This is a genomic window from Bacillus massilinigeriensis (assembly GCF_900111815.1).
GTDB lineage: Bacteria > Bacillota > Bacilli > Bacillales > Cytobacillaceae > Mesobacillus_C > Mesobacillus_C mediterraneensis.
The window spans coordinates 2349865-2407381 of record NZ_LT630004.1; the positions used below are offsets into that span (position 1 = coordinate 2349865).

Annotated in this window: 58 protein-coding genes, 3 tRNA genes and 2 riboswitches (2 of these 63 running past the window's edge); of the genes, 29 read left to right on the forward strand and 32 right to left on the reverse strand. The window is 42.2% G+C overall.

The annotated features are described in order from the left end of the window. Nucleotides 1-35: the 3' end of an arginine-ornithine antiporter gene (arcD, locus tag BQ5796_RS12300; protein WP_071460493.1), read on the forward strand. The gene continues 1381 nt to the left of window position 1, outside the view; 35 of the gene's 1416 nt are visible here — the last part of the coding sequence; the start codon falls outside the window, past its left edge; it ends in the stop codon at nt 33-35. A 32-nt stretch (nt 36-67) separates the two neighbouring features. Continuing rightward, on the forward strand, nt 68-1030 hold the full coding sequence (gene arcC, locus BQ5796_RS12305; RefSeq protein ID WP_071461288.1) for a carbamate kinase: 963 nt from the start codon (nt 68-70) through the stop codon (nt 1028-1030). Nucleotides 1031-1157: 127 nt separating this feature from the next. On the opposite strand, the gene BQ5796_RS12310 is transcribed toward arcC, so the two are convergent. Then, a complete protein-coding gene (locus BQ5796_RS12310; RefSeq protein ID WP_071460494.1) occupies nt 1158-1931 on the reverse strand; it encodes an IclR family transcriptional regulator in 774 nt (257 codons plus the stop codon). Nucleotides 1932-1958: 27 nt separating this feature from the next. Continuing rightward, complete coding sequence (locus tag BQ5796_RS12315; protein ID WP_071460495.1) at nt 1959-4133, reverse strand: malate synthase G; 2175 nt, start codon at nt 4131-4133, stop codon at nt 1959-1961. A 240-nt stretch (nt 4134-4373) separates the two neighbouring features. Here BQ5796_RS12315 and BQ5796_RS12320 point away from each other — a divergent pair. The 3 genes from BQ5796_RS12320 (at nt 4374) to BQ5796_RS12330 (ending at nt 4697) form a co-directional block, all read left to right on the forward strand. Continuing rightward, a tRNA-Leu gene (locus tag BQ5796_RS12320) sits at nt 4374-4457 on the forward strand. Nucleotides 4458-4526: 69 nt separating this feature from the next. Next, nucleotides 4527-4597 (forward strand) — tRNA-Gly (locus tag BQ5796_RS12325). 12 nt (nt 4598-4609) lie between these two features. After that, nucleotides 4610-4697: transfer RNA gene (locus BQ5796_RS12330), tRNA-Ser, on the forward strand. Between the two features lie 47 nt (nt 4698-4744). Here BQ5796_RS12330 and BQ5796_RS12335 read toward each other — a convergent pair. The 4 genes from BQ5796_RS12335 to BQ5796_RS12350 all read right to left on the reverse strand — a co-directional run bounded on the left by BQ5796_RS12335 (nt 4745) and on the right by BQ5796_RS12350 (nt 9785). Continuing rightward, a complete protein-coding gene (locus BQ5796_RS12335) occupies nt 4745-5185 on the reverse strand; it encodes a Dps family protein (protein ID WP_071460496.1) in 441 nt (146 codons plus the stop codon). A 198-nt stretch (nt 5186-5383) separates the two neighbouring features. Further along, on the reverse strand, nt 5384-7330 hold the full coding sequence (gene ltaS, locus BQ5796_RS12340) for a lipoteichoic acid synthase (protein ID WP_071461289.1): 1947 nt from the start codon (nt 7328-7330) through the stop codon (nt 5384-5386). A gap of 394 nt (nt 7331-7724) precedes the next feature. Then, on the reverse strand, nt 7725-8804 hold the full coding sequence (locus BQ5796_RS12345) for an undecaprenyldiphospho-muramoylpentapeptide beta-N-acetylglucosaminyltransferase (RefSeq protein ID WP_071460497.1): 1080 nt from the start codon (nt 8802-8804) through the stop codon (nt 7725-7727). Nucleotides 8805-8894: 90 nt separating this feature from the next. Next, entirely contained in the window at nt 8895-9785 is an 891-nt protein-coding gene (locus BQ5796_RS12350; RefSeq protein WP_071460498.1) for a cation diffusion facilitator family transporter, read from the reverse strand. 191 nt (nt 9786-9976) lie between these two features. Here BQ5796_RS12350 and BQ5796_RS12355 point away from each other — a divergent pair, with 191 nt between their 5' ends. Further along, nucleotides 9977-10855 carry a sulfite exporter TauE/SafE family protein gene (locus BQ5796_RS12355; protein ID WP_071460499.1) on the forward strand — a complete coding sequence of 293 codons (879 nt, stop codon included), beginning with the start codon at nt 9977-9979 and terminating at the stop codon, nt 10853-10855. Nucleotides 10856-10890: 35 nt separating this feature from the next. Here BQ5796_RS12355 and BQ5796_RS12360 read toward each other — a convergent pair whose 3' ends face one another. From BQ5796_RS12360 to BQ5796_RS12375, 4 genes are all read right to left on the reverse strand, one after another. Further along, nucleotides 10891-11217: a nucleoside triphosphate pyrophosphohydrolase gene (locus BQ5796_RS12360; RefSeq protein ID WP_071460500.1), complete on the reverse strand. Its 327-nt coding sequence runs from the start codon at nt 11215-11217 to the stop codon at nt 10891-10893. 127 nt (nt 11218-11344) lie between these two features. Continuing rightward, a complete protein-coding gene (locus BQ5796_RS12365) occupies nt 11345-11743 on the reverse strand; it encodes a VOC family protein (RefSeq protein ID WP_071460501.1) in 399 nt (132 codons plus the stop codon). After that, nucleotides 11727-12518 carry a phosphosulfolactate synthase gene (locus tag BQ5796_RS12370; RefSeq protein ID WP_071460502.1) on the reverse strand — a complete coding sequence of 264 codons (792 nt, stop codon included), beginning with the start codon at nt 12516-12518 and terminating at the stop codon, nt 11727-11729. Before BQ5796_RS12370 ends, BQ5796_RS12365 begins: the two co-directional genes overlap by 17 nt. Continuing rightward, on the reverse strand, nt 12515-13210 hold the full coding sequence (locus BQ5796_RS12375) for a 2-phosphosulfolactate phosphatase (RefSeq protein ID WP_071460503.1): 696 nt from the start codon (nt 13208-13210) through the stop codon (nt 12515-12517). Before BQ5796_RS12375 ends, BQ5796_RS12370 begins: the two co-directional genes overlap by 4 nt. Nucleotides 13211-13373: 163 nt before the next feature. Between BQ5796_RS12375 and BQ5796_RS12380 the strand changes: the two genes are divergently transcribed. Both BQ5796_RS12380 and sat read left to right on the forward strand, forming a co-directional pair. Continuing rightward, nucleotides 13374-14120 carry a phosphoadenylyl-sulfate reductase gene (locus BQ5796_RS12380; RefSeq protein ID WP_097677997.1) on the forward strand — a complete coding sequence of 249 codons (747 nt, stop codon included), beginning with the start codon at nt 13374-13376 and terminating at the stop codon, nt 14118-14120. Then, nucleotides 14089-15264 carry a sulfate adenylyltransferase gene (sat, locus tag BQ5796_RS12385; protein ID WP_071460504.1) on the forward strand — a complete coding sequence of 392 codons (1176 nt, stop codon included), beginning with the start codon at nt 14089-14091 and terminating at the stop codon, nt 15262-15264. Before BQ5796_RS12380 ends, sat begins: the two co-directional genes overlap by 32 nt. Here the strand turns inward: sat and BQ5796_RS12390 are convergent. After that, on the reverse strand, nt 15256-16512 hold the full coding sequence (locus BQ5796_RS12390) for a DUF445 domain-containing protein (RefSeq protein ID WP_071460505.1): 1257 nt from the start codon (nt 16510-16512) through the stop codon (nt 15256-15258). The two genes, sat and BQ5796_RS12390, sit on opposite strands and share 9 nt — an antisense overlap. Nucleotides 16513-17047: 535 nt before the next feature. Here BQ5796_RS12390 and BQ5796_RS12395 point away from each other — a divergent pair. The 3 genes from BQ5796_RS12395 to BQ5796_RS12410 all read left to right on the forward strand — a co-directional run bounded on the left by BQ5796_RS12395 (nt 17048) and on the right by BQ5796_RS12410 (nt 20433). Next, nucleotides 17048-18577, forward strand: a complete 1530-nt coding sequence (locus BQ5796_RS12395; RefSeq protein ID WP_071460506.1) for a glycine betaine uptake BCCT transporter — start codon at nt 17048-17050, stop codon at nt 18575-18577. A gap of 155 nt (nt 18578-18732) precedes the next feature. Further along, nucleotides 18733-18999, forward strand: coding sequence for a YrhK family protein (locus tag BQ5796_RS12400; protein ID WP_071460507.1), 267 nt, complete (start codon nt 18733-18735; stop codon nt 18997-18999). A gap of 303 nt (nt 19000-19302) precedes the next feature. Then, nucleotides 19303-20433: a SpoIIE family protein phosphatase gene (locus BQ5796_RS12410; protein WP_071460509.1), complete on the forward strand. Its 1131-nt coding sequence runs from the start codon at nt 19303-19305 to the stop codon at nt 20431-20433. A gap of 182 nt (nt 20434-20615) precedes the next feature. Here BQ5796_RS12410 and BQ5796_RS12415 read toward each other — a convergent pair whose 3' ends face one another. Both BQ5796_RS12415 and BQ5796_RS12420 read right to left on the reverse strand, forming a co-directional pair. Further along, the gene (locus tag BQ5796_RS12415) at nt 20616-21455 is read right to left on the reverse strand and encodes a CheR family methyltransferase (RefSeq protein WP_428839297.1); all 840 of its coding nucleotides are present in this window, start codon (nt 21453-21455) and stop codon (nt 20616-20618) included. 5 nt (nt 21456-21460) lie between these two features. Further along, the gene (locus BQ5796_RS12420; protein WP_071460511.1) at nt 21461-24250 is read right to left on the reverse strand and encodes a response regulator; all 2790 of its coding nucleotides are present in this window, start codon (nt 24248-24250) and stop codon (nt 21461-21463) included. Between the two features lie 229 nt (nt 24251-24479). On the opposite strand from BQ5796_RS12420, the gene BQ5796_RS12425 reads away from it, so the two are divergent. Next, nucleotides 24480-26297: a sensor domain-containing protein gene (locus BQ5796_RS12425; protein WP_071460512.1), complete on the forward strand. Its 1818-nt coding sequence runs from the start codon at nt 24480-24482 to the stop codon at nt 26295-26297. Between the two features lie 32 nt (nt 26298-26329). Here BQ5796_RS12425 and BQ5796_RS12430 read toward each other — a convergent pair whose 3' ends face one another. The 6 genes from BQ5796_RS12430 to BQ5796_RS12455 all read right to left on the reverse strand — a co-directional run bounded on the left by BQ5796_RS12430 (nt 26330) and on the right by BQ5796_RS12455 (nt 32342). Further along, a complete protein-coding gene (locus tag BQ5796_RS12430; RefSeq protein WP_071460513.1) occupies nt 26330-26986 on the reverse strand; it encodes a potassium channel family protein in 657 nt (218 codons plus the stop codon). Nucleotides 26987-26996: 10 nt separating this feature from the next. Further along, a complete protein-coding gene (locus tag BQ5796_RS12435; protein WP_071460514.1) occupies nt 26997-28337 on the reverse strand; it encodes a TrkH family potassium uptake protein in 1341 nt (446 codons plus the stop codon). Nucleotides 28338-28565: 228 nt separating this feature from the next. Further along, a riboswitch (cyclic di-AMP (ydaO/yuaA leader) is annotated at nt 28566-28708 on the reverse strand. Between the two features lie 179 nt (nt 28709-28887). Then, nucleotides 28888-29631, reverse strand: coding sequence for an amino acid ABC transporter ATP-binding protein (locus BQ5796_RS12440; protein ID WP_071460515.1), 744 nt, complete (start codon nt 29629-29631; stop codon nt 28888-28890). 11 nt (nt 29632-29642) lie between these two features. After that, entirely contained in the window at nt 29643-30308 is a 666-nt protein-coding gene (locus BQ5796_RS12445) for an amino acid ABC transporter permease (protein WP_071460516.1), read from the reverse strand. 52 nt (nt 30309-30360) lie between these two features. Beyond that, nucleotides 30361-31140, reverse strand: a complete 780-nt coding sequence (locus BQ5796_RS12450; protein WP_428839298.1) for a transporter substrate-binding domain-containing protein — start codon at nt 31138-31140, stop codon at nt 30361-30363. Nucleotides 31141-31283: 143 nt separating this feature from the next. Beyond that, the gene (locus tag BQ5796_RS12455; RefSeq protein WP_071460518.1) at nt 31284-32342 is read right to left on the reverse strand and encodes a hypothetical protein; all 1059 of its coding nucleotides are present in this window, start codon (nt 32340-32342) and stop codon (nt 31284-31286) included. A 161-nt stretch (nt 32343-32503) separates the two neighbouring features. On the opposite strand from BQ5796_RS12455, the gene BQ5796_RS12460 reads away from it, so the two are divergent. Further along, nucleotides 32504-33487, forward strand: a complete 984-nt coding sequence (locus BQ5796_RS12460; RefSeq protein WP_071460519.1) for a lysylphosphatidylglycerol synthase domain-containing protein — start codon at nt 32504-32506, stop codon at nt 33485-33487. Between the two features lie 148 nt (nt 33488-33635). On the opposite strand, the gene BQ5796_RS12465 is transcribed toward BQ5796_RS12460, so the two are convergent. Beyond that, nucleotides 33636-33902 (reverse strand): hypothetical protein, encoded by a 267-nt coding sequence (locus BQ5796_RS12465; RefSeq protein ID WP_071460520.1) that lies wholly within the window; start codon nt 33900-33902, stop codon nt 33636-33638. Between the two features lie 198 nt (nt 33903-34100). Then, nucleotides 34101-34277: riboswitch (Lysine riboswitch) on the forward strand. A 114-nt stretch (nt 34278-34391) separates the two neighbouring features. On the opposite strand from BQ5796_RS12465, the gene BQ5796_RS12470 reads away from it, so the two are divergent. Then, nucleotides 34392-35819, forward strand: a complete 1428-nt coding sequence (locus tag BQ5796_RS12470; RefSeq protein ID WP_071460521.1) for an amino acid permease — start codon at nt 34392-34394, stop codon at nt 35817-35819. Between the two features lie 43 nt (nt 35820-35862). On the opposite strand, the gene BQ5796_RS12475 is transcribed toward BQ5796_RS12470, so the two are convergent. After that, entirely contained in the window at nt 35863-36054 is a 192-nt protein-coding gene (locus BQ5796_RS12475; protein WP_071460522.1) for a hypothetical protein, read from the reverse strand. 175 nt (nt 36055-36229) lie between these two features. On the opposite strand from BQ5796_RS12475, the gene BQ5796_RS12480 reads away from it, so the two are divergent. Beyond that, nucleotides 36230-37216, forward strand: coding sequence for a potassium channel family protein (locus BQ5796_RS12480; protein ID WP_071460523.1), 987 nt, complete (start codon nt 36230-36232; stop codon nt 37214-37216). A 9-nt stretch (nt 37217-37225) separates the two neighbouring features. Here BQ5796_RS12480 and BQ5796_RS12485 read toward each other — a convergent pair whose 3' ends face one another. The 3 genes from BQ5796_RS12485 to BQ5796_RS12495 all read right to left on the reverse strand — a co-directional run bounded on the left by BQ5796_RS12485 (nt 37226) and on the right by BQ5796_RS12495 (nt 40441). Next, the gene (locus BQ5796_RS12485; RefSeq protein WP_071461291.1) at nt 37226-37636 is read right to left on the reverse strand and encodes a YugN-like family protein; all 411 of its coding nucleotides are present in this window, start codon (nt 37634-37636) and stop codon (nt 37226-37228) included. A 116-nt stretch (nt 37637-37752) separates the two neighbouring features. Next, nucleotides 37753-39102, reverse strand: a complete 1350-nt coding sequence (locus tag BQ5796_RS12490; protein ID WP_071460524.1) for a glucose-6-phosphate isomerase — start codon at nt 39100-39102, stop codon at nt 37753-37755. 175 nt (nt 39103-39277) lie between these two features. Beyond that, the gene (locus BQ5796_RS12495) at nt 39278-40441 is read right to left on the reverse strand and encodes an iron-containing alcohol dehydrogenase (protein ID WP_071460525.1); all 1164 of its coding nucleotides are present in this window, start codon (nt 40439-40441) and stop codon (nt 39278-39280) included. A 214-nt stretch (nt 40442-40655) separates the two neighbouring features. Between BQ5796_RS12495 and BQ5796_RS12500 the strand changes: the two genes are divergently transcribed. Then, entirely contained in the window at nt 40656-40889 is a 234-nt protein-coding gene (locus BQ5796_RS12500; RefSeq protein ID WP_071460526.1) for a DUF378 domain-containing protein, read from the forward strand. 167 nt (nt 40890-41056) lie between these two features. Continuing rightward, nucleotides 41057-42408 (forward strand): IS1182 family transposase gene (locus BQ5796_RS17415; protein ID WP_097677971.1). Its coding sequence is split into 2 segments (ribosomal slippage): nt 41057-41621 and nt 41621-42408, totalling 1353 coding nucleotides; the frame shifts between segments, so codons are not numbered across the junction. Nucleotides 42409-42548: 140 nt separating this feature from the next. On the opposite strand, the gene BQ5796_RS12515 is transcribed toward BQ5796_RS17415, so the two are convergent. Further along, nucleotides 42549-43742, reverse strand: coding sequence for an ornithine--oxo-acid transaminase (locus BQ5796_RS12515; RefSeq protein WP_428839299.1), 1194 nt, complete (start codon nt 43740-43742; stop codon nt 42549-42551). A 115-nt stretch (nt 43743-43857) separates the two neighbouring features. Further along, a complete protein-coding gene (gene yugI / locus BQ5796_RS12520; protein ID WP_071460528.1) occupies nt 43858-44250 on the reverse strand; it encodes a S1 domain-containing post-transcriptional regulator GSP13 in 393 nt (130 codons plus the stop codon). A gap of 223 nt (nt 44251-44473) precedes the next feature. Between yugI and BQ5796_RS12525 the strand changes: the two genes are divergently transcribed. Both BQ5796_RS12525 and BQ5796_RS12530 read left to right on the forward strand, forming a co-directional pair. After that, complete coding sequence (locus tag BQ5796_RS12525; protein WP_071460529.1) at nt 44474-44809, forward strand: helix-turn-helix domain-containing protein; 336 nt, start codon at nt 44474-44476, stop codon at nt 44807-44809. Nucleotides 44810-44991: 182 nt separating this feature from the next. Then, nucleotides 44992-45849, forward strand: coding sequence for an alpha/beta fold hydrolase (locus BQ5796_RS12530; RefSeq protein ID WP_071460530.1), 858 nt, complete (start codon nt 44992-44994; stop codon nt 45847-45849). A 10-nt stretch (nt 45850-45859) separates the two neighbouring features. Here the strand turns inward: BQ5796_RS12530 and BQ5796_RS12535 are convergent, their stop codons facing one another. Continuing rightward, nucleotides 45860-46126, reverse strand: a complete 267-nt coding sequence (locus BQ5796_RS12535; RefSeq protein ID WP_083413178.1) for a DUF1871 family protein — start codon at nt 46124-46126, stop codon at nt 45860-45862. An 83-nt stretch (nt 46127-46209) separates the two neighbouring features. Between BQ5796_RS12535 and BQ5796_RS12540 the strand changes: the two genes are divergently transcribed. After that, complete coding sequence (locus BQ5796_RS12540) at nt 46210-47379, forward strand: MalY/PatB family protein (protein ID WP_071460531.1); 1170 nt, start codon at nt 46210-46212, stop codon at nt 47377-47379. Between the two features lie 9 nt (nt 47380-47388). Here BQ5796_RS12540 and BQ5796_RS12545 read toward each other — a convergent pair whose 3' ends face one another. The 3 genes from BQ5796_RS12545 to BQ5796_RS12555 form a co-directional block, all read right to left on the reverse strand. After that, entirely contained in the window at nt 47389-47862 is a 474-nt protein-coding gene (locus tag BQ5796_RS12545; protein ID WP_071460532.1) for a hypothetical protein, read from the reverse strand. A 273-nt stretch (nt 47863-48135) separates the two neighbouring features. Next, nucleotides 48136-48348 (reverse strand): hypothetical protein, encoded by a 213-nt coding sequence (locus BQ5796_RS12550; RefSeq protein ID WP_071460533.1) that lies wholly within the window; start codon nt 48346-48348, stop codon nt 48136-48138. A gap of 86 nt (nt 48349-48434) precedes the next feature. Then, on the reverse strand, nt 48435-49157 hold the full coding sequence (locus tag BQ5796_RS12555; RefSeq protein WP_428839300.1) for a peptidylprolyl isomerase: 723 nt from the start codon (nt 49155-49157) through the stop codon (nt 48435-48437). 118 nt (nt 49158-49275) lie between these two features. On the opposite strand from BQ5796_RS12555, the gene kapB reads away from it, so the two are divergent. Next, nucleotides 49276-49653: a kinase-associated lipoprotein KapB gene (gene kapB / locus BQ5796_RS12560; RefSeq protein ID WP_071460534.1), complete on the forward strand. Its 378-nt coding sequence runs from the start codon at nt 49276-49278 to the stop codon at nt 49651-49653. Nucleotides 49654-49697: 44 nt separating this feature from the next. On the opposite strand, the gene kapD is transcribed toward kapB, so the two are convergent. Continuing rightward, nucleotides 49698-50318 carry a 3'-5' exonuclease KapD gene (kapD, locus tag BQ5796_RS12565; RefSeq protein WP_071460535.1) on the reverse strand — a complete coding sequence of 207 codons (621 nt, stop codon included), beginning with the start codon at nt 50316-50318 and terminating at the stop codon, nt 49698-49700. Between the two features lie 151 nt (nt 50319-50469). Next, nucleotides 50470-50664 carry a hypothetical protein gene (locus tag BQ5796_RS12570; RefSeq protein ID WP_071460536.1) on the reverse strand — a complete coding sequence of 65 codons (195 nt, stop codon included), beginning with the start codon at nt 50662-50664 and terminating at the stop codon, nt 50470-50472. A 228-nt stretch (nt 50665-50892) separates the two neighbouring features. Between BQ5796_RS12570 and BQ5796_RS12575 the strand changes: the two genes are divergently transcribed. The 8 genes from BQ5796_RS12575 to BQ5796_RS12610 all read left to right on the forward strand — a co-directional run. Next, nucleotides 50893-53298 (forward strand): Na+/H+ antiporter subunit A, encoded by a 2406-nt coding sequence (locus tag BQ5796_RS12575; protein ID WP_071460537.1) that lies wholly within the window; start codon nt 50893-50895, stop codon nt 53296-53298. Beyond that, a complete protein-coding gene (locus tag BQ5796_RS12580) occupies nt 53298-53720 on the forward strand; it encodes a Na(+)/H(+) antiporter subunit B (RefSeq protein ID WP_071460538.1) in 423 nt (140 codons plus the stop codon). The genes BQ5796_RS12575 and BQ5796_RS12580 overlap by 1 nt, the downstream gene beginning before the upstream one ends. After that, the gene (locus BQ5796_RS12585) at nt 53720-54061 is read left to right on the forward strand and encodes a Na(+)/H(+) antiporter subunit C (RefSeq protein ID WP_071460539.1); all 342 of its coding nucleotides are present in this window, start codon (nt 53720-53722) and stop codon (nt 54059-54061) included. Before BQ5796_RS12580 ends, BQ5796_RS12585 begins: the two co-directional genes overlap by 1 nt. After that, a complete protein-coding gene (locus BQ5796_RS12590) occupies nt 54054-55535 on the forward strand; it encodes a Na+/H+ antiporter subunit D (RefSeq protein ID WP_071460540.1) in 1482 nt (493 codons plus the stop codon). The genes BQ5796_RS12585 and BQ5796_RS12590 overlap by 8 nt, the downstream gene beginning before the upstream one ends. 6 nt (nt 55536-55541) lie before the next feature. Continuing rightward, the gene (locus tag BQ5796_RS12595; protein WP_071460541.1) at nt 55542-56018 is read left to right on the forward strand and encodes a Na+/H+ antiporter subunit E; all 477 of its coding nucleotides are present in this window, start codon (nt 55542-55544) and stop codon (nt 56016-56018) included. 17 nt (nt 56019-56035) lie between these two features. Beyond that, nucleotides 56036-56302 carry a Na(+)/H(+) antiporter subunit F1 gene (locus BQ5796_RS12600; RefSeq protein WP_428839319.1) on the forward strand — a complete coding sequence of 89 codons (267 nt, stop codon included), beginning with the start codon at nt 56036-56038 and terminating at the stop codon, nt 56300-56302. Next, nucleotides 56286-56630, forward strand: coding sequence for a monovalent cation/H(+) antiporter subunit G (gene mnhG / locus BQ5796_RS12605; protein WP_071460543.1), 345 nt, complete (start codon nt 56286-56288; stop codon nt 56628-56630). Before BQ5796_RS12600 ends, mnhG begins: the two co-directional genes overlap by 17 nt. Nucleotides 56631-56778: 148 nt before the next feature. Beyond that, nucleotides 56779-57517 carry the 5' portion of an FAD-dependent oxidoreductase gene (locus tag BQ5796_RS12610; RefSeq protein WP_071460544.1) on the forward strand. It continues 422 nt past the right edge of the window, so only the first 739 of its 1161 coding nucleotides appear in the window; the start codon lies at nt 56779-56781; the stop codon falls past the right edge of the window.

Genomic DNA, 57517 nt, shown 5'->3' on the forward strand with positions numbered 1-57517 from the left:
TCGTTCAGCTAGCAATGGGAGAGATTAATATTTGATTTTGAAAAACAACTATTTGGAGGTCATCATCATGTCAAGGAGAAAAGTTGTAATTGCACTAGGCGGCAACGCAATCCAATCTGGAGATGCATCTGCACAGGCACAGCAAAAAGCCTTGGAAGATACAGCTCGCCAGCTGGCATCATTCATTGAAAATGGCATTGATATCATCATTTCACATGGAAACGGCCCTCAGGTTGGAAATATCCTCCTTCAGCAGAAAGCTGCTGATTCCGAAAAGAATCCAGCAATGCCGCTCGATACTTGCGGAGCAATGAGCCAAGGAATGATCGGTTACTGGATGCAAAACGCAATGGAAAAAGCCTTGAGAGAAAAAGGCATCAAAAAAGACGTTGTAACTGTCGTAACTCGTGTTCTCGTTGACAAGCAAGATAATGCATTTGCTAATCCAACAAAACCAATTGGTCCTTTCTACAGCGAAGAAGAAGCAAAACGAGTAATGAATGAAACCGGAGTATCTTTCAAAGAAGATGCAGGCCGCGGCTGGCGAAGAGTCGTTCCTTCTCCAAAACCTGTTGGCATCGTAGAACATTCCGTTATCAGCTCTCTTGTTGAAGCAGGAAACATCGTTATCTCCACAGGAGGCGGCGGTATCCCTGTAGTAGATGGTGCAGAAGGCTATACTGGTGTAGAAGCTGTAATTGACAAAGACTTCGCATCCGAAAAACTTGCTGAACTTGTAGATGCAGATGCACTTCTCATCCTAACTGCTGTTGACAACGTATATGTGAACTACAACAAGCCTAATCAGAAAAAACTCGAAGATGTTTCAATAGAAGAACTTAAAAAATACATCGAAGAAGGTCAATTCGCTCCTGGAAGCATGCTTCCTAAGATTGAAGCTGCAATGGCCTTCGCAGCAACAAGCGCAGAGCGAAAAACGATCATCACTTCCCTTGAACAAGCATACAGTGCATTAGAAGGAGAAGCAGGAACAGCCGTTTCAATCAAAGGCGCTCCTGTTTATGCATAATAATAACACGATGAACCCGGATAGTGCTAACTACCCGGGTTTTTTTATTATTTATTATTAAGGTCTTTCACAGTCGGACTTGTTTCAACGATGCAGCTTTTGTAGCAACGGCTGATTTGTATTGTTGTTATTCCTCTTCTCTATATCCCAATGCAAAAGATATCTTTGAACCAATTATCTTCATTTTCTCTTTAAGCAACTGGAGCTTTTCAGTCGTCATTCTCATTGCAGGACCGGAAACACTTACAGCACCGATTGCCTTTCCGAAGTAGTCAAAGACAGGAACGGCGATACATACGATTCCTGGCTCGTTTTCTTCCATATCCAGGGCACATCCGTCTTGACGAATCTTTTTCAATTCGTTCAATAGCTGTACCTCATCGATTATCGTACTCTCGGTATGCCTCTTCATGCCCTTCTCTTTCAGTATGCTCTGAGTTTCTTTCTCTGACAGGAAAGCCATGATAGCTTTCCCGACAGATGTGCAATGCATCGGGGCATGTCTACCTACCTTTGAATGCATTCTGAGCGTTTCATTTCCCTCCAGCTTTTCAATGTATACGACTTCTCCCTGTTCATGGACTACAAGATGAATGACTTCGTTTGTGCTCTTACCAAGTTCAAGCAGGTAGGGCTTCGCTTCAGTTCTTAAGTCTAAGGAATCTAGAAGCCTTGAACCTAAATCGAGAAATTTGTATCCCAACCTGTATTTTCCCGTTTCTGTATCCTGATGGACATAGCCAAACTGCAATAAAGTCGAGAGAGTCCGATGAACAGAGCTTTTGTTCATATCCATTTTGTTTGCAATTTCAGTAACGCCGAAACCGCTTTCCTTCCTGCTGACAATTTCAATGATGTCTAGTGCTCTGGCAACAGACTTGACGGAATTCTCTCTATCCACACCGCTACCCCCGGTTTTTCATTTCTATCACTGTAGTGCAAACTTTTTTTTCGCTTCTAACCTGCGGCGATGCAGGATCGGCTCTGTATAGCCGTTGGGCTGACGTGCACCTTCAAATACAAGCTCACAAGCCGCCTGGAAAGCAATAGAAGCATCAAAGTCTTTTGCCATCGGCCTATAAGCTGGATCACCTGCGTTCTGACGATCCACGACCGCTGCCATCCGTTTCATTGTTTCTTCTACCTGTTCCTTCGTCACAATGCCATGAAGCAGCCAATTTGCCATATGCTGGCTGGATATCCTTAATGTTGCCCTGTCTTCCATCAAGCCAACATCATGGATATCCGGGACTTTTGAACATCCGATCCCCTGCTCTACCCAGCGAACAACATAGCCAAGTATCCCTTGAGCATTGTTGTCCAGTTCCTCCTGAATCTCTTTCTGATTCCATTCTGCCTTTGTAGCCAGAGGAACAGACAATATTTCATCGCGACAATCTTCCTTGCTCCCAGAGAGCCTTTCCTGCACATCCTTAACAGAAACAGAATGATAGTGCAATGCATGGAGTGTAGCAGCAGTAGGGGATGGGACCCAAGCCGTATTAGCTCCGGTATATAAATGGTTGATTTTTTCCTCCATCATTGCCTTCATCCTATCCGGCATTGCCCACATTCCTTTTCCAATTTGGGCGCTTTTGCAAAATCCAGCAGCAAGCCCCGTCAGAACATTGGATTTTTCATATGCAGAAAGCCATTTGGATGATTTCATTTCATTTTTCCGAACCATCGGGCCTGCTTCCATCGAGGTATGAATTTCATCTCCGGTACGGTCAAGGAATCCTGTATTAATAAAGACAATTCTTGATTTTACTTCACGGATGCATGCCTTTAAGTTAAGGGAAGTTCTTCGCTCTTCATCCATTACACCTATTTTTATTGTATGGCGCTCCAAACCAAGCAAGTCTTCGATCCTATCAAACAACAAGTTTGCAAATCTTACTTCTTCCGACCCATGCATCTTTGGTTTTACGATGTAAATAGAGCCTTGAGAAGAGTTTTGAAAGCTTCCAGTACCAAGGATGGTATGTTTCCCAATGAGGCTTGTTACCACTCCGTCCAATATTCCTTCGAACACTTCTTCCTTATTTTCATCAAGGACAGCATTCGTTGTCATCAAATGCCCGACATTCCTACTGAACATCAATGCACGGCCCTTCAAGGTAAAAGGGGTTCCTTCAGGTGAAAGATAATCCCTGTCAGGGTTTAATACCCTTGTCATCTCCTTGCCGCCTTTCCTGAACTGAGCGGAGATATCGCCTTTCATTAATCCGAGCCAGTTGCGGTAAACGAGCACCTTATCTTCAGCATCAACAGCTGCAACAGAATCCTCGCAATCCATGATCGCTGTTAATGCAGATTCGACAAGTATATCCTTTACTCCTGCCAAATCCGTCCTCCCAATTGAATGGAGCCGGTCGATTAAGATTTCGAAATGCAGCCCATTATTTTGCAATAGAATAGCGGTTGGTGCTTCCGGCGTTCCTCTATAGCCTCTCAATTTTCGAGGGTTCTCCAGTCCTGTTTCGCTCCCATCTGCTAAAAGTACAAGCAACTGCCCGCCGGCAATCTTGTATGCTGCAACATCCTGATGGGAAGCTTCTTTTAACGGTACAGCCTTATCAAGGAAATTGCGACCATACCCAATGACTTTCTTTCCTCTTTTCTCGTTATATCCCAGGCCGCGCTCAGCGCCGTCCTCCTCACTGATAGCATCCGTTCCATACAAGGCATCGTAAAGGCTTCCCCATCGAGCATTAGCCGCATTGATTGCATAGCGCGCGTTATTGACTGGGACAACAAGCTGAGGTCCTGCCTGCAATGCGATTTCATCATCTACGTTCACTGTATCAATCTCAAAATCTGGAACTTGCGGTTCCAAATATCCGATATTTTCAAGGAAGTTTTTATAATCCTTGAAATTGTAAGAAGGGTTATCTCGGTGCCAATCATCGATTTCTCTTTGGATGCTTTCCCTTTTTCTAATCAATCCGCGATTCAGAGGAGTTAATTCGCTGACAATTCTGCTGAATCCATCCCAAAAATTTTGCTGTTCCACTCCACTCCCCGGAAGGACCTCACTGTTAATAAAGTCATAAAGCGTTTTGTCTACCTTCAGGCTTCCCGATGTAACATATTCGGACATTCTTTTTCCTCCTGTTTTTTAAAAATGAGGTCTGCGATTCTTCACCTGTTTCCTATTACGCAACAGCGTTTCTATTTTCTATATAAAAAGCATAACACTATTGATTGAAAATTCCAATAAAAACAAAAAATCGCAACACATTGAACCTAGTAAAAATTGTTGTTTCTCACCACTTTGCCACAAAAAAATATGACACTGCAATACTTTTATGGTATAATTTTTTTATCGTCATTTAAGCTTGCGGGTGTGGCGGAATCGGCAGACGCGCTAGATTCAGGTTCTAGTGGTGGCAACACCGTGGAGGTTCAAGTCCTCTCATCCGCATTTCCCAGACAGGATCGGTACCGTGCTTCGGAAACCGTTCCTGTCTTTCAAATTTTCTATATAATCCATGCGGGTGTAGTTTAATGGTAGAATTTCAGCTTCCCAAGCTGACGACGGGGGTTCGATTCCCCTCACCCGCTCGGAACTCATTTGGAGAAGTACCCAAGTGGTTCAAGGGGGCGCACTCGAAATGCGCTAGGGCGGGCAACCGTCGCGTGAGTTCGAATCTCATCTTCTCCTCTAATAAGCAGGCTGCCTGTATCATACGGGCAGCCTGCTTTTATTGCTTATTTTCCGAGGAAAGAATTCAACATCCAAACATGCTTTTCAAGGCTAGAGTGGATGGAAAGCAGCATATCCCCAGTTGTCTCGTCTTTTGCCGCTTCCGCTATATCCATTGCATTCTTTAATTCTCCAATCATGGTAGAAAAATCTTCTACAATCATTTTTACCATCTGGGAAGCATTCTCCTCACCTTTTGCTTCTTTTACTGATGAAATCTCCAGGCAACCTGCCATGGTTGCGACAGGCTTGTCCCCAAGTGAAAGCAGACGTTCAGCAAGCTCATCAATATGAAGCCCTGCTTCGTTATACAGTTCTTCGAATTTAGCATGTAGTGTAAAGAACTCAGAACCCGTTACATACCAATGATAGTTATGCAGTTTAATATACAGCACACTCCAATTGGCAATTTGCTTGTTGACAGCTTGTGTTAACTCATTTTTCATCTTTGTATCCTCCTCTAGAACATTTTTCCAACATCATTATAGTCTATTAATCCCCTCCAATGGCTCACTATCCGAATAGTTCACAGACTGTTCATGTTTACCCGATAATTTGCTTTGAATGTTTTGTTAAAAAACCCATATGTATTTAAAATAAGAAGCAGAAAAAGGGAGCTGGCATAGTGCAGCTCCCTTTTCTCGTTATTTCTCTTCCTTGTCTTCATCCGGATTTGTATAATCAAAGTCCGAACGATCGATTGGTTTGAAGTTATCTGGGGTATAGAACCGTAGAAGGTCACCGTTTACAACCTTGTCGGAAAGCTCTAGCTGCTGCTGAACGAACTCTTTCGTCTGCCTCATTTCTTCCGTTTTTTCTAGCGGTTCACCTGTTTTTGTATCATAATATTTTTCATTTACCGATGTTACTTCAGGGGTTACAAAGTTTCCGTTACGGAATGTTACAATTTCACGGTGCTTAGGAGAAAGCAGGTCTGTTCCGAATTGGACATAATCCTTTGTATCAATACCCAACAAATGCATAAGTGTTGGCAGCAAGTCGATTTGCCCGCCATACTGATGCATCGTACCGCCTTCAACGCCTGGAATATGGATGAATAGCGGGACCTCTTGCAATTCGGCGTTAACTGTTGGTGTAACTTCCTTGCCTAACACTGTTTCCATCGCCTTATTATGGTTTTCAGATATACCATAGTGGTCACCATACATAACAATAATCGAATTATCATAAAGACCAGATTCCTTTAAATAGTTGAAAAATTCCTTTACAGCTTCGTCGGAATAACGTGCTGTCTGGAAATAGGAATCAACTGATTTATCCCCAGTTGTATGCGGTCCAATGGTCGCTTCTTCTTCATCGATTGGATAAGGATAGTGATTGGATAACATAATAAATTTCGTATAGAACGGCTGAGGCAATTCTGAAAGCAACGGAATGGACTCTTTAAAGAAAGGTTTATCCTTCATTCCGTAGTTTTCCACATTCTCACTGCTCATGTCATAGTACGAGGAATCAAAAAACTTATTATAACCAAATGACTTGTAAATTTCATCACGGTTCCAGAATGATTTCGTATTTCCATGAAATACAGCGGATGTGTACCCCTTTTGACCAAGTATTGCAGGAGCAGCCTGATAGGTGTTCAAACCTTTTGTAGTAAAAGCCGACCCCTGTGGAAGACCAAACAACGAATTCTCCAGCATAAACTCAGCATCTGCTGTCTTACCTTGTGCAGTCTGATGGAAGAAATTATCAAAGTACAAGGTGTTTTGGTCTCTTGTTAAAGAATTCAGGAAAGGAGTGACTTCCTCTCCGTTAATTTTGTAATTTATCAAGAAGTTCTGCATGGATTCAAGATGCAAATAAATGACGTTCTTCCCTTTAGCTGCACCAAAATATTTCGGATTAGGCTCTGCATACTGTGACTGGGTGAAATTGATTACTTCTGTTATGTCACTGCTGTCCGCCATAACCCTTTGGGCAGAAGCCTTTGTGCTTTGCACTGCATCGTAAATTGTATAGTTGAACATACCGAGGTACTTGACAATATAATTACGATCGAAAGTCCTTTTCAGAAGCTGCGGGCGATCCTTCTCTGCAAGTCCAAGATTAACTGTTGAGATTGCAAACGCAACAAGAATAACTGCCATCGCCTTTTTTCGATGGAAAGACGATGAATCAATTGTAATCTTGCGACTCAGGAAAAGAGCCACCAACAATACAAAATCAACAAACAGCAGGATATCCATCGGCTTAACAAGCGAAATGACACTGCCGCTCACATCACCAAAATTCTCTGTTTGTGTAACTGTTGGCAAAGTAATAAAATCATTAAAAAATCTGTAATACAGAACATTTGCATATAGGATAAAGCTCAGGATAAAATCGATAATCAATATCCAGTAGTATTTTTTCTTTCCTTTCCTGAATAATGCTAACCCTAAGAACAAGACAGAAGAACCAAGAGGATTCAGGAAAAGGAGAAAGTGCTGCATCACACTTTCGACACCAAGATCAAATTGAGTTAACTGCACAAAGTACGTCTTAATCCACATAAGGACAACGGCTAAAAAGAAAAACCCAGTGTAGCTGTTAATATTGAATTGTTCTTTATTCAAAAAGCTTTTCATTTTTTCACCTGCTTTATTTTTAGAAGATATCATTTTATTCGTTCCATTTATCACCATAAAAAAGGCTCATTACAAAAGATTAATATACTCCTATTTTGATAAATTGTAAAGGATAAAAGGACTAGATGTAAAAATCTGATAAAACCCTAATTGTACTTTTTCCCTGATTCTCAACCTGTTAAACCTCATTTCAGCGACTTTATTAAATTATGGACAAAGCCAGCAATATATTCCGGGAAAAATAAAAACCAGACATCTAACGGTCTGGTCTTATCTTATAATTTGAATCTCCCGGTTATTTTATTCAATACAGCAGCCATATGTGAAAAACTGTGAATGGAGTCGTACATTTCTCCTGCAAGTTCCGCTCTACTCTATTGTGATATGAATAAGTCTACATTTTCCGTCTTTTTATCGAAGCGGAAGCGATTGCATGATAAAGCTTTTGCAGTCCGTCTCCTTGATTCTTCGACTCCATGTTTTTAATATACGCTTCTCTATTGCTGTCCATTTCCCGAAGTGTCTTTATTAGAGATTCTTCTGTCATCTCTTCCTCATTCAGCACTTCACCAAAACCCTGCTTCGCAAACGATTTAGCGTTCAAAATTTGGTCCCCGCGGCTTGCCGATAGTGGAAGCGGGATAAGAATCATCGGAATCCTGAGAGCAAGGAATTCAAAGATCGAGTTGGAACCTGCACGCGAAATGATCAAATCAGCTGCTGCATAGAGATCAGCTAATCCTTCGTCAACATACTCAAACTGCTTATATCCTTTTTCTGCAATTCCAGCATCGGCCTTCCCTTTCCCGCAAAGGTGAACGACGTGATAATTTTCCAAGAGTGCCGGCAAACATCTTCTGACTGTTCCATTGATTTTCTTAGCACCAAGGCTGCCGCCCATTACCAGTATGACTGACTTTGTCGAATCGAAGCCGCATAACCGCAGCCCCTTCTCTCTTTCACCATCATGAATATCTGGCCTAACTACAGGACCGAGAAACAATGCTTTCTCTTTCGGTATATGTTTTCGTGTCTCAGGAAACGTGAAGGCCATTCTTTTCGAAAAAGGGATGGCAAGCTTTGATGCCAACCCGAGATTATAGTCAGATTCATGCGAAATGACAGAAACTCTATTCATCCATGCTGCCATCACAACAGGAACGGATACAAACCCGCCCTTAGAGAACACGATGTCCGGTTTGATTTTCCGTATGAGCCTCTGCGCTTGCAGGACGCCCAAACCAACCTTCAATGGGTCAAGGAAGTTTTTCAAATCAAAGTATCTTCTCAGCTTGCCCGTCGAAATCGAATGATAGGTTACATCTGGAATTTTTTCAATAAGGCTTCTCTCAATGCCCTCTTTTGATCCTATGTAGTGAATCCGCCAGCCTTTCTCCCTCAACAGCGGTATTAAGGCAAGATTCAAGGAAACATGGCCGGTGGAACCTCCTCCAGTCAACACAATTTTTCTCATGCGCTTCCTCCATCAGACTAAAAAATTACTGCATTCAGCAGCACTCACTAAGTATATCTATATTCCCGGCAAAGGCGCTTTTTGCAAGCTTCACTCTTTGTAATAAGGATTAAGGTGGATCAATACTTCAGCAATATTATCATATTTAGCCATCAATGCCTTCTTCATTTCCCTCGAAAGATCATGCCCTTCCTTGATTGTCTTGAAATGATCAACAGACACCCTTATGTCGACAAGGATATAATGTCCATGTTCCCTGGCTCTGACTCTGTCGATCCTGCGTATTTCTTCAAATTCAGAAATGACTGTGATATATTCCTGCATCAGCTTAGGCTCGATATTTCTCTCGATTAGGATATGGAAGGCTTCTGTCAGCATTTCCTTAGCAATCCTGAAAATCAAGTACGCTACGAAAATGCTGGCAACTTTGTCACCATACAGAAGGAAAGGCAAAGAGAATTTCTCTCCAGCAACAGAAAGAAGTACACCAGCCGCCGCCGCAACTGATGATACAATATCTGCTTTATGGTCGTATGCAATCGCCTCAATTGCCTTACTATTATGCGATTTTGCCACTTTTAGGGAATATCTGTATAAAAGAACTTTCGATACATAGGATACGAGGGCAATGACCATTGCTAAAATGCTTGGCGCCTCGATCGGATGAAAGAATCCGGAAACACCTTCGTACACAACATAGAAGGAAACGAGGAGCAGGACCATCCCTACTACTCCGGATACAATAATTTCCGCTTTCCCATGGCCGTATGGATGATCCTCATCTGCTGGTTTGTTTGCCAGTTTGATGACCAGCAGTACAATGATGGATGCAAACACATCTGCAGCCGAATGGATACCATCTGCAAAAACCGCATCACTCTTTCCGTACCAGCCCACAACAATTTTTCCAACAGTCAATAAAACATTGCTCCAAACACTAATCCAGGCAACTTTTTTTGCAATAGATTCACGCGCTTCCATCTTTCCCTCCCGTAATAGGCTATTTAAACTGATTTTCTTCTATCTTCCCCTTGATTCATCCCTTCCATAAGCAGTTAAATTTCATGCGCTGGCAATAGAAGAACACTTCCGCCTATTTTTCATAATATAGCGTAGAAATGGGCTCCACATTTTTAATCGCAATGCCCAGTAAAAATAAAGGAGAGATCGTTTTGAGAAGGCTTGTATTACTGGCACTAATCGGCTTGGCTGCACAGCTTGTAGACGGGTCGCTTGGAATGGCTTATGGAGTGACTTCCTCTTCTCTGTTGCTGCTGTTCGGGATTGCCCCTGCCGTTGCCTCAGCTTCCGTCCATATGGCCGAAGTCGTAACAACGGCAGCTTCTGGTTTTTCCCATTTGCGTTTCGGGAATGTTGACAAACATGTCGTCAAAAAACTGATTATTCCCGGGTCGATTGGCGCATTCCTAGGAGCAGTTTTCCTTGGCAGCATCCCAGGCGACATTGTCAAACCATATGTCTCTTTTTTTCTCTTATGCCTCGGTTTTTATGTCATTTATCGTTTCCTGTTTAGCGATTTTGCGGGAAGCAATAATGGGAAGCCTGTCAAGATGACATCAAAGTTTTTCATTCCTCTCGGGTTCATCGCAGGCTTTTTTGATTCGACTGGCGGGGGCGGATGGGGCCCGATAGCAACACCTGTCCTAATGTCAAAAAAGATGGAAGCCCGAAAAGTAATCGGTACTGTTGATACAAGTGAATTCGCCATCGCACTATCTGCGACTGCCGGATTTCTCCTGACTCTCGGGTGGAGCCAATTAAATTGGCAGTGGGTAATCGCGCTTATGATCGGCGGGCTTATCGCAGCCCCTATTGCTGCCTGGCTTGTTAAAATCATCCCTTCCCATTTCCTTGGCATCCTAGTTGGCGGCATGATTATTATGACCAACACAAAGACGCTAATGGCAGCTATTCACGTTCCTTCTGCCGGAAGCTCAGCAATCTATACGATTCTTGGAAGCTTATGGCTTGCTGGAATCATTTATGTATGGAAGAAATCAAGACCTAATCATACAGGATCTGCAGGCTGAATAGGAAAAGCTGTTGACACCAACAGCTTTTCTTTCTATCCTCCAGCTGGCTCAATGATAAGTTTCTTGCCGTAACCACCAAGCTGCTTTTTCTTCATTTGTCTTGTGAACTCTATTTCCGGTTCCGTAATTCCTCTCTGTTCTGCGATTGCATAGATAATTTCCAAGAGGTCCGCGATGTCACCGGCTAACTTGTCATGCCTGCTTTCAACAAAGCATTCCATTTCCTCCACGAGGGCTTCCTGCAGCTTAATAGAATATTCTTTGTCATTCAATACTCCTGTACTAAAGGATTTCCCCTGTTCCTTCAACAGGTCGGGTATGCCATCCCGGACAAGCTTGTTGTACTTTATTTTCTCCATCGAATCCCCCCTATTATTCCATAGCATGTTTTTTCCTCACCCTATCATTTTCAAACCAATCATCTGAATTTAAAGAGGGTCTGCCAATATTAGGCAAACCCCTTTTTCTCCCTATTGTGCAAATCAGCTAATAAAGCATTTCGAGATCATGGTAGTACTTGAATTCAAGCAAATTATTAGCAGGGTCAATTAAGAAGAAAGTAAGATGTTCCTCTCTTTTTCCCGGAAAACGAACCATTGGCTCCTGGAAAAAGGGAAAGCTTTGATTCACTGCTTTTTCGAGCAGTCTATCAAACTCTTCTCTATCAAGGAAGGTTATACCAAAGTGACGAGGATACATTTTTGGAGTTTTGTCTATTCCTTCCGGGTTTAAATGACATACAAGCTGATCTCCAAAAAAGTCGAACGTTACTCTGTCTTCATATCTCCTGGCAAGCCTGCAACCTAGTTTTTGATAATAATCTGCCGTCTCATCAAGATCTTTACATGGAACAGCAAGATGAAAGACTTTATTGCTTTCTCTCATATTCCTTCACTCCTTTAAACAGGTGGAAAGTATCCGAGCGGAGGCCCAGCCTCAAAGTTTCTAATGGAATTACATCATGAAAGGAGATATTGGCAAGGTTTACATTGCTTCCTACTTCGCGAATCAGTTCTGTCTGAATCCTTTTTTCAGGAGCTTCAAAGATAATGCTTCCTAAATCCAGTTCTGATGACACGATTGCAGAAACAATATCGCTGCGGATGGCCCCATTGCTTTTACACATTCCGCTCGTACCGCTTTCTCTTGTTTCGGTAATAACCTTTTTGGCACCTGCCTCCATATCCTCTTGAATCCATTCGAGCCATTCTAATGGATTCTGTCTATCAGATACCTCGGCAACTTTGCTTCCTACTTCACTAAAAACGATAAACTCCTTTGAAAAATCCTTAATGTAGCCGGCCTTCTCCCTATTGCTCATATCAAGCGTCCCATTTGAAATCTCTATATATTTACATCCGTTAGCAAGGCAATACTCATAGAAGCTTTCTATTTTCTGTTGACTTACAAATTTCTCAAACAACGTCCCGCCAAAAAAAAACTCGATCCCATGGTATCTTAGGCAGGCAATTTTCTCAGAAATTTGCTCTGTTACTAGGGAAGTTCCCCAGCCAAATTTCACGTAATCGATAAACTTTCCTGAAGATGTGACCGTATCCCGGAAAAAGTTAAGCGGGACGCCATTATCAATCAGAACTGTCATTCCTTTAGATCGCGGCTTTGACTCTCTCTCTGGGAGCAATAAAGAATTCTTTTTCATACTTCCACCCTCTCGATCCTTGGCAAAACTCCACCAGTATTCACTTTCATTACAAATCCTTTATTTATCTCCTCCGTGCATAAGCAAATATCTTCCTGCTGGAACTCAGGCTTTTTAGGATCAAAGAATTTTTGTGCAGGTACGGAATTTTTTATTCTTTTGGAAACAGAGCAAGCATCTGCACCCCGATCACCAAGTATAAGTCCAGCAATATACTCGGCGCATGCGAGATCCTCATCGCCAGTAGGGTGTGAAGCTACCAAATTAATCTGGCAATCGGTATTTCTCGCTATACAATAAGAGCGAATATAATCTGCTGTCACTTTCGCATTGGAGAATCCTGTTACAAGGACTATCTCTGCATCAAGAGCGTTCAATGCAGCTTTGACGCCGTTCGTTGTTTTTTGCACAATTGTTTTTCCGTCAAGCATTTTTCCCTGCAAGTTCCATGGAGAGTTATCCAGGTCAAATCCCGCAATTGGCAATCCCTCTACTTCACCGGCTAGAAGGAAATCCCGATTCTTTTGCTTCAGTTCAAGGGAAGCTTCCACTGTGGGCGAAAGGATGATTTCTTTTGCACCTAATAAAAAAGCATGATGTGCAACGGTAAAAGCGCGTATGACGTCAATTACCACATTCACCTCCGCTGTCCTTGGCGTCACGCTGTTCCCTTGGATAATCGAAACATTCAATCTGGTTCCCCCTTCACATTAAAAATGATGTCAAAAAAGTATATTCGCCCACCTTCAGATTGTTACTCTTGCCGTAGAATCACCGGAAAGGAACTGCCTGAATACAATGATCTAGGTATTTACCCAGCTGGCCAAGTCAAACGAAAGATTGGGAGGAAATGCAATGAAGGATATTTTAACCTATCATTCTTGGGATGAAAGAAAAGTAAATGAGATTAATACTAAGCTGCATGACTCAATGGATGTGCTTAATTGGACATTCAAGGAATATGGAGATGAAGTCGTATACGCATGCAGTTTCGGAGCAGAAGGAATGGTTATGCTTGACTTGATTTACAGAGTGAAGCGCGATGCAAAAGTACGCTTTCTTGATACAGAACTACACTTTTCCGAAACCTATCGTCTCATTGAAAGAGCCAAGAAAAAGTATCCTGAAATGGATATTGAATGCATCAAGCCTTCATTGAGCCTTCAAGTTCAGGAAGAGATTTACGGAGAGAGGCTATGGGAAAGAAGTCCGGATAAGTGCTGCCACTTGAGAAAGGTAGTACCGCTGGCCGAACAGCTTGAGGGAAGAGCAGCATGGATCTCGGGTCTAAGGACAGGGCAGTCTCCTGAACGGGATAAACTTCAGTTTATTAACAAAGATGAAAAATTCCAATCTATCAAAATATGTCCCTTAATCCATTGGTCATGGGAAGACATCTGGTCCTACATCAAACTTCATCAGCTCCCCTATAATGAACTGCACGACAAGAACTACCCAAGTATCGGCTGCAAGGTGTGCACCCTTCCCGCCTCCAATCCAGAAGACCTTCGTTCAGGAAGATGGGCGAATACAAACAAGAAAGAGTGCGGCTTACACAAAGTGTTCAGTGATGCAGAAAAAGGAGGAGTTACCATTGATTAAACCTCATGGCGGAAAGCTTATTTGCTGTTTAGGTGAAGAAAGTGCAGAATCTTCCTCCTTAAGGATAGAAATGGACAATATGGCCATGGCAGACCTAGAGTTGATTGCAATCGGCGGTTACAGTCCATTAGAAGGTTTCATGGGGCAGAACGACTACAAATCCGTCATTGAAAACATGCGGCTGTCTTCAGGGTTGCCGTGGAGTATTCCTGTGACGCTGGCGATAAGTGAACAGGAGGCCGCCCAGCTTTCTTATGGAGATAATGTGGATCTTATAAGAGATGGCGAACGTTACGGTACAATGACTGTTACAGATATGTTCACTCCTGATAAAAAAACCGAAGCAGAAAAAGTGTTTCGGACAACAGATATTGACCACCCAGGAGTCCAAAAGCTGTACAGCCGCCCAAACATTTATATCGGTGGCCCTGTTGCAGTATTCAAGAGGGTAAAAAGAGATCAATTCAGCCAGTATTTCCTTACACCTGCCGAAACAAGGGAACAATTTGCGAGGAGAGGCTGGAAAACGATTGTCGGTTTCCAAACAAGGAACCCAGTACACCGGGCACATGAGTATATCCAGAAAACCGCTTTGGAATCAGTGGACGGTCTTCTTCTTCATCCGCTTGTTGGGGAAACAAAAGCCGATGATATCCCCGCTGATATCCGTATGGAAAGCTATCGTGTCCTTCTGGAAAACTACTATCCCAAAGAGCGGACAATGCTTGCCGTTTTTCCGGCAGCGATGCGTTATGCTGGCCCGAGGGAAGCTGTCTTCCACGCTATTGTACGTAAGAATTTTGGATGTACCCACTTTATTGTTGGCCGAGATCATGCCGGGGTAGGAAGTTATTATGGAACGTATGACGCACACAGGATTTTTTCCTTCTTCACAGAGGAGGAAATTGGCATTGAAACGATGTTTTTTGAAAACAGCTTTTATTGCAATAAATGCGGGAATATGGGTTCAACAAAAACATGCCCGCACAAGGAGGAGGATCGGCTAATCCTTTCCGGGACGAAAGTGCGGGCAATGCTGAGGAATGGCCAGCTTCCTCCTAAGGAATTTAGCCGACCTGAAGTTGTCCAAGTGCTGATTACTGGAATGCGCGAAAAAGTGCAACAGCTAAAAGCGCTAGAATAGAAGTTTGAAACTTGTTAACACAAGTCCAATGAAAAAGCCGCAAACTGCTCCATTTACCCGAATCCATTGAAGGTCCTTGCCAATATTATTCTCCATCATATCAATCAATGTTTCTGTGTCATAATGATCAAGATTTTCTTTTACAAGGCGGCCAATCTTGGAGTGATTCTTTTCAATGGCGGCAGCGATCTGTTTATGTGCCCACGCTTCCATCATCGTCATTCGATCTTCGTTTTCTTTTAGATTGGCGATAAATCGCTTGAGCACCGGCATCACATACTGAACAATAAAAGTCTCTTCCTCGGCAGCCGTAAGCAATCGGGACTTCGCTTGCTCCAGTAGATTCTTGATTTCATGGGAAACTTCCAAGTCTTGTACAGCTTTGTTTTTCCACTGTTCTATTTCCAACATCAGGTTTTCACGGGCAGGAAAGCCGCTTATCTCCTCCCTGATTCGCTCCTGGATCATCAGGCGATAGCGGTTATCCTGTCTGCTGACATTTTTGATTCGTTTCTGAATGAAGGTTTGGAGCATTTGTCCGATTTTTTCCTCGTTTATTAGGTGGCCGAATGAAGTCAGTGCAAACTTAAGCATACCATCGGCTTCTGTCGTTTCAATAAGCTGTTTTCCCATCTTTCCAAGGGCGTGTTTCGACTCTTCTTTCGCGGCCCATTTCCCGATTTCCGAAAGAAAGTAATCAAACGCCTTTTCATCGTATTGTCTTTGCACGATAGACTGGGATGCCTTCGTAATGAGGCCCTTCGAGTCAGCAGAAATCAGCTTTTCCTTCAGTTCCTTCTCAAGAATCGGCACAAGCTTGTCTATATCGATGGTCTTGACTGCTTCCCGGATGATGGTCCTAAGTGCATCCTGAAACGTTTCCTTCTCCATTTCATTTTCTGCAATTGAAAGAATTCGTTCCATAAATTTCATTTGCTTCATCTTACCAAGGATGCTTTCTTTTGTAAGCCATTCTTCTTCAAGCATCCTTGTCAATGCTTTTGTCAATCTATCTCTGTTGTGAGGAAGAAGCGCAGTATGCGGGATGGGAATCCCAAGTGGATGCCGGAATAAAGCTGTCACAGCAAACCAATCCGCCAGACCGCCAACAAGACCTGCTTCAAAGCCGCCTTGCAAGAGCCTTCCCCAAATAGAATCATGAAAAGGTATTGTCGAGAGGAAACCTGCTCCCATAAGTGCCAATGATATCCCTGCTAAATATCTAGATTTTTGTCCGTTTCTATCCATTTATGCTCCCTCGATTTACATTTTGTTTGTTGGCGAGTTCGCTTTTACTTTCCACGACAATGGAACATAGCCTTCTATATTATATGAAAACAACTTTTCTTCTGTAAAGGAAACCATGTAGATTAAAAATGAGGAAATTTTTTTGTTACTTACTTATCTATGCAGGACAACGGTGACAGCGCTCCCATGAAATGACAACAGAAGCACCTTCCTTGTTCCCCGCACCCATTATTTGTTACGATAGTATTCGGGTGAGGGCTAAAGAGCCGTGGCGCCTGCAAGGACAGGTTGCAGGGCAAAGGCAGGGACTTCTCCTAAAATGCATGTACTTAAATCCAAAAACACCGTAGTAATGCATGGTATTACCTTGCGAATAGCATTTTTAAGGCAAATGACGTTATTTTCTGTGTGTTTTTTTCAAACGTCCTCCGTTTTTCTATTCCCCAAATCTTTCCAATGCTATGCAAAAATCCCTTTTGCCTTTGCTGTTGTGATGTGCTCAATGCCCTTTTCCCGATAATTAGGGAGGGATTCTATGAAGAAACTGTCACCTGTATTTACGATATCCGTGACGATTACAGTACTTTTTATCATTTGGGGGCTAATACCGGCCGATGTCTTGCCTACAGGCAATCTTGAACATGTGACTAAAATTGTTCAAGGATTCATTATTGAAAAATTCGGATGGTTTTATTTGTTGGCTGCTTCCAGTTTCTTAATTTTCGCTTTGTTTCTAGTTTTATCCAGGTATGGAAACGTCCGACTTGGCAAGGATAGCGATAAGCCAGAGTATAGCTACTTGACTTGGTTTGCTATGCTATTTTCCGCCGGGATGGGAATCGGCCTTGTATTCTGGGGAGTCGCAGAGCCTATGAATCATTATTATGCACCGCCTTTCGCAGAAGGGCAGACCCCCGAGGCTGCAAGGGCAGCGATGCGCTACTCATTTTTTCACTGGGGGCTGCATCCTTGGGCAATCTATACCGTCATTGGACTAGCACTTGCCTACTTCCAGTTTAGGAAAGGCCAGCCTGGTGTCATCAGTTCACTGTTAAGACCATTGCTTGGAGATAAAGTTGATGGCGCAATTGGTACAGCGGTTGACTGCATTGCTGTTTTTGCCACTGTTTTTGGTGTTGCCACATCACTAGGTCTTGGAGCAATACAAATTAGCGGAGGTTTATCCCATACTTTCAGTGGAATCAGCAATGGCTTTGGAACGCAGCTTGCTGTCATTGCGGTGGCTACAGTGCTGTTCATGCTATCGGCTCAGACTGGTTTAAACAAAGGAATCAAATTTTTGAGCAACTTTAATATCATTCTTGCAATCGCTTTGATGCTATTCCTGCTGTTTGTTGGTCCAACCAACTTTATCATGGACCTTTTCACTACTACAATCGGCTCTTATTTGCAAAACCTGCCGTCAATGAGCTTCCGTTTGAGCCCTTTTGAGCAGGACATCACCTGGTTTCAGGATTGGACTATTTTTTATTGGGCTTGGTGGACTGCCTGGGCTCCTTTTGTCGGGACGTTTATCGCCCGGATTTCAAAGGGCCGCACCATCCGTGAATTTGTTGTGGGTGTACTGCTCGTGCCTACGATCTTTGGCGCACTTTGGTTTTCCGTATTCGGCGGAACTGGCATGTACCTCGAATTTTTCGAACATAAGGGATTGATGAAAGTTATCGAGACAAGCGGAAGTGAAGTAGCCCTTTTTTCTCTTCTTGAAAACTTCCCGTTTTCTTCTGTTCTTTCACTGCTCGCAATTTTCCTAATCAGCACCTTTTTCATCACTTCGGCTGATTCTGCAACCTTCGTCCTTGGAATGCAGACATCGAACGGCAGCCTTAATCCGCCCAATAGAGTGAAGCTGGCTTGGGGAGTTATTCAGTCTGCATCCGCAGCAATCCTGCTTTGGGCAGGCGGACTAGAGGCTCTACAGAGAGCATCCATTATTGCCGCTCTTCCATTTGCAGTTGTGATGATTCTTATTGTTATTTCATTAATTAAAGTATTGAAAAGTGAGAAAGCAGTCCCAATAAAGCTCAAACAGGAGTTGAAATAAAAATTCAGTTAACATTTGGGTACACAAGAAAGGCAGCCAATGACTCTGGCTGCCTTTCCACATTTATCAATGTTTTAGCGAACTCCGACAGGGAATGAGTAGACTGGGCTTGCATCAAGAGCAATCGCCACTTCGCTTTTGGAGGAGGCTAATAGATGAAAAAAAGCAAGCAAAACAGAATTTCATTCCGTATCGGAAATTACGAAATAGGTTTTGAAAAAAGCAAGTACCTTCTTGCAGCACTTAATGACTTCACAGTAGCTATTTGGTTTATGGCAGGCAGCACACTTGTCCTGTTAAATCCCGACAGTAAACTAAAAATCTACCTTTACTTAATGGGGAGTTTTCAGCTATTAATCCGACCAGCTGCGAAGATTTATCAATCCATTGACGTATTCGAAAATGACAAAAATGACAAATGACACTTTTTATACAATATTAAAGCAATCCCAATTATCCGATGCTAGCGCTTTCAAAAGGTTCGTTTTTCCAGAAAAAAACGCCAACACCTCATTGGAAATAAGGAGTTGGCGTTTTATGTTTTTAAGCCGCTCTATATTTGTACCTCCCTCAAAAAAGGGAGTAAGATAGAATAGAAACAAAAAAATGAATAAAAAAGTAAGCAACATAGGTTTGACACCAAAATATTTGGGTAAAGAAAATAGGATATACATATCGTTCTCTTTATAAATAAAAATTATATTACAATAAAAGGGGTTAGTACTGTGGGAATCTTGATCGTGGATGACAACAAAGTCAATTTGTTTGTCATTGAAAAAATATTAAAGCGTGCTGGTTACCTCGACTATACCTCTTTCACCTCCGCTATTGACATGTTCGAGCACTTAGAAAGAGAAAAAGAAATAACCGCTGATGTAATCCTGATGGATATTATGATGCCGGAACTAGATGGTATTGAAGCGTGCAAGAAATTGCAGCTAAACTCTAAGTGGAAAGATATCCCCGTCATTTTTGTCACGGCATTGGAGGATTCCTCAAAAGTAGCGGAGGCACTGGAGGTTGGCGGGATGGATTATATCATGAAGCCGATTGACAAAACAGAGCTGATTGCGAGATTAAGGGTTGCCCTGCGGCTCAAAGCAGAAAAAGACTGGCATAAGGAACAGGAAGAGCGGATCAGGACAGAGCTTGACCTTTCCATGCAAGTACAAACCAGCCTCCTCAGCGAACCAATTATCAATAAGGACATTTTCATGAAAGCATCCTACCTTCCCGCCAACAAGCTTGCCGGGGATATGTACCATTGGCACAGAATCGATGAACATCGTTATGCAGCAGTTCTTCTAGATATGATGGGACATGGAATTTCGGCATCTCTTGTCTGCATGTACATTGCATCAGCCCTCAGGGACGCAATCAGGGGCTGTCCTGCTCCGGAATACGTTGTGGGAGAGTTAAATCGCTGTATGAATGCTCTCAATATGAGAAACCAAGAAATACCCTATTATTTCACGGGGATATACATAGTCATCGATACAAAGGAAAAGGCGGTCCAGTATGTAAATGCAGGGCACCCTTTCGGATTTGCTCTTATAGATAAGAAAGAACTCGTCGAGCTGTCAGAACGAACCTGTGCTGTCGGTTTCTTCGATCAAATCGAAATACATACTAATACGATTGAATACAATGATTCCATTCAGCTTCTGCTATTGACGGATGGTGTCGAAGAGACAGCAGAGAAATACGGATTGAACGAATACAATTGCCTGAAGGAGGCTGCCTCAACCTTTTGGAATGTGAACAGGCAGATTGAGCCTTTGAATCAGTTGCTCGATAAAAGTCACCAAAAAGATGCAGAAGATGATATGTGCGCAGTAATTATCCAGGCTTATTAAAGGAAAACATGGTCTGATGTTAAGCTTGTGGAATAGTTTTTCCACAAGCTTTTTCTCTGCTTAGAGACTCCCTTGGTGCATCATAGTTTTAAAAGTTTGGAAAATCGAAAAAGGACATGACAAATATCCGGGAAGCTCCTCCATACTTATAATCTCAAAAAAAGGGAGGACCTGATGCATATTCAGGCCCTCATTTTCCTATATATTTTCTCCTCGAAAAAAAACTCTTCAAAATGCCCGTATGCTTCCGTCCGAATACTTTCTTTGCTTCCGATACCCAAGAAACCTTCATCTGCTAAGCTTGCATTGAAAAGCTGCAAGACATGCTTCTGTAGCTCAAGGTTAAAATAAATCAGGACGTTCCGGCAAATGATGATATGAAATTCATTGAATGATCCGTCCGTAACAAGATTATGCTGGGCAAACACTATTTTCCTAAGGATTTTCGAATCGAAATAGGCGCACTCGCTGTCTGTCGAGTAGTATTCGGAAAAGGATTTTTTTCCACCTGAGAGCATGTAATTCGTCGTGTATGCTTTCATTTTTGAAATAGGAATACTGCCTTTTTCCGCTTTTCGTATCACCTTTTCACTCATATCAGTTGCGTAAATTCTTACCTTTTCCCCAAGTCCTTCTTCTTCCATAAGAATTGCCATGGAATAGGCTTCTTCCCCAGTAGAACAGCCTGCATGCCATATCCGTATTTCAGGATATTCCGCAAGCTCGGGAACTACTTTTTCTCTGAACGCCTTAAAGAACGCAGGGTCGCGAAACATCTCCGTGACGTTGATGGAAAAATCATCAAGCAGTTTTTGAAGCAGCATTTCATTATTTATCACTTCTTCCGTCAGCCTGCTGATGTTTGGAAGCTGCTCCAGCCTTACCCTGTTTTGAACCCTCCTCATAATAGAAGACCTCATATATTTCCTAAAATCAAAGCCTGACAGCCTATGCAAGGCTGCCAGGAGCAAATCTAACTCTAATTCTTCTTTTTCCAAAAACTTATCGTCCGTCATGTCCATTCCCCCTATTCCCTAGCTGCCCAGACACGCATGACCGATAGCAATTGGTCAAGTTTCAACGGCTTGCTTATATAGTCGGAAGCACCAGCCTCCAAGCACTTCTCGCGATCTCCTTTCATCGCTTTAGCAGTTAATGCAATAATGGGTATTTCTTTTCCTTGTTCCATTGCCCTTATGCTTTTCATTGTTTCATAACCATCCATTTCTGGCATCATGATATCCATGAAAATCATATCGTAGGACGAATCCTCTCTAAGAATTGCAAGACATTCCATTCCATTTTCAGCACTGCTGATTTTTACTCCTTCCCTTTCGAGCACATTTGAAAGTGCGTAAATGTTTCGCCTGTCATCATCAACAATTAATATTCTCTTCCCATTTAAAGTACCATTTCCGTATGGCAAGTCTTTATCATTTGTCTCTTCTTCATAGTTTGTCTTCAAATCTGAACTGCCGGTAGCTGTCTCCTTAACCGCCATGAGTGCTTCTTCTTCAGCGTGCACCTCTTCCTCATGCTGAACATCCTTAGGCATCCCAAATGGCAGACTAGGAAGATATAGGGTGAATGTGCTTCCTTTCCCTTCTTCGCTATCCACCATCATCATTCCACCAAGAAGGTGTGCAAACTCCTTAGAGATGGATAATCCCAATCCTGTTCCGCCATACTTACGCATTGTTGCGCCATCTCCCTGCTGGAAGGCTTCAAAGATTAGACGATGTTTATCAACAGGAATTCCTATCCCCGTATCCGTTACTTCGAGTTTCAGCCATTTCTCCGCATGACAGCGGAGCTGGAATGCCTGGACTTCTTCTTGGGTGGCACTCTCCATCCTAACCCTGACACTGCCCTTCTCGGTAAATTTAAATGCATTGGAAAGCAGGTTTTTGACAATTTGCTGCAAACGTTGTTCATCCGTATAAAATATATTTGGGAGGTTGTCATCTGTTGTTACTTCAAACTCAAGTTCCTTATGCCCAGCAATATGGGAAAACAGCTGTATAAGCCTGTTGCTGAATTCCTTTAAATTCACCTCTCCAAAAGCAACCTCTATTTTTCCAACCTCTACCTTCGATAAATCAAGAATATCGTTTATCAAATTTAGCAAATCTTCACCAGAAGTATTGATTACCCGGGCAAATTCCTTTTGCTCTTCCGTTAGCGTTCTTTCCTCATCTTCTGCAAGCATTTCGGACAAAAGCAAGATGCTGTTTAACGGAGTACGAAGCTCATGCGACATATTCGCTAGAAACTCAGACTTATACTTTGAACTGAGCTGTAATTCCTTTGCCTTTGCTTCAAGCTCTGTTTTTGCCTGAAGAAGGTCCGCAGACTTAAGTTCAGCCTCGCGAGAACGTTCCTCTAATTGTTCGTTAATCATGCGAAGTTCTTCTGACTGTGTCTGGAGCTCTTCAGATTGAGCCTGCAGTTCTTCTGATTGTGACTGCAATTCTTCTGCCTGTGCTTGGGATTCCGAGAGTAGCCGCTCGACTTCCATTCTGCCAAGTATATTAGCAATCGCGATTCCGAGCGTATCTGTTACCTCTTCAAACAGATTCCTCTCCGCTGGAGTAAAACCTTTCATACTGGCAAGCTCAATTACCGCAATGGTTTCTTCTTTTGAAAGGACTGGCAGTATAAAGACACTCCGTGGCGTTACTTCTCCAAGTCCTGTTGACACTGGAATATACGTTTCCGGCACTTCCTCAAGGAAGACAGCTTTTTTCTGCCAAGCAGCTTGTCCAACTAGGCTCTCGCGGAAAGGTATATAGTCCTTTCCTGCCGTTCCGCCATGATCTGCATACCCAGCGATTTTTCTTAAACCTTTGCTGTCCCCTTCTCCTTCCACAAGGTAAAAAGCACCAAGAGCCGTTCCTGTCGCTTCTCCTATACTCACTAAAAATTGGTCTGCTAAGCTGTCTACGTCTGTGCTGCGATGATAAAGACTAATAATTTCTGCAGATGATGTTTGGACCCAGTTCTGTTCTTCGATTTCTGCAGTGAACTTCTTTTCTTTATGGTAATACTCTTCAAGTGATTCTGCCATCGAATTAAACGATTGTACTATTTCCCCGATTTCATCATTTGCTTCAATCTCAAGTCTCGGAATAGAGGAGAGATTATGATAATCAATATTCTTTATTCCCTTTGTGATGCTGTCGAGGTTTCGGCCTGTACTGCGGATGACCCAAAGTGTCACCATCACGATTAATGCAGTTGCAATAATAACCGAGACAACTAACCATGTAATAAGCTGATAATACGCATCGTTTGATTGCTTTACTGCATCTCCGATAAGACTTTCCTGGTAATTTTTAAATTCATCGATTGTTTTAAGCAAAGCATTACGCTCACCGCTTTGCTCGTCATAATCCGCTTTAACCTCCAAGAGGGATTCACCCTGCTCTATTCGATGAAGCCATGCCTCTTCTTTAGCAGCGTAGTCTTGATATTTTTCTTGAAAGCTTTTAAGGAGGACTATAGATTTCTTCTTGTTCAAAACCTCTTCGAGTTCATATATCCTTCTATTCATTTCCTCATGCTTATTGTTTACATCCGCCTTATCGGCAGCTCGCTTTTTCTCACTTCCATCAATATGAGACAGGACTTCCTTGTCGGTCACATAAAGCAGCTGCCTCATTTCCATCACTTTATTTACTTTGTCATATCGATCCTCTACGATTTCCACCATATTCGTCTTAATGGTTCCTGTCATAAGAATAATGACATAAAGGAGGATTGACAGGAATAAAACGGTTAGCCCAAGGCCAAAAAATTGTTTCTTTTTAAACGACATCTATCCAGCCTACTTTCTTATATATAAATTTCAATTGATCTCCAATATAAATAATAGCAGTATAGGAGAAAGTAATCGAATGTTAGAGCTTCATATGTCAGAAGATTTTTCAGCCAATTTACGGGTGCTTTCTTTATAGTCTTCCATAATAGCCGATATAAGGTAAAGGAATGCGGAAAAGCACTTTTCTGGTTTCACGGCCTTAATAGAGTAAAGGACGGGGATGATAGTGGAAAAATGGGCAACACATGGATATGCTAGAAAAATCGCCATTCTTCGGCAGGAAATAAATCTTCTGCAGAAGCGGGAAAAAGAGCTTCTCTTAAAGTCCAGGTTCCAGAATAACCTCTCGGTCAAAAGACTGAAAAGCGAAAGAGCTATGGCGGAAAGGAAGTTAAAAGAAAGCCAAGAAATATTTCGGAATCTTATTGAACAATCTGCTGATTACTTTTTCCTCTTAGATGCAGACGGCAAAATTATTAACGCTAATACTGCTGCATGTAATGTCACTTGTCTTAAAAATGAGATGCTACTAAAAATGAAAGCAAATGATATTTTCAAAAAGCTGCCGGAGAAGTTAGGCTGGTTCAGCGAGGATGAAAAGAATGTAGTAAAATTCGAGGATTCGATATTAAGTCTTGGGGAAGAACGGATTCCTGCCGATATCATTCTTCAGCAAATTACGGCAGAAGGCAATAAGCTTTACTATGCATGGTGCCGTGATATAAGGGAAAAAAAGAAAGCGGAAGAGAAAATTCAACATATGGCTTTTCATGATGCCCTGACAGGGCTACCAAACCGATGGTTCATACAGTCCTTTTTGAAAAGTTTTCTTGAAGGTCAACATCCACTAGAGAATGAACTTGCCATCCTGCTGCTTGATCTGGACCATTTTAAAAATATTAATGACAGTCTTGGCCATGATGCGGGTGATATGCTATTAAAATCTGTCGCCCAACGTCTTAAAGATACTGTGAAGAGCGATAGCCTTGTAGCCCGGCTTGGAGGTGATGAGTTCATCCTTCTGTTACCTTGTAAAGGAAACAAGTCAGCAGCTGAAAGCTTTGCAATGGACGTAATGGAATTACTGCGCAAGCCATTCAAGCTATATGGACAAAGTTTATGGATCACAACAAGTATCGGCTTATGCTATTATCCAGAAGACGGAATGGATATGAACTCTTTGATCAGGAATGCAGACATTGCCTTGTATGAAGCGAAGGAAAATGGAAGGAATAAGCTCACAAAGTTCGAAAACTCCATGAAAGCATCGGTCATCGAGCGTCTCGATCTGGAATTCGCATTGCGTCAAGCACTTTATGAAAAAGAGTTCGTGCTCCATTATCAGCCAAAAATGAATATTAAGACCCGGAAAATCTATGGAATGGAGGCACTCATTCGTTGGAAGAGAGAGGACAAGCTGCTGTATCCTGACAGCTTTATCAGCAGTCTCGAAGAAACGGGACTAATCATCCCTGTCGGCGAATGGGTCATCAGGGAAGCTTGCAGGCAATGCGCCGAATGGAATATTTCCCAGCAAAGCCCACTTTCCGTCAGTGTCAACCTCTCGGCACTGCAATTTCAACAGCCTTCTTTTGACGTTTCAATCGCCCGCATCCTAAAGGAAACAGGATTAGCTCCCTCCTGTCTTGAATTGGAACTGACAGAAAGCCTTTTGATCGATACTTCAGAAAAAACAGGTAATCTGCTTAAAAAACTGAAATCTTTAGGCATTTCCATTTCTATTGATGATTTTGGCACAGGATTCTCTTCGTTGAATTATTTAAAGTACCTGCCAATAGATGCACTGAAGATTGACAGGTCCTTCATCATGGATTCTGAGAAAGACAGAATCAATGCAGCTATTGCCTCTGCCGTCATCTCTCTTGCACACAGCTTGGACTTAAAAGTGGTTGCGGAAGGTGTTGAAAACCTTAAGCAGCTAGAACTTCTCGAAAATGGACACTGCAATTATGCCCAAGGGTACTATATAGGGCATCCGCTGCAAAGCGAGGAAGCAACCTCTTTTCTCGCAGCTTTACCATGAAAAAAAGCCGCTCAAAAGGCGGCTTTTCTCTATTAATCCATTCTCTCAAACTTGATTAAATCCTTGTTTTCACCAATCACAATCAAGATGTCATCATCATGAAGTTTTTTATATGGGTCAGGGGAAATGTCTATCTTTTCCCCTTCCTTAATCGCAATGACTGTGACATTGTATTTCGCTCTCAGGTTGATTTCTCTCAAGCTTCTCCCGCTAAGGCTTCGCGGAACTTTGATTTCTTCGATGCTGTACTCATCCGCTAGTTCGATGAAATTAAGAACATTTGGAGCAGCCATAAGCTGGTGTGCGACACGCTCGCCCATATCTCTCTCAGGGAAAATGACTTTGTCCGCCCCTACCTTGTAAAGGACCTGGGCATGATTCTTATTGAGCGCTTTTGCCACGACATGAACGACTCCCATTTCCTTCAGCATCAGAACTGTCAAAATGCTCGCTTGGATATCGTCGCCAATCGCCACAATAACCGTATCGAAATTTCGGATACCTACCGCTCTTAACGTCTCCTCGTCCGTGGAATCACCGATGACAGCGTGGGTCACCGACTCTTTGTGTTCCTCTATATGAAGTTCATTTTTGTCAATTGCCAGCACTTCATTTCCCTCCGCGTAAAGGGCTGCTGCTACACTTGAACCAAAACGTCCCATTCCTATAACCGCGTATTGTTTTTCCATCATGTACCTCCTAGCCAATCATAATTTTACCAACTGGATAACGAAAAGGATCCTGCTGCCTTCTCAGCGTAACAGCAAATGCAACGGTCAGAGGACCGACCCTTCCTGCAAACATCGTAAAAATAATCAGGAATTTCCCAAAACCGGACAGCTCGGGGGTGAGTCCCATCGAAAGACCTACTGTCGCAAATGCAGAGACGCTTTCGAATAAAATCATCAAAAAGTCTTTTCCATGTTCCGAGATTGTGAGCAGCATGGTCACTGCCATAACAAGGAAAATGGCACTTAGGGTCACCGTAAGCGATTTATAAATCGTTTGCGGAAGGACACGCCTGCCAAAAAAAGCAACATCTTCTTTCCCTCGTATCTGGGATTTCACAGCACCAAGCAGGACTGCGAAAGTGGAAGTCTTGATGCCACCGCCGGTGGAACCTGGAGACGCACCGATAAACATTAGAATGATGATCAATAAGAGTGTAGACTGTGTTAAATCCCCTATGTTCAATGTATTGGAACCTGCTGTCCTCGGCGTAATAGCTTGATATAGTGAACCGAGTACTTTCCCTGTCATGGAAAGCGGCTCCAACGTTTTCGGATTATGGTATTCCAAGAAGAAAATCATTACTGTGCCGATCGTAATCAGACAGCCCGTAACAGAAAGCACTATCTTGGAATGAAGCGAAAGTTTCCTCGTACTTCTGTATTCGTACATTTCATTCATCACGATAAAGCCGATGCCTCCAAGAAAAATAAGGGCAGAAACCGTAAGCGTAACGATCGGATCATCGACATAACCCGTAAGGCTGCGGAAATCACCCATTAAATCAAAGCCTGCATTGTTGAAATTTGATATGGAATGGAAAAACCCAAAGTATATCGCCTTTCCTATTGGCATATCGAAGGAGAATCGGAAGGATAGAAGAATGCCTCCAATGAATTCAATGACAGCAGTAAAAATCAGGATTCTCCTAACTAGTCTAACAATCCCTTCGACTGTCAAATGGTTTAAAGATTCTTGAAGAATGAGCCTCTCCTTCAAGGAGATTTTTTTTCCAAGAACAAAGGCGGCAAGTGTTGCGAAGCTCATGAACCCTAATCCTCCCACTTGGATGAGCGAGAGGATGACAATTTCACCGAAAGTAGTGAAAGTGCTCCCCGTGTCGACTACAACGAGCCCTGTTACGCATGCAGCTGAAGTGGCCGTAAAGAGCGAATTAGTGAATCCGAGTCCTTGTCCATCCACGGTTGCAACCGGAAGCATTAACAAAATCGTTCCCAACAGGATGACAGTCGAAAATCCAAGCACCAGGACCTTTGGAGGATCCAGTTTTATTCCCCTCATTATTTTCATCGTTTTCTCCTTTGCTTTTCTTTTACATTAAAAAGAAAAGATACAAATAAAATGTTGATAGAGCCATTCCCCTTCTGCCCCAATGGTTTTTAGTATGAAGTTCGTTACGAAGATTTATGAATCGTTTGAATTACGTCAAAGGAAATTCAAGCAAAATAAAAAAGCCCACAGAGGCTTAAGTCAAAAGCTCTGTGGGCTCTCCATTAGAAATGTTACCACAAGCTTGGCTTTTACTCTCCTGTACGCTTGCGGAGTTAGCTGACGGATTAGGGCCCAAGATTTTTGGCCCCGCCTTCGTGAAAAGGCTTCACCCCATGGCATAATGCCTAAGTTGGTTCCCCCGCTCCTGACGGATTAAGCGATTCAAAATATTGAATGAATGCTGTTATCATACTCCCGTGCCAAGCAATTGTAAAGAAGGAAATTTCGTCTTTATGAGACTAAATTAACAAAAAAAGCCGTTTTCATTATCTTTTCACGGTTCTTGCTCATCATATATCGTTTTTTCTTGATTTTTTGCTATCTTTTCGAAGGCTTTGTGAGAACGAGGTCATTTTAACTCTGTTGTTTTAAGGAATTCTTTCGTCCTTTCCTCCTTTGGATTCTGGAAGAAGTCTTCCGGCCTAGCTTTTTCAATAATCCTGCCTTCATCCATATAGACAATCCAATCCGCAACCTCACGGGCAAATCCCATTTCGTGCGTTACGACCACCATCGTCATTCCTTCTAATGCAAGCTCTTTCATGGTGGAAAGAACTTCACCGACAAGCTCTGGATCCAACGCGGAAGTGGGCTCGTCAAACAGCATTATTTCAGGCTTCATGGCAAGCGCTCTTGCGATTGCAACACGCTGTTTTTGCCCTCCCGACAATTTGCTAGGGAAAACATGCATTTTATCACCGAGACCTACTTTCCTAAGAAGTTCTTTTGCTTCCTTTGCCGCTTGTGCCTTCGGTATTTTTTTTACATGAATCGGTGCCTCCATCACGTTTTCAAGCACTGTCATATGTGGAAAGAGATTAAAGTGCTGGAATACCATGCCGACCTTCTGTCTAACAGTGTTGACATCCACGTTTTTTAATTCAATTTCCTTCCCTCGGAGAAAAATGCTTCCGCTATTCTTCTTTTCAAGAAAATTGAGACAGCGCAACAGCGTACTCTTTCCAGATCCGCTTGAACCGATTAGACACACAACATCACTTTCACACACTGTCATATCAATATCCTTCAAAACATGAAGATCACCGAAGGATTTATTTAAACCTACCGTTTTTATCATTTCTTTTTCAGGCATAGAACTTCCTCCTATCTGTCGCTAATTGCCAGTTTCCTTTCAAAGCTGTTGACCAACCATGTGAGCAGTGCCACAAGCACAAGATAATAGAATGCAACAATAATCAAATAAGTCATTTCGTCAAAATTATTTGAACCAAGCGTTGTCGCTACATTGAATAGTTCATTCATGGAAATAAAGGCTGCAAGTGAGGAATCCTTTAAACCGATTATAAACTGATTGCCAAGCGGAGGAAGAGAACGGCGAAATGCCTGCGGAAGAATTATCCTCCGCATTGTGAGACTTTTTGTCATACCAAGCGAACGTCCAGCTTCCATCTGTCCACGATCGACAGCCTGAATGGTCCCCCGGAAAATTTCCGCAATATATGCGCCATTATGAAATGCCAACGCGAAAGCAGCTGCCCAGAAATCTGGAATAAGGAAAATGCCGCTGATTCCGAAGTACAAGATGAAAATCTGAACGATTAGTGGTGTTCCACGGATAAGATAAACATACGTATCTGAAATATATCCTAATATGGAGATATTCGAGATTTTAAGCAATGCAAAAAACAAACCGATAATAATTCCAAAAATAATAGAAACAATTGTAAGCTGAAGCGTAATCAACATAGCGTCGAAAAACAAGCCGCTGCTGTCGATCAGCGTTTTAAACACGTGTCCTATACTAGGCAAATTGATAACACCCTTCCTTTTTAATGAGTGACTTCCATTAAACCTCTTTTGATTACTCTGGTTGAGTCGTAATGTCTTGTCCAAAGTACTTATGGCTGATTTTTTTCAGTGTCCCGTCTTTTCTGAGATTTTGAAGCGCCTTGTTAATCTTTTTATGGAGTGCGGGATTATCCTGGGAAATAACAACCGCTTGTTCACTACGCTCTATTAACTGTTGAGGAACAATCTTGAAGCCTTCCTTCTTTGCGCTTTTCCCTGTTACAAAATCGGTGATCACCGCATCGTGACGGCCGCTGCTCAATGCTTTGAGGGCTGTAATATCGCTATCATACATTTTGATGTTATTCGTGTATTTTTGTGCGGTATCTGCATATGTAGAGCCTTTTGCAACAGCGACTTCTTTCCCTTTCAAATCGGCTGTTGTTTTGATCGTGCTATCGGGCCTTGTAAAAATCTGTGGACCTGAGTAGTAGTATGGCGTGGAAAACAGCACATGCTTGCTACGCTGGGGATTGATAGTGTGGCTGGCAACAGCGGCATCCGCTCTGCCGGTTTTTACTCCTTCCACAATTCCTTTGAATTTCATCCTTTTTTGCACTGGTTTCAGCCCCATCTCTTTTGCCAGAGCTTCCCCCACTTCAATATCAAATCCTGTCATCGTCAAGTCATCCTGGAGATAGCTGAATGGCTTAAATTCACCAGACGCAGTGAATACAAATTCGCCTTCATTAATCAGCTCCGAACCGTCTTGGAGTTTATCTTTTTCGGCACACGCACCCAATACGCCTACCAATAAGACTAGGAAACTGACACCTAATAATCTTTTACACATACATTTCATTCTCCCCTCTCCCCTTCAATATCTGTTTCGGGCGTGGTGATATTTACCCTTTAAGAAGATAATGTAATCCTTTTTTTGAACAATTATAGTAGAACAGCTGCGTCTATCCGAATCATTCATTCTCCTGCATAGCTTTATTTGCATTCACTATCCGCATATATATGCATCTTGATTGCATTCCTTTCCATATGGGAAAGAAAATGATCCTTGAAATTATTTCTTCGAAGCAACATCATTAATCTATAAATGTCCTGCCTTGTTCTTAGTTTCAATGTTTGATGAAGATAAGTGCGAATGAGCTTCAAATGGCTGCGGAGATTCTCATTAGAAATAGAATTGGAGCAAAGCAGAGATTGTAACAAATACGGCTTATTCTTGTTGATGTAAGTGAGGAAGAGGAAATGGTAGGAGGAAACAATTTTTGTCTCATCTGTTGATTTTTTGAGCTGAGTGGCTTCTCGGATTAAAACAAGGTCCCCTGTTTCTTCTAACATTTTCATATAGTCATCAGGATAGCAGGCAGACAACTCTGTAGGTGAAAGCAAAGCGTTCGCAACCTTTCCCCAGCCTGGAATAAACTCCGCTTTTCCTGCAAGTGCTGTAATATTTTCCATTAGATTCAGTAAGCCTTTGCTTGCGAATTCTTCAAACTCCAGTCGCTTCAGCGCCTTTTCCTGCATTGCTTTCACAAGTGAAGGAGAGAAACACCTGCACATGACAAATTGAAAAAGCTTACTTTCTAATTTTCTTTTTACGGAAAATGAAGTTTCAATTCCTTCCGTTTCCTTAAGGAACAAATTCATATTGTTAATCAGAAGTTCCGTCAATATACTGTTTGCTTTTTGCGAAGATAAATCATCTGAAACATTCTGTCCCCTTGCAATTGCGAGGATGTAAAGAATATACAAAATTTCCCCGCCAGCAGAAGCAGTACTCTTTTGAAATTGAAAGTTTGTTATATTTTTATGGGAATCTTGCCCATTGTCCCATGCCCGCCCAGAAAAAACTCCATCCTTGCTGAAATTTCCGGCATCGCGATAAAGTCTTTCAACCCCTCCCTCTTCCAACGCCTGTTCAAAGGCTGCCTCATATAATCCCTCCTGGATATACCGCCTGTTAGCCGCAGGAATATGTTTAAACAGATTGTAAATTTTTCCAAAAAGATCTTGGTTAACATTCTGAATTGTAAGCATGAATCCTCGTCCTTTCTAATTTCCGGGTTAAGTATTTCTATTGATTAAAAAGAAAAAAGATACCATCATTCACTGTTTAATGGCAACTATCTCTGTTTTTTTATCGTCGAAAGGTTTATAGTGATAGGTAGCAATCCATTAAAAGGTGGTACCATTTTGTTTTGAAAAAAAACCAACTGCTTAAGAGTATAAAAATATTGTTTCCTTTTGTTTTGATGTTGATCGCCGGCATTGAAATCCATCAGTTTTTAACAGGTATTGAAGCCGGAGAATTAAAAAAAGATATAGCAAGTTTTTCTTTCATAGAAATAGCCTTGCTGCTAATACTCACCTGCTGTGCAATTGTGCCGATGTTCTTTTACGATGCAATCTTGCTGCAGCTCCTCCGTGCAAGGATGCCGCTCAGCAGGCTGCTGCGCATATCCTTCATTGCCAACTCTTTTTCAAATCTTATCGGTTTTGGCGGTTTTGCTGGAGCAGCGCTCAGAACATATTTTTATAGAGGCTACGAGCAAGACAAACGGGTTCTCTTGAAAACGATCGCTTCCGTATCTCTCTTTTACCTTACGGGAATCTCTCTGTTGGCAGGAATCATTGCAGCAGGCTTCCGAAATTATCCGCTGTTGCATGATGTCAGATGGCTGACAGGTTCTGTTTTTGCTGTGAGTCTCTATTTGCCTGGCTACCTATATTTCACCCATCGCAGATTAAAGAATAACCGCGAAAAAAGCATTTGTTCCATGACATCATTGAGGCTTGTCACCGTATCCCTAATGGAGTGGATCGCCATTTATGGCATCATTGTCTATCTGGCATCTATTCTTCAGCTTGATGTCAGTCCGGGAAGTCTTTTTCCTGTATTCATCATCGCGTCCTGCGCCGGAATACTCAGCATGATTCCAGGCGGACTCGGTTCGTTTGATCTCGTTTTTATCTGGGGAACCCAAGAACTAGGCATTCCCGACGAAAAAGTCCTTGTTCTTCTGTTGCTGTATAGAGTAGGGTACCTTCTACTTCCTTTCATCTTTGCGGCCTTGCTGCTTATGAAGGAATATATCGACAAGCTGGCGCGAATCGCCAGGGGATACAGCAACAGTCAGGAAGTCACCTTCTCCAGTACCTCCCTTATAAACGAAAAAGAATAAAGGGCTGTCCAATCGATATTGGGCGCCCTTTTTCATATGCGGATGAAAGAATACATACTTTCCTTTTAATTAGTATAATTGAATGGTGTCCTTAGATGGTTCGCCGGGGGACCATTTTTGTTTGGATAATAAAAGACCCGAAATGATGCTAATGATACATCTCTTTAACTTGTTCCAAGTCTCCAAGCAGCCGCTTTATTTCCCCTTGTGTCAGCAACACTGGAATTTGATCATACATGGTGATGATCTGGCCCTCCTGATCGTCTTCGTGTAATTTTAAATATTGATATAGTGTCTCTGCTTGGGTTTTTTTGATAACCGATTTTGTATAAAAGTCTTTCACTTTTTCAATTTCAAATTCATTTGCCTTATTATCAAAAATACCGGAAATGATTTGCCCGTCCCACCGGACCATGAACACACCTCCCGCCGTTTTTTTTATACTATCATACCCTGATTTTTATTTCGCATTACGCTAATTTACGTTTTTTAACAATTCTTTAATCTTATTGCAGATCTGTGATTTCCATTGCCAAAACTTTACTTTGACATGTCAGACAACCTATTGTATGATAACTACATTAAAAATATACAATATACCCTCATCAGCTCAAGATGAGGTAGAGGTCGCGGTATTTATTAGTAGGGTAACGGAGAGTCAGAGAACTCGATGAATTTATCTGAAAGGAAATACTGCCGAAGCGCTGCATTTCTCTGAATGCAGTAGCTGGGACTGTTGCCGAAAGGCGCAGGACTGTCATGGCTTTTGTCATGATGAACTATCCGTTCTTGTCTGGTGTGGATACAGAAGCACACCTTATGGACTAAGGTGTGCTTTTTGCGTCGGCATGACTGGTGGACACTCTTCATTTGAGCAGAGGGCAATATGAAAGGGGATTACACTATGGGTCAGTCAAAAAAATTAGGGTTTTGGATTTTAACTGCACTTGTTGTTGGAAATATGGTAGGGTCTGGAATATTTATGATTCCACGGGCACTTTCTGAATCTGCCAGTCCATTGGGAGTACTTCTCGCATGGCTGTTGACAGGTTTCGGCGTTCTGATGACCACTCTTGTTTTTGGAAATCTTGGAATAAGAAAACCGGAATTAAATGGAGGGCCACAAATTTACGCGAAAGAACTTTTCCGCAAGGGAAGCCATGCAGCGACATTGTCAGGTTTTATGGCCTCGTGGGGGTATTGGATTGGTAACCTGGCAGGAAACATCGCTATTATCACTACATTCGCAAGCTTTCTCTCAACATTCTTTCCTATTCTTACTAGTACGGCAAAACTTTTTACAATCGGAAGCGTTACTGTTACAACCGGAAGTTTGTTAACCTTCACCGTCTGTTCGTTCCTGTTATGGACGACTCACTTTACCATTCTTCGTGGCCTTGAGTCCGCCGGAAAACTGAACTTCGCTGCCACAGCTGCAAAAGTCGTCGGTTTTTTCCTTTTCATCCTTGTCGGACTTTATGCCTTTCAGAAAACAAATATTCTGCCATTCTCCGCACCGCGATATGATGAGGCTGGCCAAACGATTGGATTGCTTGGGCAAATAAACAGCGCTGCGCTAACAACACTTTGGGCTTTTATTGGAGTAGAATCTGCTGTTGTCTTTTCTTCCCGGGCAAAAAAGCAAACAGATGTCAAAAAAGCGACAGTTCTTGGCTTGTTCATTGCACTCGCTATCTATATTGGCATTAGTATGCTTGTCATGGGGATGCTTGATCAAAAGACTTTAATTGCCTCGGAAAAACCATTGGTTGATGCAATGGTAGCTGTTATGGGACCTATTGGCGGAAAAATACTTGCATGTCTCGGGATTGTCAGTTTGATCGGTTCAACTATCGGCTGGGTAATGCTCAGCGTTGAAGTACCATTTCAAGCAGCAAAACAGGGACTTTTCCTTACATCGTTCCTAAAAGAAAACAAAAATGGATTGCCTATTTTTTCTCTTAACGTCACTAATATTCTTGGACAGCTGTTTATCTTTTCAACAATCTCGAATTCGATTGCACAGGCATTTGATTTCATCATTGCCATTGCGACCTTATCTTATCTTGTACCATACTTCATTGCATCCGTCTTCCAGCTAAAGCTCGTCTTTACAGGGGAAACGTATACGGACGGACGTTCTCGCGTTATCGACGGGGTGATTGCTGCTATATCCACGATTTATTCAGTTTGGGTCATCATCGCTGGTACAGCAGATATCAAAACGTTCCTATTCGGTGTTGCTCTTCTGGCGTCCAGTATTTTCTTCTATGGAAGTGTCCGGAAATCACAGAAAAAAATGCCATTAGCCAAAAAAAGAGTCACTGCTTAATGTTTGAGTTAGAGAAGGAGACTGCTTGCGCAGCCTCCTTTTTTTATTTCCAGCATCCACTGAAGAGAGTCCGTAACGCAATGTAGAAAAGTACAAAAGAAAATAGGATGATGGCAATTGCAGCTGCTATTTGAAAGAAAGTAACTAGATTTGCTAGCAACGCTATGTCAGGAAGATTCAGCAGTGCAAAGCCTGCCAAAATCGCTGCAAGGAATATTAAAACTGGATTGTTCATTCTCACTCCTCCTTTACTAATACTCTATGAAGGAGAAAACTGTTTGAATAGCCGTTTGCCACGGTTTTTTCACCTTTTTTTATTATGTGACATATCTTTCATGTGAAAACAAAATGCCGGCTAAAACCTATATTCTCAGGTCAAAATAACAAAGAGAACCGAATGGGGGGATTATATGCCACAACAGCTATATGTAAGATTTATCCGGATGCCGCTCCTGTTCCGAATCCTGCTTATTGCAGGTTTGAATATGGTCATTTTCGGACTTATTATCCATGCACTTGAACCGGATACTTTCCCCACGTTATTTGAAGGAATCTGGTGGGCTATTATTACTGCATCCACTGTCGGCTATGGAGATTATGCCCCAACTTCCCTTTCCGGCAGGGTAGCTACCATCGTACTTCTATTCGCTGGAGCCGGCTTCCTGTCATCCTATTTCGTGACTTTGTCGACAACCGCTGTGAACAAACAGGAAGACTATTACAAAGGTAAAACAACTTTTAAAGGTAAGAATCATCTTGTCATCGTTGGCTGGAATGAGCGGTCCAAAAAGATAGCCGAAGTCTTCGCGGTTAGAAAAGAAAACATTGTGTTGATAGATGAGACTTTAAACACCCATCCTGTTTCCTCCCATAGCTTTCATTTTATCAAAGGTGCTGCACACTTGGATGAAACCCTTATAAGAGCAGGTGTTCCTTCCGCGAGTCTTGTCATCATCACTGCCGACCAGAACCTTGTCGAACATCAAGCAGATAAGAACACTGTGTTAACTCTTCTCGCCATTAAAGGCTTACAGCCTAGCGTTCGTTGCATTGCAGAGGTATTGACAAGCAATCAAGTAAACAATGCCTTTCGTGCTGGAGCAGATGAAATAATTGAAACGAATGTAGTTGCGGGATCGATGATTCTATCGAGTATTAATGGGGCAGAAGGGAATGCATCGCTTCAAAAACTGATGACTGGATTTAGAAACAAAGAAATAAAGCTCACCCCGCCAAGTCTTTATTTAGGCAATCCATCTACGTACGGTAGCCAACAGACGATTATAAATGCAGAAGGAAGACTTCTAATCGGATTAAAGAAAGGGGATGACTATATCGTCAACCCCCCTGCTGATACTATGATTACTCGTATGGATGAACTCATTATCCTGAAGTAGCGGCAACGATTATTGTTTGCCTAAAAGTGCTTCCTCTACTTCCTTTAGGAGTGTTTTCCCCATCTCTATATACGGTTCCGGAAAGCTTGCATCTTTGTCCACTGGTTCGGAAAACTGATTGAGGGAACCGGAAAAAGCTCCAGTGCCAGCGTGGTCATCCAATCCACGCTGGTATTTGTGCGACAACAGAAAAGGACGCTCAAACACAACTGTACATCCGTTCGAATCCAACTGGCCATCAATTGAACGGAAAGGGAGACGAAGAAACTGATACCCAACAGCATCGTCGATTTTATAATCGAATGAACCATGATCATACTCCCAGCTTCCCCCCACTGCATACCCCATTGGTTTTAATATTTCTTCCAGCATATAAAGGCCGAAATGTTTGCCTTCAATCTCTGATGACAGCTCGATCATCGCCCTCACACCTTTCTCTTTTTCATTAGTGTGAGCGAAAGTATCTTCTTTCATGACAAATAGGCGCAAAATAAAACAGGGCAGCAAAAAAGCTCCCCTGTACTTTAGATATACTTTTATTTCAGCCTTTTTTCTAATTCAGCTTTCTTTTCTTCATAGCCAGGTTTGCCAAGAAGTGCAAACATATTCACCTTGTATGCTTCTACTCCAGGCTGGTCGAACGGATTCACACCAAGGAGATAACCGCTCATTGCACAAGCTTTTTCAAAAAAGTAAACAAGATAGCCGAATGTATACTCATTACGTTCCGGAATAGCAACAATTAGATTTGGTACATTTCCGTCCGTATGAGCTAACAGCGTTCCTTCAAAAGCCTTGTTATTGACAAAGTCTACTGTTTTGCCAGCAAGATAATTAAGGCCATCAAGATCATTTTCCGCTGCTTCAATCACGAGCTCATGCTGCGGCTTTTCCACTTTAATAATTGTCTCAAACAAGTCACGGCGCCCCTCCTGGACATATTGCCCTAAAGAATGAAGGTCCGTTGAGAAGTTGGCAGATGAAGGATAAATTCCCTTTTGGTCCTTTCCTTCACTCTCTCCAAACAACTGTTTCCACCACTCGGAAAAGTATTGAAGTGATGGCTCATAATTGATCAGCATTTCAATGGTTTTCCCTTTATTATACAAAACGTTCCGAACAGCAGCATATTGATAAGCGAGGTTATCCTCCAGTTCTGAAGCACGGAAATCTTCCCTTGCCTTTCGAGCACCTTGCATCATTTTTTCAATATCCGCTCCACTCACAGCAATCGGAAGCAAACCAACAGCTGTAAGAACGGAATAGCGTCCGCCGACGTCATCAGGGATGACAAAAGTTTCATAGCCCTCTTCATCAGCGAGGGTCTTCAATGCACCTCTCGCTTTATCTGTTGTCGCATAAATCCGTTGGCGCGCTTCCTCGATACCATACTTCTCCTCAAGCAATTTCCGGAAAATTCTAAAGGCAATTGCCGGCTCCGTTGTCGTTCCAGACTTAGAAATGACGTTGACGGAAAAGTCCTTCCCTTCAAGAAGGTCCATTACATCCTTCATATAGGAGGAACTGATGTTGTTTCCTGCAAAAATTATTTGCGGTGTTTTACGTTTCTCCTGTGAAAGCGCGTTGTAAAAATGATGATTCAAAAACTCAAGCGCTGCTCGCGCACCGAGATATGATCCCCCGATACCAATGACAATAAGAACATCAGAATTCTTTTTGATTTTCTCTGCCGATTCAAGTATGCGAGAGAACTCTTCCTTGTCATACTCACTTGGAAGGTCAATCCAGCCAAGATAGTCGCTGCCTGCACCGGTCTTCTCATGAAGTGAATGGTGGGCAACCTTAACAAAATCTCTTAAGTATGTAACTTCATGTTCTCCAAAGAAGTTCAAAGCTTTTGAGTAATCAAAACGGACATGTGTCATACTTGATCCTCCATTTATATGTTGTCTCTAACACTTTATCGAAACGTTCCGTAAGAATCAAGAACATCCCTCCATGTAAGCGTACCCAAAATAAAATACTTTTTATCCACTCGAATTGCTTATTTAAAAATCAGACATTGTATGGCATTCTGGCAATACAATGTCTGATTTTTTCCTAAAGGGACATTTTGTATATTTCAAGCACATCTTCGTATTGCATTTTTTTAAAGGTACCGAACTCTCCGTTTGCCATCGCCTTATCGGCCATTAATTCTAATTTGCTGTTATCAATATTATAATCGGACAGCTTGGATGGCGCTCCAATGCTATCCCAGAATTCGCGCAGCTTACTAATCCCCTCCAAGCCAACTTCCTCAGCAGACTTTCCTGTAGCATCGACTCCAAATACCCGTACAGCAAGCTGTGCAAAACGCTCAGGATTCACTTTCAAATTGTGCTTCATCCAATTAGGGAAAAGGATTGCCAACCCGCCACCATGGGGAATATCGTATACGGCCGAGACTGCGTGTTCAATATTATGTGTTGCCCAGTCACCTCTGAAACCCATTGACAGCATTCCATTCAATGCCATTGTTCCGCAATATAGAATAGTACTTCGATGCTCATAGCTATGGAGGTCATCCAATAATTTTGGTGCAGTTTCAATGACGGTCAGCAGAAGAGATTCACACATTCTGTCCTGAAGTTCCGTATTTGTTTCAGGATGGAAATAGTGCTCGAACACATGGGACATCATATCAACGATGCCATAAATAGTTTGTTCTCTTGGGACGCTATACGTATGTTCTGGATCCAGTATAGAAAAAGCCGGAAAAACAACAGGACTTCCCCAGCCATATTTTTCATTCGTTTCCCAATTTGTAATAACGGAGCCTGCATTCATTTCCGAACCTGTTGCTGCAAGCGTTAATACTGTGCCGAAAGGAAGGGCGTCAGCAGCCATTGCTTTTTTCGTTACAATATCCCAAGGGTCACCATCATACTTTGCACCTGCTGCAATCAGCTTGGTGCAGTCAATCACGCTTCCGCCGCCTGCGGCCAACAGAAAATCGATACCCTCACGTTTACATATTTCCACACCTTTTTTTACTGTAGAAAGCCTTGGATTCGGTTCTACCCCGGAAAGTTCGTATACAAATGCACCTGCTTTTTCGAGGTGGGACGATATTTTGTCATAAAGCCCGTTCCTTTTTATACTACCCCCACCATATACAAGAAGAACCTTTTTGCCGTATTTAGGTACCTCTGTTTCCAATTGTTCTATCTGACCTTTTCCGAAAATAAGACGCGTTGGATTCCAAAATGTAAAATTATCCACGCTTCATCACCTTCCTTCAAATTTCATTATCACTGAACACCAGTTTCAATGCAAAATGCAGGCATTTGGAATTATTTACCTGCACCTCGATGTTCTGCGTTATGTTTCTTTTATATTTCCCCGGATAAATAAAAATTGTCACAGAGAAACGAATAAATTATGCCCGGATGTATAAAAATAAATGGGAACCCATCTAAATAAGGAGGAATCATTCATGAGCACTCTTCAACGTATTGCCTTGGTCCTAACAGTCATCGGTGCCATTAACTGGGGTTTAGTTGGATTTTTCCAATTTGATCTTGTCGCTGCAATCTTCGGTGGCCAGGATGCTGCACTATCTAGAATCGTCTATGGTTTGGTTGGCCTAGCAGGACTCATTAATCTCGGTCTTCTGTTTGCACCAAGTGCAGAAGCTGAGCGTGAAGCAGAACCTCGTACAACACGATAAATTCGATTGCATTGTAAAAATACTTGCAAAATAAAAAATCCGCCCATCAGGCGGATTCAGGCTGTCGAGAAACTCTCGACAGCCTAATTTTTATCCGATTTCTTTAACCATTCACCGCGTTAATTTGATATAATATTATTAATATGACACTTAGGATGGTGGATGCGATGTTCAAACCGAAAAGGGAATTACAAGGAGAAGCAGAATTTGTTTTAATTGAGGATTTGGTTCCCCAGGATCACTTTTTAAGAAAGGTGGACCAGTACATAGACTTTTCTTTTATCGGGGAGAAATTGCGTCCTTATTATTCCGAGAGTACCGGGCGTCCTTCGGATCCACTAGTTCTATTTAAAATGATGTTTATTGGTTATTTTTATGGCATCCGTTCGGAACGCCGATTAGAACGGGAAGTGCAAACAAATGTAGCCTATCGATGGTTTCTTGGCTTGAAGCTCAATGATCCTGTGCCGGACCACTCGACCATCAGTTGGAATAGAAGAACCCGTTTTAAAGATACGAATATCTTTCAAGAAATTTTTGATGAGATTGTCCTGTTAGCCATGAATCATAAAATGGTTGGTGGAAGAGTTCTGTTTACTGACTCTACTCACCTTAAAGCGAATGCCAATAAGCACAAGTTTACACGGGAAGAAGTCGAAGTGGAGACTCGGGAATACATAGAAGAACTCAATAGAGCTGTGGAAGAGGATAGATTCCAACACGGAAAAAAGCACTAAAAGAAAGAGAGGAGGTGACAGAGACCAAACAAATTCGAAAAAGCACAACCGATCCAGATTGTGGCTTCATGTCCAGGGAAAATAAGCAGGAGATGTTCTGTTATCTTGATCATCGAACAACCGATATGAAGTTCAATATCATTACTGATGCTTATGTTACTCCGGGAAATGTCCATGACTCTGTCCCTTATCTTTCTAGGCTTGACCGTCAGATGGATCGTTTTGGATTTAAGGTAGAAGCAGTGGCACTCGACTCAGGATATTTAACAAATCCAATTTGTAAAGGACTTCATGACCGTAAGGTTTTTGGAGTGATCGCCCATCGTAGATACCAGCCGACAAAAGGACTTTTTCCTAAATGGAAGTTTACCTATCATAAAGAGAAAGATGTTTACATTTGTCCAAATGGACAGGAGTTAGTTTATCGTACAACGACAAGAGAAGGTTACCGTGAATATAAGTCAGATCCAAAGAGATGTTCCGAATGCCCCCTCCTAAAGGAGTGTACCCGATCAAGGAATACACAAAAGATCGTTACGCGCCATGTGTGGGAAGAATTCAAGGAGAAGGTTCGTCAAAACAGGCTCTCCCTCTCTGGAAAGATGCTTTATAAGTTCAGAAAAGAAAAAGTAGAGCGAAGCTTCGCAGATTCAAAAGAACTGCATGGGCTTCGCTATTGCCGGTTACGGGGATTGCACAATGCGAGTGAGCAGGTCCTACTCACTGCAGCGTGCCAGAATATAAAAAAGATCGTCACACACCTAGCAAGGCTAGGAAAGTGAGTGGCGATCTTTGTTTTTTTATGAAAAGGAGATATTAAACAGTAAAAAAGCTAAATGGAATTAAAATAAAAAAGCCTGTGGAAGAAATAAAGGTGCCTTTCTCCACAAGCTGAATCCGCCCATCAGGCGGATTTTTCTGTTTATCCCAAAATCTTTTTGATTCTATCAATTGCCCAATCGAGCTCTTCATAAGTAATGACGAGCGGAGGAGCAAAACGAATGACCGTATCATGCGTTTCCTTACAAAGAAGACCTTCTTCCTTAAGCTTCTCGCAGTAACTTCTCGCCGGCTCCTTGAGTTCTACCCCAATAAACAACCCTCTTCCCCGGATTTCTTTGATGATTGGATTGTCAATTTCACGCAGTTTATCCATAAAGTACTCGCCAAGTTCCTGAGACCTTTCAACAAGCTTCTCTTCCTCAATGACATCCAATGCTGCAATTGATACGGCACAAGCAATCGGATTTCCGCCAAAAGTCGAACCGTGGGAACCAGGATTGAAGACACTAAGCACTTCACGGCTAGAAACCACGCAAGAAATCGGGAACACCCCTCCACCAAGCGCTTTTCCGAGGATATACATGTCAGGGTTTACATCTTCCCATTCACATGCAAATAGTTTTCCAGAACGAGCTAAACCGGCCTGGATTTCGTCTGCTATAAACAACACATTTTCTTCACTACAAAGCTCACGGGCAGCCTTGAGGAAGCCTTCCGGAGGAATGACAATGCCTGCCTCGCCTTGGATAGGTTCAATAAGAAATGCTGCGGTGTTAGGTGTAATCGCTTCTTTGAGGGCTTTTAAATCCCCATATGGAACAAGCTTGATTCCTGGGAGCATTGGGCCAAACCCGCGCTTATATTCCTCTTCTGAAGATAGTGAAACCGCCGTCATTGTTCTGCCATGAAAATTGCCGACGCATGCAATAATTTCAGCCTGATTTGCAGCGACTCCCTTAATATCATATGCCCAGCGTCTTGCCGCTTTTATCGCTGTTTCCACAGCCTCAGCACCTGTGTTCATCGGCAGTGCCATTTCCATTCCTGTAAGCTGGCAAACCTTTTCATACCATGGCCCTAACTGATCATTGTGAAACGCACGGGAGGTTAGGGTGACACGATCCGCTTGATCTTTCAGTGCCTCTATGATTTTCGGGTGACGATGGCCCTGATTGACAGCCGAATAAGCACTCAGCATGTCCATATACCGATTGCCTTCAGGATCCTCTACCCATACGCCTTCTGCTTTTGAAATAACGATTGGCAGCGGGTGGTAATTGGGAGCTCCAAACCGTTCTGTCTGTTCAATGAGTTCATTCGTTTTTGTTGGCATGAGCATTCCTCCGTTCGATTTCAAAAAATTTTAAACTGTCTAATTATATTATACGATTTTTCCTCCCGCTTTTCCAACAGTAAAAAAACCGGATAAAAATTATCCGGTTCTACCCTTATTTCTTCATTGTATTTTCTTTTTGTGATGCATTAATCCAGTCCTGCAGTTTGTCCTTTAGAGTATTGAAGCCCGAAGAATCATTGTCCTGGATTATTTGCGCAGGACGTTTGCGAGGCTTTTTCGCTTTCACCGCAGCTTCTGGTGCTGCTTCTGTTGCTCTAATGGAAAGGCCAATCTTTCCAGCTGCTTCATCCACTGAGAGGATCTTCACGTTCACTTCGTCTCCGACCTTAAGGAATTCATTGATGTCCTTTACATAGCCATGGGTAATTTCTGAGATGTGCACAAGGCCTTGTGTATTTTCGTCAAGCGCTACAAATGCACCATAAGGCTGAATTCCTGTTACTTTTCCTGTTACTACACTGCCTGTTTGAAATTTTTCTGTCATATAAACACTCCTAATTCTTTTCGGTAATTTTATCCTGATTATACGCAATATAAAATTATATCATAGAAAGGGAATAAGCACAAAAACAAATAAATGGGTTCTCCCCTCTTTGCATTTAGTTATCATGGAAAAAGCCTATAAAATTCAGAATTCAACTAAAAGTTCAAACAAAAGACAATTTTTTCGTGATAAAATATATATAGGAATAAAGGGAGGGATTAGCATGTCCGCTATTGGTAAAAATATCAAAGCTTTCCGTCTGGACAGGAAACTCACCTTAGAAGAACTCGCTCTGAAAGCAAGGGTAGGAACCCGTACACTTGAGAAATATGAAACGGGAGAAAAGGTACCTGATCTGCAAACGATTATGAAGCTGTCAACCGTACTCGACGTTCCGGCATCCGAGATTTTAGAACAAGAATCGAGGAACGACCAATCCGCAATTGACCAGGAGTTAACCGATCTTATAGAAGAAGTAGGCACTAAAAAAGCAAAATTGTTTCTCAAAATGGCAAGAGAGATAAGAGAAGAAGATTTGTTAAAACTGAAAGGTTTCTAACCAAATCACGCTTTCTGGAAAAAGGGGTTCGGAATAAGACTTTCCGAACCCCTTTTGAATTTTTATTTAGTAACAGTACAAGAGCACATTATTTCTCCCCCTCAATAGGTGTGAAACTTACTATCGTGGGGAAAATATAAGAAATCGATAATAAAAATACGAGTGTTCAGGAGGAAAACGTATTGAATGCCAGACCTTTTGCAGGCACCAAACACGTGAACGGCATTGACGTTTATTTCGAGCATTTTCCGCATGAAGAGCAGAGAGAAACAGTCGTATTGGTCCACGGGTTTCTTTCATCGACTTTTAGTTTTAGAAGAATCATCCCATTAATGCGCAAGGAGTATTCCGTCGTCTCGGTGGATCTCCCGCCCTTCGGAAAGAGCGGAAAGATCCTCGGTTTCACGTACTCTTACAGAAATATGGCTTATACAGTTTCGAAACTACTGGAACTTTTGCAGATAAAAACCTATACTCTTGTCGGTCATTCCATGGGCGGCCAAATCGCATTAAATGCCATGTACTATTTTCCGAAGGCTGCACAGAAAGCCGTCCTCCTATGCAGCTCCGGTTATAGCAAGCGTGCAAGAATACCACTAATCGCATCAAGCTATTTGCCTTTTTTTCATCATTATGTGAAATACCATTTCGCCAAGACTGGCGTCAGAAAAAATTTAGAGCAAGTTGTCTACGACAGCTCGCTCATTACAGAAGAGATGGAAAACGGCTATCTTTCTCCCTTCCTGGAAGAAAATATATTCAAGGCACTTACAAGCATGATTCGCCACCGCGAAGGAGATTTGTCTCCCGATATCCTTCAAAAAATTACGGATCCTTGTCTTCTCATTTGGGGAGAGCACGATCGCGTCGTACCACTGCATGTCGGCAAACGTTTGAAAGAAGACTTGCCAAATTCGAGTCTAATCGTATTGAAGGATACTGGCCACCTCGTTCCTGAAGAACAGCCTGAAGCAGTATTTGAAAACATTCGGCAATTTATTTACTCTCATTCAAAGGAAACAGCAAGTACTATTTCTTAATTGCTGTTTATTAAATAGAACAATTACCCATGCTTTTCACAGCCAAAAGAGACTTTGCCACCAGCAAGCATGATTCATAGGGAATAATCTCTTCAAAGGAATGTTCGTAAACAGCCTGAATTCTGATTGCCAGTTCATGCTGGGAATCGAGATTATAAACCGCATGGAGCACACCGGCAATCTCTGGATCATACATACCATATCCACAGCCAATAGGATCCCATTCATTTAATATTTTAACCATTTGCCGGTTCTTATCCTGTGTTTCCAAAATCATCACCTATATTTCACTCTTTTTTGGTATGCTTATTTTATCATGAAACATTCAAATGGAGAATTTATCTTGCCGAGGTGGATTTTATGGAAAATATTGATTTCAGTAAAGTAATCGACAGAACAGGTTTTCAATCAGTAAAGTGGGAACGGACAGCAGAAGTATTCGGAACGTGTGACGTTTTACCAATGTGGGTTGCGGATATGGATTTTCGACCCCCAATTGCTGTTACAGATGCCCTTCGCCAGCGTATGGAACACGGGATCTTCGGATATACATATCCTTGTGAATCTGCTGTAAAAGCAGCAGCTGGCTGGCTGGAGAGACGGCATTCTTGGAAAGTGGACAATTCATGGATTACCTTCAGCTCCGGCGTTGTCCCTTCCATCAGCACTGCTGTGAATGCTTTTACGAAACCTGGAGATAAAGTACTAATCCAGTCTCCCGTCTATCCTCCATTCATGGAAATGGTAGAGAAAAACGGAAGGGTGCTCGTCAATTCCCAGCTTCACTTCCAAAATGGAGAGTATACAATCGATTTCAAAGATTTCGAGGAAAAGCTAAAAGGCGGAGTTAAGTTATTTATCCTTTGCAATCCTCACAATCCTGGAGGAAGGGTTTGGAAAAGGCAAGAACTCGAGAGAATTGGAAACCTCTGTAGTCAATATGACTGTCTAATCGTTTCTGATGAAATTCATTCGGATCTTGTCCATACTCCTAATGAACATTTGCCCATCGCCTCTATTAACAAAGATTTTCTAAAAAATGTCGTCACATTTGTCGCTCCTAGCAAAACGTTCAATATTGCAGGACTGCAGGCATCCGTTGTGATTATCCCGGAAAGCAGTCTGCTCGATAAATTTCAAGCCATCCAAGAAAAAAACGGTTTCCACTGTCCAAATGTATTCGGTTTAACTGCCTTGGAAGCTGCTTATCACTATGGAGACGAATGGTTAAATTCACTGATGCCCTATATAAAAAACAATCTCATGACAGCAATTTCTTATATGAAAGAGAACATCCCAGGAGTCAAAACTTTTTTTCCGGACGCATCCTATTTGCTTTGGATTGATTGCAGAAAGCTAGCTCTTTCCGACAAAGAGCTTCAAGAACTCTTGCTCTACAAAGGAAAGATCGCGCTCGAACCTGGGCCAAAATACGGTCCAGGCGGAGAAGGCTTCGTTCGATTAAATGTAGCCTGTCCAGAAGCAACACTGTTGGAAGGTTTAACGCGGCTGAAAAAAGCTTTGACATAAAAAAAGAGGTCAGGCACCAACACGCTGTGGATTGCCTGACCTCTTTATTGCCTCATAATGTGGCTGCAAGGAATGGGAGATAACAGTGCTAAGCAGAAAGGAACTTCTTTCAGGAATGATACTTGTAGCATAATCCCATGCGTTTTGTTCTATCTGAAGTAAAATCCTGCTACGATCGATTTCATTTTCGGTATTGTCCATTAAATCGACTAAACTCATTAATTCAGCATCTTCCGCATGCCCAATTTCATGTGCTAAAACAATGGAAAGGTACTCTTCAAAGCATACATCCGTCTTGAATATTTGGTTACACTGCTCTCTAATTTCTTCAATATATATTGTTATAGTATGGCTTGCTGGCTGATATTTGCCGCCTGCAAAACGGTCACCAGGGAAATAGTCTTCCAACACAATATTCGCCTTTGTACCAGATATCTCCATAATGGTTTCCACAACAGCTATAACTGCTGGGTCATGCCTCATCGTTCTATCCCCTTTTTGAAAGTTAAAAAATAGTATATAACCAAACCCCTAAAAAATAAACCTCTTTTCTACCCTTTTTATAACGATATGAAACATAACGACATCAAATGTTCAAACATTTTAGTTCTTTAGACCTAAAAGAGATCGATTTCAGAGAAAAGCACAGCACAAATCAACAGTCATTAATTAGTAAAAATAAAAAAAAAACCGCAGACAAACTGATAAAAATCAATTTTGTCTGCGGTCAGCGCTCCGTTAACAGGAGCATTCACTTTAAGATTCATTTTTAAAATCGGACGATTTTTTCTTCAGCTCGGCTTCGTATTCTTTCGCTTTCTGGGCTTCCTTGTTCGACACCTTCACGATTAACCTCATCGTAACAATTGCCGCTATGGCAAAGATAACAAAAGTAATCGACGCAGGTATATATTCTGATTTATCCTCTGGAAAATATAAAAACAAGGCCAATACAGTGGATTGCAACATCATACAGTCTCCCTCTCCGCCTTAACAGTTGGCATTCTCTCCCCATTATAGCAACGAGTTCTTTTCTCACAAAAGAAAATGCTTTGCTATTTCAGAATGGTTACCTTTTTAATGACTACTTTCCTCTTTGGCTTGTCATCTTCATCTACGGAAACAGAAGCGATGGAATCAACCACATCCATTCCTTCTGTCACTTGGCCAAAGACAGTGTGTTTAAAGTCAAGCGAAGGTGTTCCACCTTTTTCTTCGTAAGCATTCTGGATTTTCTCAGGATATTTTTTCATCATTTTCTTCGCATTAGAATCAAAATCACCATTCGGTACAATAAAGAATTGGCTGCCGTTCGTATCTGGTCCCGCATTCGCCATTGACAGAGCTCCGCGGAGGTGGAATAGATTCTTCGAAAATTGATCCTCAAATGGCTTACCGTAAATGCTGGTCCCGCCGGTTCCTGTTCCTGTAGGGTCACCTCCCTGGATCATAAATCCCTCAATCACGCGATGAAAGGATACTCCCTCATAATAACCTTTCGCACTAAGAGCGAGAAAATTTTCCACGGCTTTAGGCGCCTGCTTTGGAAAAACCTTGATTTTGATGCTCCCCATCGAGGTAGTCATTTCTACTAGCTTTTCACTTTCTGCGACTTCTGATGAAAGCTGTGGGTAATAGCCATCCTGCTCACCAGGCTTCTTCACGCTCTGTTCAGCAGTTTCCCCGCTGCCAGCTTTTCTATCGGCACTTTCTTCTGCTTGGCACGCACCAAGTGAGAATGCCAATGCCGCCATTATGATAGCTATCCTATTTTTCAATTCTCATCCCTCCAAAACTTAATATAAAGTATTTTCAGCACTGTTTGCACTTTGTTTTTTTTGGTATTTACATCATAATGAGAACAAGACATACTTCCAAAGAAAGGCGGATAATCCAATGAGTTCATTCAATATCGGGGACACGGTGACAGCTATATATAAAACCGGGAAATATATCGGAGAAGTAACGGATATCAGACCCGAACATTATCTTGTACGGGTGTTGGCAGTTTTGAAGCATCCTATGCAGGGCGACCTCCATCATCCCAAGCAAACAGGGGTTGGCTTTTTCCATGAGAGAAAAGCACTCTCCTTCCGTGAACAGGCCAATATTCCGAGAACAATGGTACGTCATTTTGAAGAATGCATACCAAATTACCAAGATTCACTGCATGAAGCACTTTCGAAAATGAAAACGGAGCTGGAGAACGACAGCTCTGATTGGGCAAGAAAAAGTTTACAAAGTATCGAGACACTTCAAAAAGAATACTTTTGATTACGAGCACAAAAAACCAGATTACCATCATGGCGATCTGGTTTTTATGCAAATTTGTTGAAGAGTTCCGAAAGGTCAACCATATCTCCAATCGTTGTTGGAGCCGGACGCTTTAAATACTGTTTGTCCTTCTCAACAAGTTTGTAAATGTGGAAGGTTGTGAGCGCATCATCTAATGCCCTGTGATGTCTGCCAGTTCCTTCCCTTCCGTATTCCTGGACCGCTTTCCAAAGCCCAGTCTGATTCTGATCGCCAAAGAAACGCTTATACTCCATTGAAAGATCGATTTCTTCACCAGAGAGCGGAAATGGAATTCCAACTTTTTGACAATTATGGCGAAGGACTTTCATGTCCATATTCCCCCATGTAACAATGGAACAATCCGCCTTGCCCTGCATAACCCGGAACTTTTCTGCTAAATCCCTCAGCCTTATTCCAGTATCAACCTGCTCTTGTGAAATATGGAGGAAAGACCGGCATCTTTCCGTGAGTACCGGGAACCTCTCCGGAATCACGAATGCAGAAAACTGCTCAATAATTTTATTCCGGCTTACAAGGACCACACCTGCCTCGATGATTTCAGGATAAAACCCCATCCTTCTGCTGTTACGGTCCGGCATGGTAAATTCAAAATCAATGAATAAGACCTTTTCCACCTTGCCCATCGTCACCCAACTTTCCGTCCGCTGCGGTGTGCAGCCACATTTTTACTATTATAGCATGTATCACCCTCCGTTTTTTAACTTTTCTGCAATTTTATTTTGTCTAAAAAGAAACAATAATTTATGTCCTATCTCTTCCCTATTTTCTTCTATCTTACTGCGGAATAATTTTCACATACTCCCTCGGCTGGAAAGGTTCTTCAAAATCGTCCGTTTTGCTTCCCCCTTGTCCCGCTCCTTGTATGCCAATTCTTCCACTATTGTAGTCTGTTCTGCTATTTTCAAAGTGAACTGCCATAAGGAGTAAACAGAAAAACAAAGCACAACAGATAGCTGATTTAATAACCATACTATCCCCTCCTTTTAAGTATAGATTAGGAAAAATCCCTCCAATCTATACGTTGCAGAAAGCTTTCAGCTTGATAATGCAGAAGATTGTATTTTAAGGTATAATTTTGTCTAAAGGTTCCGATATTTCCGTCAAAGCATTCTCGTTTGAAGGTAGAAGATTAAAAATGTTAGAGTAAAAAGGATATACGGTTACCAGGACATAATGCATAACAAGGAGGTTCGTTTTTTGTCGTTATTACACCTTGCCATTGTATCACCGCTTATCTTGGCGGCATTCATACCGGCATTGTATAAGAAATTCGCAAACATACATACAGGCTGGTTTCTCCTGCCGCTGCCCATAATGCTGTTCTCCTATTTTCTACAATTCATTTTCCAGACCTCCCAAGGCGATACCATAACAAGGACACTTGACTGGATTCCTTCACTCGGTATTGATTTCACTGTGAAAATTGATGGATTAGGGCTGTTATTTGCCCTCTTAATCACTGGGATTGGTTCGTTGGTGGTACTGTATTCGATTTACTATTTATCGAAAGAAAAAGAAAAGCTTCATCTCTTTTATGTTTATTTGCTCATGTTCATGAGTGCGATGTTAGGTGTTGTCCTCTCTGACAACATGATTTTGCTCTACAGTTTTTGGGAACTTACGAGCTTCTCTTCTTTCCTCCTGATTGGATATTGGAATCATCGTGAAAGGTCTCGGTACGGTGCCCAAAAGTCCATGCTGATCACAGTTTTTGGCGGTTTAGCCATGCTAGGGGGAATATTGCTCCTTTACCTCATGACAGGGACATTCAGCATTTCTAAAACCATTAAAATGGCTGGAGAGCTATCGGGACAACCCTTGTTTGTTCCGGCAATGCTCTGTTTCCTGCTTGGAGCATTTACCAAGTCTGCACAATTTCCTTTTCATATATGGCTTCCTGATGCAATGGAGGCGCCTACTCCTGTCAGTGCCTACCTCCATTCAGCCACAATGGTGAAAGCAGGAATCTATCTTGTCGCAAGGCTAACTCCCGTATTTGCCCAATCAAGCCTATGGTTATGGATTATTGCAATAACCGGATTAGTGACGCTGTTCTGGGGTTCTTTCTCCGCAGTTAGGCAAACAGATTTGAAGGGTATCCTTGCCTTTTCTACTGTCAGCCAGCTTGGTATGATTATGTCTCTTCTTGGTGTTGGAGCTGCAGCTTTTCATTTTAGCGGGAAAAGCGCTGTACCATATACGGTTGCTACCACTGCAGCACTATTCCACCTCGTAAACCATGCGACATTCAAAGGCAGTTTGTTCATGGCTGTTGGGATCATTGACCATGAAACAGGTACTCGAGATATTCGCAAGCTCGGCGGATTAATGACAATGATGCCTATCACTTTTACTATCTCCCTAATCGGGACCCTTTCCATGGCTGGACTTCCGCCGTTTAACGGCTTCCTCAGCAAGGAAATGTTTTTCACTTCCATGCTGAAAGTGAAGGAAGCGGGAATACTCAGCCTTGACACATGGGGACTATTATTTCCGGTTATCGCATGGACGGGAAGTGTTTTCACTTTTGTGTATTGTATGATAATACTATTTCAGACGTTTTCAGGTGGGTTTCAGCAGGAAGAACTGGATAAGAAACCTCATGAAGCTCCTTTAGGAATGTTGATTCCTCCAGTCATTCTGGCATCGCTTGTCGTGATATTCGGATTATTCCCAAATATCCTTTCCGACAGCTTGATTGCACCTGCAATGGGGGCAGTGTTGCAAAACATTTTAGGGAATGGCGAAAGCTTTAAAGTAGAAATATCCCATTGGCATGGCTTCAAACCTGAATTGTTCATGACAGTGGGAGTAATTGCAGTTGGATTTTTCTTGTATAAAACCAGTGATAAGTGGATAGGTTTCTACCGTCTCTTCCCTGAAAAATGGTCCTTTAACAGAGGTTACGATCGGACATTGGAACTTTCCCAACTAGGATCAAGAAGGTTTACAAGCCTTTATATGAATGGTTTTATCAGGACATATCTTGTCTATATCTTTTCGTTCTTTATCTTTATCCTTGGTTTGGCAATGGTTTATGAACAAGCATTCAAAATAAATACAGACGATTTGGCAGCTGTACGTTTTTATGAAATCATGCTTGTTGCCATCATTGCGGCTGCATCTATTTCCATCCTTTTTGCCAAATCGCGGCTGACATCCATTATCCTTCTCGGAGCTGTAGGTTATACGGTAGCGCTATTCTTTGTCATTTTTCGAGCACCAGACCTTGCACTGACCCAGCTTGTCATTGAAACAGTTTCCGTATCCCTGTTCCTCCTCTGCTTCTATCATTTGCCAAAACTGAGGAAAAGCGAAGGGAGAATAGGATTTAAACTTGTCAACCTGCTGATTGCCATTGGAGTTGGAACAATCGTAACAGTCATCTCATTATCTGCCCACAGCAGCAAAAAGTTCGGAAGCATCGCAAACTATTATATTGAGAATACGTATAAAAAAGCTGGCGGAGAAAATATGGTCAATGTCATCCTTGTTGACTTCCGCGGATTCGATACATTGTTTGAAATTTGCGTACTTGCCATCGCCGCTCTTGGCATATTCGGGATGATCAAGCTGCGTCTTGCAAAGGGGAAAAACGAGTAATGAAGACAAATGATATCATTCTACAAACAGTGACGAAAATTACGTTGTTTGTCATTATCCTTTTCTCCATTTATCTGTTTTTTACTGGACACTACCATCCGGGCGGAGGATTTATCGGCGGACTCATGGCTTCAGGTGCCATCGTCCTTCTCCTTCTTGCCTATGATATCGAAATGGTCAAAGCCATCCTTCCGGTAGATTACCGGAAAATGATTGGCATTGGTCTTTTGTTTTCCGCTGGAACAGGAGCTGGAGCCTTGCTCGCAGGGAAGCCTTTCCTGACACATGCTTATACGTATGCAAACCTGCCCATTCTTGGAAAAACATCCTTGCATACAGCGGTCTTGTTCGATACCGGTGTGTTTCTTGTCGTCATTGGTGTGACGATGACCATCATTCAGACGATTGGGGAGAGTGACTAATGGAAATACTTATGAGTTTCCTAATCGGAATATTGTTCATGACAGCAACCTATCTTATGCTTTCCAAAAGCCTTCTGCGCATTATTGTCGGAACTGGTTTACTGAGCCATGGAGCCCATCTCTTAATCTTGACAATGGGCGACTTGAAGCGCGGTGCCGCACCGTTATTAGGTGAGAATGCCGAGTCTTATGTAGATCCGCTTCCACAGGCGCTGATACTTACAGCAATAGTTATCAGCTTTGGTGTTACCTCGTTCTTTCTCGTACTTGCCTATAGGGCGTACCAGGAACTAGGAACGGATAATATGGATCGCTTGAGAGGAAAGGAAGGACATGAATAATCTACTGATAATACCAATACTGATTCCGCTTTTTACTGGAATCATTCTCATTATTTTTTCAAGCAACATCAGACTGCAGCGAACCATTTCAGGTATAAGTTCGATTGTTACCATCATTTTTACCGCTGCGCTCGCATTTCAAGTTTATAACGATGGAATTCAAACGATGAATGTCAGCAACTGGGAGGCGCCATTCGGCATCACACTCGTATCCGATATGCTTTCTTCCCTGCTCGTGCTGACAACAAGCATCATTGCTGCTGCATGCCTGTTTTATTCTTTCTGGTCTATCGGGGAAGACAGGGAGAAGTTTTACTATTACCCTATCTTTCAGTTCCTTATTGTTGGAGTGAACGGGGCTTTCACAACAGGTGATATTTTCAACTTATTCGTGTTTTTTGAAGTAATGCTGATGTCTTCCTATGTTTTGCTTGTTCTTGGAGGGACGAAGATTCAACTGAGGGAAACCATTAAATATATTCTTGTTAATGTCATTTCCTCCGCTCTCTTTGTCATCACGGTCGCTTTTCTATATTCTGTCGTCGGCACATTGAACATGGCGCATATTTCCGCAAGGATTGCGGAGTCGGGCAATTCAGGAATTCTTACAGTGATTGCAGTCCTATTCTTGATTGTATTTGGGTTAAAGGGTGCCATATTTCCGCTGTATTTTTGGCTTCCTGGCTCATATTATGCACCGCCGGCTCCTGTTATGGCGCTGTTTGGTGCATTGCTGACAAAAGTCGGCGTCTATTCCATTACAAGAACCTATACATTATTTTTCTATCATGATGCGGGATTTGCGATTGAGCTTCTTCAAATCCTCGCGATTTTCACGATCATTGCAGGTGCAATTGGTGCAATTGCATTCCATGATGTTAAAAAAATAATTATTTACAATATCATTATCGCTGTTGGTGTCATTCTATTCGGTGTGTCCATCATGAACAGCGAGTCGGTGACAGGCTCTATCTTTTATTTAATCCATGACATGATCATCAAGGCTGCCTTGTTCCTTTTAGTAGGAATTATTGTAAAATTAGCAGGAACAGCCGACCTGCGAAAAATGGGTGGCTTCATCCATACCTACCCAGGGCTTGGCTGGACGTTTTTCATTGCTTCATTAGCGCTTGCAGGCATTCCTCCGCTAAGCGGCTTTATCGGAAAGCTGCTAATTGTCCGTTCAGGTTTTGAGGATGAAAGCTTTTGGGGAGCAGGAATTGTTTTAATGTCAAGTCTTGTTGTCCTTTTTTCCATCATGAAAATATTCATTGGAGCCTTCTGGGGAAAAGCACGTGTACCTAAAAATACAGGCAAAGTTCCTGTCACGTCTCTATTGGCAGCCCCTGCCCTTCTTACAGCACTCGCAGTTTTGTATGGGTTAGGAACGGAAGCAATTTACCCGGTCATCTCCTTGGCGGCAGAGACCTTAAAAAATCCAGACATTTATATCAATGCGGTCCTAAAGGAGTGATAGTAGATGGCCTTCCAGATTTTGCTTAACTTTTTCCTTGCTTTCATATGGATGTTTCTAAAGACATCCTATACACCTGTTACTTTTCTTGTAGGCTACTTCTTCGGCCTTTTGGTCATTTTTACTTTCCGAAGGTTTTTTCATACGAGATTTTACGGGTACAAAATAGTGGCTGTCATTCGTCTTTTCCTGATTTTTAATCGTGAGTTATTTTTATCAAATCTGGCAGTATTAAAGGTGATCCTGAAACCAAAGCTCGATATTAAGCCTGGGATTTTCGCTCTACCAACAGAGTTAAAGGAAGACTGGGAAATCACCATTCTTGCAAACCTGATTACGTTGACACCCGGTACGCTCGTCATCGATATTTCTCCTGACAACTCTATACTCTATGTCCATGCAATGGATATTGATGACATACAGGAAGCAATCGATGGTATCAAGAATTCATTTGAAAAAGCGATCATGGAGGTGAGCAGATAATGTTTGAAATCGTCCTCATGATTTCTTTGTTCATCATTTCCCTGGCAATGCTCGGCCTCATTTACAGGGTCATCAAAGGGCCAACTATCCCCGACCGGGTCGTTGCGCTTGACGCGCTTGGCATTAACCTTGTTTCCATCATCGCCATTGTATCTATTTTCCTGAAAACAACTGCTTTTCTCGATATTATCCTCTTGATTGGAATTCTCGCTTTTATCGGGACAGTTGCTTTTAGCAAATACCTGGAGAAGGGAGTGATCATGGAACGTGACAGAAATTCTTAAGTTTTTTATTGGTCTAACCGTTCTAACCGGTGCGCTATTAAGCCTTGTTACTGCCTTTGGGCTTATCCGGCTTCCAGATGTGTACACAAGGAATCATGCAGCTTCGAAAAGCGCTACACTCGGTGTCATGCTTGTGCTTCTTGGTACATTGCTGTATGCCTATCAAGACACAGGCAGCTTTCACTCAAGACTATTGCTGGGGATTGCTTTCATTTTCATGACATCCCCTGTTGCAGGCCATTTAATTAGCAGAGCCGCATATAATTCAGGTGTGAAGCTTTGGGGAAACAGTGTGAGGGATGACCTTGCGAAACATAGAAAAAAGTAGCTAATTTAGCACAAAAACCACTAATTCGTCGTGAATTAGTGGTTTTTTCTCTACTTTAATTTCCAGAAAGGTTCAATTTTTATCCATACCTCGGTGAAAATGTATAGCGTATGATGAAGGTAGCATAGCGAGAAAGGGAGCGGTTATGATGGCAGGCGAAAAGGTTGCGGTAATTGGCGGCGGAATCAGCGGTTTATGCACAGCCCTCGCTCTGCAGCAAAGAGGAATACAGGCAGAAGTGTACGAACAGGGAATGCCAGAAGATTATCCTCGCGCTGGCATGATTCTTGGCGGAAATGCGCTTATCTGCCTTGAAATGCTTGGTCTAAGGGAAGCTGTATGGAAAAATAGTATCGGTACCGATTGTTATACGATCCGTGCAGATTCCGGGAAAGTCATCTCCACATTAAAATATTCTTCTCCTGTCATTACATCTTGTTTTCGCTTCATCTATGGTCCTCTTTTATTGACCCTTTTAGCCAGCGAGCTTTCACCTGGCACGCTGCACTTTGGACAGAAACTCGATAACTTTGAGCGGAATAAGAATAGCATTACCCTTTTCTTTGAAGGCGGAGAGACGAAAGAGTGCAGTTATATGCTCGCTTGCGATGGACTTCACTCTCTTGTGAGGAGGAAGCTATTGCCGGACTCTTCCCCTGTGGCCTCCGGCTACACCTGCTGGCGCGGTATTCTTGATCATGATGGTGAGTTTTCCAATTATGCCTTCAGCGAAACATGGGGGCACCGGGGTCGCTTTGGGATTGTTCCCCTTCCAAACAACCAGATTTACTGGTATGCCGTCAGGAAATGTGAAGGACAAGAGAAAGCAATGAATACTTGGGCTTCGATTGATTTGTTATTCAATTTTTTCTATTACCACGATCCGA

Bases quoted from the DNA above. Each gene is read 5' to 3' on its own strand.
- arcC (WP_071461288.1), top strand. From the start codon at position 68: ATGTCAAGGAGAAAAGTTGTAATTGCACTAGGCGGCAACGCAATCCAA.
- BQ5796_RS12315 (WP_071460495.1), bottom strand. From the start codon at position 4,133: ATGTCCGAATATGTTACATCGGGAAGCCTGAAGGTAGACAAAACGCTT.
- BQ5796_RS12335 (WP_071460496.1), bottom strand. From the start codon at position 5,185: ATGAAAAATGAGTTAACACAAGCTGTCAACAAGCAAATTGCCAATTGG.
- ltaS (WP_071461289.1), bottom strand. From the start codon at position 7,330: ATGAAAAGCTTTTTGAATAAAGAACAATTCAATATTAACAGCTACACT.
- BQ5796_RS12345 (WP_071460497.1), bottom strand. From the start codon at position 8,804: ATGAGAAAAATTGTGTTGACTGGAGGAGGTTCCACCGGCCATGTTTCC.
- BQ5796_RS12350 (WP_071460498.1), bottom strand. From the start codon at position 9,785: ATGGAAGCGCGTGAATCTATTGCAAAAAAAGTTGCCTGGATTAGTGTT.
- BQ5796_RS12360 (WP_071460500.1), bottom strand. From the start codon at position 11,217: ATGGAGAAAATAAAGTACAACAAGCTTGTCCGGGATGGCATACCCGAC.
- BQ5796_RS12365 (WP_071460501.1), bottom strand. From the start codon at position 11,743: ATGAGAGAAAGCAATAAAGTCTTTCATCTTGCTGTTCCATGTAAAGAT.
- BQ5796_RS12370 (WP_071460502.1), bottom strand. From the start codon at position 12,518: ATGAAAAAGAATTCTTTATTGCTCCCAGAGAGAGAGTCAAAGCCGCGA.
- BQ5796_RS12380 (WP_097677997.1), top strand. From the start codon at position 13,374: ATGAAGGATATTTTAACCTATCATTCTTGGGATGAAAGAAAAGTAAAT.
- sat (WP_071460504.1), top strand. From the start codon at position 14,089: ATGCAGAAAAAGGAGGAGTTACCATTGATTAAACCTCATGGCGGAAAG.
- BQ5796_RS12390 (WP_071460505.1), bottom strand. From the start codon at position 16,512: ATGGATAGAAACGGACAAAAATCTAGATATTTAGCAGGGATATCATTG.
- BQ5796_RS12395 (WP_071460506.1), top strand. From the start codon at position 17,048: ATGAAGAAACTGTCACCTGTATTTACGATATCCGTGACGATTACAGTA.
- BQ5796_RS12400 (WP_071460507.1), top strand. From the start codon at position 18,733: ATGAAAAAAAGCAAGCAAAACAGAATTTCATTCCGTATCGGAAATTAC.
- BQ5796_RS12415 (WP_428839297.1), bottom strand. From the start codon at position 21,455: ATGGACATGACGGACGATAAGTTTTTGGAAAAAGAAGAATTAGAGTTA.
- BQ5796_RS12420 (WP_071460511.1), bottom strand. From the start codon at position 24,250: ATGTCGTTTAAAAAGAAACAATTTTTTGGCCTTGGGCTAACCGTTTTA.
- BQ5796_RS12430 (WP_071460513.1), bottom strand. From the start codon at position 26,986: ATGGAAAAACAATACGCGGTTATAGGAATGGGACGTTTTGGTTCAAGT.
- BQ5796_RS12435 (WP_071460514.1), bottom strand. From the start codon at position 28,337: ATGAAAATAATGAGGGGAATAAAACTGGATCCTCCAAAGGTCCTGGTG.
- BQ5796_RS12440 (WP_071460515.1), bottom strand. From the start codon at position 29,631: ATGCCTGAAAAAGAAATGATAAAAACGGTAGGTTTAAATAAATCCTTC.
- BQ5796_RS12450 (WP_428839298.1), bottom strand. From the start codon at position 31,140: ATGTGTAAAAGATTATTAGGTGTCAGTTTCCTAGTCTTATTGGTAGGC.
- BQ5796_RS12455 (WP_071460518.1), bottom strand. From the start codon at position 32,342: ATGCTTACAATTCAGAATGTTAACCAAGATCTTTTTGGAAAAATTTAC.
- BQ5796_RS12465 (WP_071460520.1), bottom strand. From the start codon at position 33,902: ATGGTCCGGTGGGACGGGCAAATCATTTCCGGTATTTTTGATAATAAG.
- BQ5796_RS12470 (WP_071460521.1), top strand. From the start codon at position 34,392: ATGGGTCAGTCAAAAAAATTAGGGTTTTGGATTTTAACTGCACTTGTT.
- BQ5796_RS12475 (WP_071460522.1), bottom strand. From the start codon at position 36,054: ATGAACAATCCAGTTTTAATATTCCTTGCAGCGATTTTGGCAGGCTTT.
- BQ5796_RS12480 (WP_071460523.1), top strand. From the start codon at position 36,230: ATGCCACAACAGCTATATGTAAGATTTATCCGGATGCCGCTCCTGTTC.
- BQ5796_RS12485 (WP_071461291.1), bottom strand. From the start codon at position 37,636: ATGATCGAGCTGTCATCAGAGATTGAAGGCAAACATTTCGGCCTTTAT.
- BQ5796_RS12490 (WP_071460524.1), bottom strand. From the start codon at position 39,102: ATGACACATGTCCGTTTTGATTACTCAAAAGCTTTGAACTTCTTTGGA.
- BQ5796_RS12500 (WP_071460526.1), top strand. From the start codon at position 40,656: ATGAGCACTCTTCAACGTATTGCCTTGGTCCTAACAGTCATCGGTGCC.
- BQ5796_RS12515 (WP_428839299.1), bottom strand. From the start codon at position 43,742: ATGCCAACAAAAACGAATGAACTCATTGAACAGACAGAACGGTTTGGA.
- yugI (WP_071460528.1), bottom strand. From the start codon at position 44,250: ATGACAGAAAAATTTCAAACAGGCAGTGTAGTAACAGGAAAAGTAACA.
- BQ5796_RS12525 (WP_071460529.1), top strand. From the start codon at position 44,474: ATGTCCGCTATTGGTAAAAATATCAAAGCTTTCCGTCTGGACAGGAAA.
- BQ5796_RS12535 (WP_083413178.1), bottom strand. From the start codon at position 46,126: ATGATTTTGGAAACACAGGATAAGAACCGGCAAATGGTTAAAATATTA.
- BQ5796_RS12540 (WP_071460531.1), top strand. From the start codon at position 46,210: ATGGAAAATATTGATTTCAGTAAAGTAATCGACAGAACAGGTTTTCAA.
- BQ5796_RS12545 (WP_071460532.1), bottom strand. From the start codon at position 47,862: ATGAGGCATGACCCAGCAGTTATAGCTGTTGTGGAAACCATTATGGAG.
- BQ5796_RS12550 (WP_071460533.1), bottom strand. From the start codon at position 48,348: ATGTTGCAATCCACTGTATTGGCCTTGTTTTTATATTTTCCAGAGGAT.
- kapB (WP_071460534.1), top strand. From the start codon at position 49,276: ATGAGTTCATTCAATATCGGGGACACGGTGACAGCTATATATAAAACC.
- kapD (WP_071460535.1), bottom strand. From the start codon at position 50,318: ATGGGCAAGGTGGAAAAGGTCTTATTCATTGATTTTGAATTTACCATG.
- BQ5796_RS12570 (WP_071460536.1), bottom strand. From the start codon at position 50,664: ATGGTTATTAAATCAGCTATCTGTTGTGCTTTGTTTTTCTGTTTACTC.
- BQ5796_RS12580 (WP_071460538.1), top strand. From the start codon at position 53,298: ATGAAGACAAATGATATCATTCTACAAACAGTGACGAAAATTACGTTG.
- BQ5796_RS12585 (WP_071460539.1), top strand. From the start codon at position 53,720: ATGGAAATACTTATGAGTTTCCTAATCGGAATATTGTTCATGACAGCA.
- BQ5796_RS12590 (WP_071460540.1), top strand. From the start codon at position 54,054: ATGAATAATCTACTGATAATACCAATACTGATTCCGCTTTTTACTGGA.
- BQ5796_RS12595 (WP_071460541.1), top strand. From the start codon at position 55,542: ATGGCCTTCCAGATTTTGCTTAACTTTTTCCTTGCTTTCATATGGATG.
- BQ5796_RS12600 (WP_428839319.1), top strand. From the start codon at position 56,036: ATGATTTCTTTGTTCATCATTTCCCTGGCAATGCTCGGCCTCATTTAC.